Source organism: Allobosea sp. GW822-FHT05A11, assembly GCF_058800455.1.
In genome coordinates, this window is the sequence record NZ_JBXAMI010000002.1 from 737,584 (window position 1) to 794,083 (window position 56,500).

Below are 56,500 nucleotides of genomic sequence, written 5' to 3' on the forward strand. Positions count from 1 at the left end.
TCCCCTCGCTGGTGCCGACCGACATGATCAACCTGCTCGGCGTATCGATCTCGCTGCAGCATCTCGCGATCATCGTCGTCGCCTTCGCCGCGATCGGCCTGCTGCAATGGTTCGTCGGCGGCACGCGGCTCGGCCGGCAGATGCAGGCGACGGCGCAGAACCCGACCGTCGCGCGCATCCTTGGCATCCCCGTCGAGCGGATGGTGCTGCTCACCTTCTTGCTCAATGCCGCGCTCGCGGTCGTCGCCTCGCTCCTGATCTCCCCGATCTATCTGGCGAAGTTCTCGAACGGCGAGACCATCGGCCTCTTCGCCTTCATCGCCGCCATCGTCGGCGGCTTCAACCAGATTCGCGGCGCGCTCGTCGGCGGCCTCTTGATCGGCGTCGCGGATTCGCTCGCTGCGGCTTATGTCTCGTCGCAGTACCGGCTCGCCGTGCCGCTCGTCCTGCTCGTCGCCATCATCCTAGTCAAACCAGAAGGGTTGATGGGTCGCAAGGAGGAGCGCCGCGTATGAGCGCCCCTGCCGTCCAGAATTCCGCCGCCTCGCGCCCCCCGGCCCGCCGGATCGACGCCGCGCTGATCGGACTCCTCCTCGGCGCCGTCATCCTCTGGTTTGCGCCAGTCGGGATGGGCCGCTACGGCACTTATGTGCTCTCGCTCTGGCTCGTCATGAGCATCGGCGTGATGGGACTCAACCTCACGCTCGGCTATGCCGGCCAGACCTCGCTGGCGCAGGCGGCCTTCATGGGGCTCGGCGCCTATGCGACCGCGATCCTGACGACGAAATACGGGGTAAGCTGGTATGCCGCCTTCGCGCTGTCGGGCCTGCTCACCTTCACGGTAGGCCTCCTGCTCGGCTTCCCGGCGCTGCGGGTGCGCCACCATTACCTCGCCTTCGTCACGCTCGCCTTCTCGACGCTGATCTGGCTGGTGCTCCGCAACGAGCAATGGCTGACCGGCGGCGTCTTCGGCATCTCCAACATCAATCGCCCCGATTTCCTGGGCATCAAGCTGTTCGGTGCGCTGGAATTCCATCGCTTCGTCGTTGTCGTCACGCTGATCCTGTCGCTGGGGCTGTGGTGGCTCGTCCGCTCGCCCTGGGGGCGTGCCTTCACGGCCCTGCGCGAAAACCCGGTCCGAGCCGCGAGCCTCGGCATCGATACCCGCGCCTACACCTTGCTCGCCTTCGCGATCGGCTCGGCCTATGGCGGCTTCGCCGGCTCGCTCTATGCGCCGCTGGTCGAGTTCATCGACCCCTCCCCCTTCTCGCTGTCGCAGAGCCTGTTCCTGCTGCTGATGGTCGTCGCGGGCGGGGCCGGCTATCTCTTCGGCCCCTTCGTCGGCGCGCTGCTGGGTGTCGTCCTGCCGGAATGGCTGCGCTTCGCCGGCTCGCTCTACCTGATCATCTTCGCGACGATCGTGCTCGCCTTGTTGGTCATCTGCCCGCAAGGCGTTAGCGGCCTGATCGAGCGCGGCTGGAACGCGCTTCGGCGCAAGACCGGAGGCACGCGATGAGCCCGGTCCTCGAAGTCCACGACCTGCACAAGGCCTTCGGCGGCATCAAGGCCGTGAACGGCGTCTCCTTCTCGGTCAACGAGGGCGAGATCCTCGGCATCATCGGGCCGAACGGTTGCGGCAAGTCGACCCTGTTCAACTGCATCCTCGGCCAGCTCGAACCGACGCAAGGGGCGGTGAAGCTGGACGGCCGCGATGTCACCAATATGCGCCCGTCCGCGCTCAACCGGCTCGGCGTCAGCCGCACCTTCCAGCTGCTGCAGGTCTTCCCGGAACTCTCGGTGCGCGAGAACCTGATCCTCGCCGGTCAGGAGCATCAGGGCTCGATGCTCGGGCGCCTGTTCGGTGCGCGCGATGCCGGGCTATCCGACAAGGCCGAGCAGATGATCGGCTTCTTCAAGCTCGGCCATCTCGCGGAGGCCAAGGCCGGCGGCCTGTCCTATGGCCAGCAGAAGCTGCTCGACGCGGCGATGGCCTTCATGGCCGGCCCGCGCCTCGTGCTGCTCGACGAGCCGGCCGGCGGCGTCAACCTGACCATGCTGGGCGATCTCAAGGAGCGCCTGCGTGCGATCAATGCCGAACAGGGCGCGACCTTCGTCGTGATCGAGCACAACATGGATTTCGTGATGTCGCTCTGCACGCGCGTGATCGTGCTGGCCGAGGGCAAGGTTCTGGCCGAGGGCACGCCGGCCGAGGTCCGCGCTAACCCGGCCGTGATCGAAGCCTATCTCGGGCATTGAGGAGCGCGGCGATGAGCACACCGATCCTCGAACTCGACAGCGTGGTCGGCGGCTATGGCGCCATGACCATCCTGAACGGCACCTCCTTCGCGGTGAAGCGCGGCGCGATCACCACCGTGATCGGGCCGAACGGCGCCGGCAAATCGACCGTGTTCAAGGCGATCTTCGGCCTGCTTAAGCTGCGCGAGGGCCGCATCCGCTTCGATGGTCGCGACATCACCGGTTGGAACCAGCGCAAGCTGCTCGAAGCCGGCATCTGCTACGTGCCGCAAGGGCGCAACATCTTCCCGGAGCTCTCGGTGCGCCACAATATCGAGCTCGGCACCGTCGCGGCCGGCTCGGGGATCACCGACATGCCGCAAAGGCTGGAGGCGGCGCTCGACCGCTTCCCGGCGCTCCGCGCCAAGGCCGGCCAGCAGGCTTCGACGCTGTCAGGCGGCGAGCAGAAGCAGCTCGAAATCGTGCGCGGGCTGCTGCTCGACCCCAAGTTGGTGCTGATCGACGAACCCTCGATCGGCCTTTCTCCGCTGATGGTGCAGGAGACATTCGGCATCCTGAAGGACCTTCGCGCCAAGGGCGTCTCGATCCTGATGGTCGAGCAGAACGCGCGCTCGGCGCTGGAGATATCCGATGAAGGGCTGGTGCTCGAACTCGGCCGCACGCGCATGCAGGGGCCGGCGGCGGAGATCCTCGCCGATCCGCGCATCGGCCAGCTCTTCCTCGGCGGCACATTGACCGACGCGGCCTGAAGGCTAGCCCTGAGGCTTTGACAGCGGCGCCCTCTCCTGTCGGGATGGCGACGGATATCGAGACCGGAGCCCGACGCCCCATGAAGATTCGCGCCGCCGTCCTGAACGCCAGCCCGGTTGCGGCGCCCTATGCGCAGAGCCGCCCGCTGCGGATCGAAGAGCTCGACCTCGCCCCGCCCGGGCGCGATGAGGTTCTGGTTCGCATCCGCGCCGCTGGTCTTTGCCATTCCGACCTCTCGGTGATCGACGGCAACCGCCCGCGCCCGGTGCCGATGGTGCTCGGCCATGAGGCGGCAGGCGAGGTCGTCGAGACCGGCGAAGGCGTCGATGACCTGAAGCCCGGCGACCGGGTGGTGATGGTGTTCGTGCCGTCCTGCGGGCATTGCGCACCCTGCGCCGAGGGCCGCCCCGCCCTTTGCGAGCCCGGCAATGCCGCCAACGGGCGCGGCGAGATGCTCGGCGGCGGACGGCGGCTCTCGGTCGAGGGCCAGCCGGTGCATCACCATATCGGCGTCTCCGCCTTCGCCGAGCATGCGGTGATCTCGCGCCGCTCGCTGGTCAAGATCGAGGCCGATATCCCGCATGAGATCGCAGCGCTGTTCGGCTGCGCCGTGCTGACCGGAGTCGGCGCTGCCGTGAACACGGCGCGGATCAAGGCCGGCGAGACGGTCGCGGTGGTCGGGCTCGGCGGCGTCGGGCTCTCGGCCCTGCTCGGCGCCATCGCCTGCGGCGCCTCGCGCGTCATCGCCGTCGATCTCGCGCAGGACAAGCTCGACCTCGCGCTGGCGCTGGGCGCGACCGACGCCTTCAAGGCCGATACGCCGGATGCAGTCGACGCGATCCGGCAAGCAACGAAGGGCGGCGTCGATCACGGGCTGGAGATGGCCGGGTCGGTCAAGGCGCTAGATCTCGCCTATCAGATCACGCGGCGCGGCGGCACGACGACCACCGCCGGCCTCGCCAACCCCGCCCATACGCTCTCGCTCTCGCCGGTCAGGCTGGTCGCCGAGGAGCGGACGCTGAAGGGATCCTATGTCGGCTCCTGTGTACCCTCGCGCGACATCCCGCGCTTCGTCGAGCTCTACCAGCGCGGGCGACTGGCGGTGGACAAGCTCTGGACCAGCTCCGGCAGCCTCGACGAGATCAACGAGGGCTTCGACGCGCTGAACGAGGGCCGCACGATCCGGCATATCGTCAGGATGTGAGGCGGGCAAAGCCAAGCTTGGGCAGCGGCTCTTTCAGCATTCCATCAGAGACATAGCGCCCATTCGTGACATGTTGATTCAAGTTGCGCCGGCCTCGCGGGCGCCGCGCTCCCATCTGTCGAGACGCCACATCCCGCACCAACCAACCGCCCCATTTGACTTGCAGTCACCGGGGCGCTCTTCCTCTCCACTCTGCCCAGGGGATGCCGATGTCGAATGCGCTCGAAGGAATCGTCGTGGTCGCGCTGGAGCAGGCGGTGGCCGCGCCGGTCGCGAGCTGCAAGCTCGCCGATGCCGGCGCACGCGTGATCAAGCTGGAGCGGCCGGAAGGCGATTTCGCGCGCGGCTATGACGGCTTCGCCAAGGGTCAGTCCTCCTATTTCGTCTGGATCAACCGGGGCAAGGAATCCTGCCGGGTCGACCTGCGACAGCCGGAGGACCTCGCGCTGGTCGAGGCGATGATCGCGTCGGCCGACATCTTCATCCAGAATCTGGCGCCCGGTGCGGCCGACCGGCTCGGGCTCGGCAGCGGGACGCTTCGGCAACGCCATCCGCGGCTGATCACCTGCGATATCTGCGGCTATGCGCCGGGCACGCCGCATGAGCGGCGCAAGGCCTATGACCTGCTGATCCAGGCGGAATCGGGCCTCTCCGCGATCACCGGCACGGCCGAATCCGGTCCGTCGCGCATCGGCGTCTCGATCGCCGACATCGCCACGGGACAGGCGGCCTATGCCGCGATCCTCGAAGCCCTGCTGAGGCGGGCGCGCACCGGCGAGGGCTCGGCGATCGCGCTCTCGCTGTTCGACACGCTCGCCGAATTGATGAACGTCCCCTATCTCACGCGCCGCTATGGCGGCATCGAGCCGGCGCGCGTCGGGCTCGCCCATCCCTCGATCGCGCCCTATGGCGTGTTCTCGCTCGCTGACGGCGAGGTTCTGGTCTCGATCCAGAGCGAACGGGAATGGCAGGTCTTCGCCCGCGACGTGCTCGAAAGCCCCGAGCTCGCAGCCGATCCCCGCTTCGCCTCCAATGTGCTGCGGGTGAAGGAGCGCGCGACCCTCGATGGCGAGGTGCAGGTGCTCCTTGGCCGGCGGCGCTTTGCCGATATCGCCGCCGCGCTGGATCGCCATGCCATCGCCTATGGCACGGTGTCCACCGTGGGTGGGCTGATCGACCATCCGGCGGCGACCGCCCTGCCCGTCCCGACACCGAACGGCCCCGTCGAGGTGCTGGCGCCATCCGCTATCGTCGATGGCAAGCGCGTCGGAATGCGGCCGGTTCCGGCGCTGGGCCAACACGACGCGGCACTGCGCGCCGAATTCGCCCGCCAGACAGAGGAAAGCCCCTCATGAGCATCGACATCGCCAAGCTCGCAGCCTGGACCGGCAGGACAGAGGAAGCGCAGGACATCGTCACGCCGCGGCTGGTGCAGAGCTTCGCCGCCACCTTCGGCCGCCATCTCGCCCCTCACCATCCCGGCGAGGCGCCGCTGGCGCTGCACTGGTGCCTGGCACCGCCGATCTCGGATATCGGCGCCTGCGGACCCGATGGGCATGCCGCCAAGGGCGAGTTCCTGCCGCCGGTGCCGTTGCCCCGGCGGATGTGGGCCGGCGGGCGGATCGAGACCCTGTCGCCGCTGCGCGAGGGCGACCGCGTCATCAGGCATTCCCGGATCGGCGAGATCTCCTACAAGGAAGGTCGCAGCGGCCCGCTCTGCTTCGTCGCCGTCCACCACGACTATACGACCGAGCGCGGCGTGGCGCTGCGCGAGCGGCACGACATCGTCTATCGCGAGGCGGCAGAGCCGGGCGCCTCCGCGGCCGGCGCTCCGGGCCCGGCCGCCGCGGGCGAGCCTGCCGACCTCACCTGGGAGGTCGAGGCCAGCCCGCTGCTGCTGTTCCGCTACTCGGCGCTGACCTTCAACGGCCATCGCATCCACTACGATTTCCCCTATGCGACCGGGACGGAAGGATATGCCGGGCTGGTCGTGCACGGGCCGATCCAGGCGACGCTGATCGCCAACATCCTGGCGACATTGACCGGAGGCGCACCGATCCGGCTCGACTACCGGGGCCTGAGCCCGCTCGTCGCGGGCGGCATCTTCCGGGTAAAAGCGAAGCGGCAAGCGGATGGCAGCGTCCGGGGCTGGACCGAGGGCGCGGACGGGCGGGTGCGCATGGAAGGCTTCCACCGTCCGGCGTGACAGCGTCTCAACCGCCGCAGGACGCTCAAGGCCGGAATCGCCATCCCCGCCGGCCCGCCAGCGCTGAAGAGTATCGCCGACATCTGCCTGTATCCGAATACGGTGTAGATCGTGAAAGTCAGCACCAATGACGTAAGGGAATATCTGGATCGCGTTGCCGGCATCTTCAACCGCATCGCCTTCGCTGAGAGAGACGAGCAGCCTCTGATCAGCCCAGCCTGCCTCGCGTTCGATTTCGCCGTGATCGACGGCGTGACCTATCGGATCCGATGTCACGCAAACCTCGCGCTACGGCGCCGATGGCCAGCGCGTCGCGCCGGAAGCGCAACGCATCCTCGACCTCGCCCACGGCGCCGGAAAATGGCCCGCAGGCCTGAAGGCGGAGCCGACCAGAGGCGGGTTTGAAGATTTCGCCAAGTACCGTCTGCGCAGCCGGCCGCGCTATATCGGCGTAGAATTATAATTTGTCGGCGAAACCTCCGAAGCGACATACAGTTCTTTAATAGATTTTTAGCGAGAATAGCACCTACGCCGGCCAAAAAAGCAGATACAGCGACGGGACGCCTGATGATCGTCGACGTTCACGAAAACGATCTCGCCATGAAATCGGAACTGGTGGCGGCGCTTTATGCCACGCCGGGCACGATTTTCATCGGCACCGTCACGGTCGCGGCCGTGATGGCCGCGAGCGCGTTACTGACCGGCGGCGATATCGTCTTCCACCTCATGGCGGCAGCGATGGTCGCGATCGGCGTGTTCCGCTACCTGTCGCACCGCTACTACACAGGCATCCACCTCGCGACGTCGACGGAACGCCAGATCGGCACGCTCGAAAACCTTGCCATGGCCGGCGCCTGGTCGACCGCCGCCCTGATCTCGGCCTTCGGCTGCTATGCCATCCTGCGCTATACCTACGAGCCCGTCGCGGCGCTGGCGATCGCCCAGACGATCGGCTATCTCGCCGGCATTTCCGGGCGCAACAGCTCGCGGCCGGTGATTACCCGCGTGCAGGTGCTGGCGGCGGCCACGCCGTTCACGCTCGCCCTGCTGTGGACGCGGGACCCTGCTTATCTGGTGATCGGGCTATCGGTCGCGCTCACGGCCGTCCTGACCTTCTCGAGTGCCCAGGTGATCCACCGGATCTTCCTCGCCCGGCTGCGCACCATGCGCGAGCTCGAGCATCTGGCCGTCAACGACACGATCACCAGCCTCTACAACCGCCGCGGCTTCATGCGCGAGATCCGGCAAATGGCCACTTCCGGCCGCCCGGTGACCCTGATCTCGATCGATATCGACCGCTTCAAGAGCATCAATGACAGCCTCGGCCACGATATCGGCGATGCGCTGCTGCAGGGCTTCAGCGAAACGCTGCTCGCCGAGCTCGGCGTCGGCGACATCGCCGCGCGCACCGGCGGCGACGAATTCATGGTCGCCACCACGCGCGATGCCGAGGGTGCCAGCGCGCTGGCGGCCCGCCTCGTCATGATGCTCGCCAGCCAGCGCGTCATCGGCGGACGCCACGTCACCGCCACGGCCAGCATGGGAATCGCGCCCGCCGGCTGCGCCGCCTCGATCGACGAGGCCCTGAAATGCGTCGACATCGCCCTCTATCGGGCCAAGCTCGACGGGAGGAACCGCTTCGTCATGTATACCGATGCGATCCGCAATGAGCATGAAGACGGCGTGGCGCTCGAGACGGAACTGCGCGACGCCATCCGCCGCGGCGAGTTCGAGCTGCATTTCCAGCCGATCTACAACCCTCGCTCCGGCACCGCGACCATGGCCGAGGCGCTGCTGCGCTGGCAGCATCCACGACGCGGCATGATCAGCCCCGCGGTCTTCATCCCGCTGGCCGAGCGGACCGGGCTGATCACCGTGCTGGGCTCCTGGGTGCTCGGCGAGGCGATCCGGTCAGCCTTGTCCTGGCCGCGCAGCGTCGGCGTCAGCGTCAACGTCTCGGCCCGCCAGTTCGATCATGGCCACGACATCGTCGGCGTCGTCGAGGCGCTCCTGCGGATGAGCGGCATCGAACCTCACCGGCTGACGATCGAGATCACCGAAAGCTCGCTGATCGACGATCCCGACCATGTCGTCTCCCGCCTCGTGGCGCTGCGCGCGCTCGGCGTGCGGATCGCGCTCGACGATTTCGGCACGGGCTACTCCTCGCTCAGCTATCTCGCACATCTGCCGATCGACACGATCAAGATCGACCAGGCCTTTACCCAGGAACTCGGGACCTCGCGCAAGGCGGATTCGCTGATGAACGCAATCGCCCAACTCGCGCATGACCTGAAGCTGCGCCTCATCGTCGAGGGCGTGGAAACGCAGGAGCAGCTCACCGTCATCGAAAAGCACGCCGTCCACGGCATTCAGGGCTATATCTTCGCCCAGCCGATGACAGCGGAGGATTTGCTGCCCATGATCGGCGATCGTGTGGCGACGGGGCGAATGGGGTCGACGCGCTCGCGTTCCGGCTCGCGCAAGCCGGGCCGCTTCAGTCAGGTTGCCTGACGCGCCCCGGACGCAGACGATCGCGCGAGCCGGAGGCCCTGATGCGCCCGAACTATCCGAGCGGGAAGGATCTGCTGAGCGCCGATGCCGTCTCGCGCTTCGATCTCGACGACATCATCGCGCGCGCCGAGCGGCATCTCCACGAAGAAGAGCTGGAAAAAGCCGGACTGCCCCTGCCCGAGCAGCCGCCCGCCCCGCGCCGCCGGCCGAAGGTGATCGCCACCCTGTTCGACCAGCGCAGCACCCGCACCCGCCTCGGCTTCCAGACCGCGGCCGCCCGGCTCGGCCACCAGTCGATCGACGCCTATGACACCGACCGCAGCCGCATGGGCACCGATACCGGCGAATCGATCGAGGACCATATCCATACGGTCGAGCTCTACAGCGACGTGCTGATCGTGCGCTCGCATATGGAGGACATGCCCTACCGCGTCGGGCGGCTGAGCTATCTGCCGGTCATCAATGCCGGCAACGGAGCCGACGAGCACCCGACCCAGGCTCTGGTCGACATCTTCGCGATCCGGCAGATGCGCGGCGCGATCGAGAATCTCAGCATCGCCCTGTCGAGCGATTCACGCGCCCGCTTCGCGATCTCCTTCGTGAAGATGCTGCGCCTTTCCCCGCCCAAGCGCTTCACGCTGTGCTGCCTGCCGGATACGCCGCTCAACCCGGCGATGCGCGAGGCGATGACCGTGCTCGCCGATCTCGGCACGCAGGTCGGGCTCGTCCACGACATCCGCCATACGCTCGACCATGACGTGCTCAGCATCCAGATGCAGGACATGAGCAAATTCGCCCACGCCTCCCTCGGCAACGAAGCCGTCGACAAGGAAAAAGAGAGCGAGCCCTTCACACTGACCGCCCGCAAGGTCCTGGATGCCCGTTCGGACACACTGATCCTCAACCCTCTTCCGCGCTTCTCGGAGCTCGACACCTCATGCGACAGCCTCCCGAACGCAGGCTATTTCCGCCAGGTCCAGCTCTCCGTGCCGATGCGAATGGCCATCCTGGAGCGCATGTTGCTGGGCATTCCCTGGACGGGGCAGGTCGAGGATTTCCGGCCTTCCTCGGGTGGATGAGCGCCTATCTCGCCTCCTATCTCGCGATCGCTCTCTCCATCCGGCTGCTCTCGGGCTATCTCACCGTCATCGAGATCGGGCTGCTGCGTTCGATCGGCAGCCTCGCCATCGCAGGCTCGGCCGTCTGGGCCGGCGGAGCGGAACAGCGTCGCACCATTCTCCCCCCGAAGCTGCGCGAGGATATCGCCCGCAGCATCCTGCATCTCGTCGGCTCGCTCGCGCTGATCTGGAGCCTGGCACATCTGCCGCTCGCGCTCGTCACCACCATCGAGTTCACCGGTCCGCTCTTCGCAGGCGTGCTGCTCTTCCTGGTCCTGCGCCGCCGACCCGGCACCGGTGCAACCGTCGGCCTTGCCGTGCTCGCGACCGGGATCGGCTTGCTGGTGTTCCGGCTCGACGCCGTCCCCAATCGCGACCTCGCCATCGCCATCGGCGCCGTCGCGGCGCTGACCAGCACCAATCTCATGCTGGCACGGCTGGCGGCACAGCGCAGCACGCTGTCCATCGTGCTGCTGATGCATACGATCCAGCTGCCGCTTTATCTGCTACTGTGGTTCTTCGTGCCGGAGCAGTGGTCGCCGCCGCCCCAGCCGTACCGGCTGGCCTTCGCCTTGCCCGAGCTTGCCGTGATCGGCGGCGCCGTGCTCGCGCTGATCGTCGGCGGCTTCGTCTCGCAGGCCGCGCTGGCCAACGCCTCCCGCCATGCCACGCCGCTGCAACTCTGCAGCGGCGACACCCTGCGCGTGCCGCTGATCACGCTCGCCGCCTATCTCCTGCTGGCGGAATTGCCGCCGGCCGAGCTTCTGCTACCGGGGCTCTGGGTCCTCTGCGGCGTCGTCATCACCAGTTTGCCGGCCGCCCCCGGATCGAAGCTGCGCCCGGAACAGGCCGGGCGCGCCTAGAAACGCGAGGTCAGGGCGCGATCTCGAAGATCACGTTGACCTGCGTCCGGTAGGTGCTCTCGCCGCTCTCCAGGGGCACGGAGGCATCCTTCGCCGCCATGCGCACGCCACCGCCATAGGGCATCGGGCGCGGCATGATCGACTGCTCTTCGATCGACAGGATCTTGCCGAGCTTCACATCGGCCGCTTCCGCCAAAGTCTTGGCGCGTGCCACCGCATCGGCAACGGCGCGCTTGCGCGCCTCGGTGAGCGTCGGCTTGATATCGTCCTTGTCGAAGGCAATGCCGCCGCCCTGGTTGACGCCGAGCCCCACCACCTTGTCGAGAATGCCGCCGGCATCCGCGAGATTGCGCACGCGCACGGTCAGCGCGTTGCTGACGCTGTAGCCCACGATCTTCGGTTCGCCATTGCGGTCCTTGCCGGGCTGGGTATAGCGCGGCTGGATGTTGAGGCCCGCGGTCTGGAGATCGCGCTCGGCGATTCCGGCTTCCTTGAGCGCGGCCAGCACCTGCTTCATCGCCTCGTTGTTGGCGGTGAGTGCCGCTCGGGCCGTATCGGCCTCGCGCAGGACGGTGAGGTTGAGGATCGCCATGTCCGGCGCGACGCCGACCTCGCCTTCCCCGATCACGCTGATGCGCGGGCTGGGCTGCTGACCGGCCGGATTCTGCTGGGCGATCGCGGGGGCGGAAAGCAGCGCGGCGGCGCCGACGAGCACGGTTCCGGCCAGAGCGAAGGCAAGGCGATTCGACATGATGTCTCCTGATCTGCCGGCTCCATCGGCCGGCCGCGCATCCGAGCAAGGACATCTTGTCGAAATTATCACGATGCGACTCGGCAGGCCGCCGCGCCGGCTATTCCTCCACCAGCCGCCGCGCGATCACCTGCGCCTGGATCTCGGCCGCGCCCTCGAAGATGTTGAGGATGCGGGCGTCGCAGAGCACGCGGCTGACCGGATATTCCAGCGCGAAGCCGTTGCCGCCATGGATCTGGAGCGCGTTGTCGGCGGCTGCCCAGGCGACGCGGGCGCCGAGCAGCTTGGCCATGCCGGCCTCCAGATCGCAGCGCCGGTCGGCATCCTTCTCACGGGCGGCGAAATAGGTGAGCTGGCGGGCGATCAGGATTTCGGCTGCCATCATCGCGAGCTTGTCGGCGACACGGGGGAAGGCGATCAGCGGCTTGCCAAACTGGATGCGCTCCTGTGCGTAGCGCAAACCGAGGTCGAAGGCCGATTGCGCGACACCGATGGCGCGCGCCGCGGTCTGGATGCGGGCCGCCTCGAAGGTCTGCATGAGCTGCTTGAAGCCCTGCCCGGGCACGCCGCCGAGCAGGTTCTCGCCCTTCACCGCGAAGCCGTCGAAGGCGAGCTCGTATTCCTTCATGCCGCGATAGCCGAGCACCTCGATCTCGCCGCCGGTGAGCCCTTCGACCGGGAACGGATCGGCATCGCTGCCGCGCGGCTTCTCGGCGATCAGCATCGAGAGGCCCTTGTAGCCGGGCTCCGACGGATCCGTGCGCACCAGCAGCGTCATGATGTCGGCGCGGACGGGATGGGTGATCCAGGTCTTGTTGCCATGGACCTTCCAGACATCGCCCTCCTTCACCGCCTTGGTCCGCAGAGAGGCGAGGTCGGAGCCGGTATTGGGCTCAGTGAAGACGGCAGTGGGCAGGACCTCGCCGGAGGCGATCTTCGGCAGCCACTTCTCCTTCTGTGCGGGCGTGCCGCCGCATAGGATGAGTTCGGCCGCGATCTCCGAGCGGGTGCCGAGCGAGCCGACGCCGATATAGCCGCGCGAGAGCTCCTCCGAGACGACGCACATCGAGACCTTCGACAGGCCCATGCCTCCGAATTCCTCGGGAATGGTCAGGCCGAAGACGCCGAGCTCGGCCATCTTCTCGACCACCGGCATCGGGATGTACTCGTTCTCCAGATGCCATTCATGGGCATGCGGCGTGACCTCGGCGGCGCAGAAGCGGCGCATCTCCGAGCGGATCGCTTCCAGCGTCTCGTCGAGACCGGTATCGCCGATGCTGGCCGCACCCTGGTCCTGGCTGAACAGGGCGACGAAGCGGGCGCGGTTCTCGGGCGTGTTGCCCTCCGCGATCAGGACATCGACGGCTGCCGAGCCGGCGGCGGCAATGGCTTTCTGCGAGAGGCCCAGCGCCAGCAGCCTGACGATCTCGCCCTGGCTCATCGGAATGCCGCCGAAGATCTGGGCGGCGTACTCCCCGGCGCCGATGCGCAGGGCGTAATCCTCGACGGCGCCGTAGCGGCCTTCGGCCTCAAGGCGCTCGCCATAGGCCTTGAGTTCGCGCAGGGCCGTGACGTAGGTCGCGAGCCAGGACAGCCCGTGGGCGGCGTGCTGCTCGGCCTCCAGGCGGGCGGAGGAGATGCGGCCATCGACCAGCACCTTCTGCCGCACTGCCGCAACGGCCTCCTGGAACAGGGTCTCGAAGCCCGGCAGCGCCGCCGCGATCAGCGCGATCGCATTCGCGCGATTCTCAGCCTTTGCGGCCGTATTGGCATTCATGGTCTTCGACCCTCCCTTTGTTGCGACGCAGCATAAGGGGAGATCACTGGAAACCGAAACCCTCCTTTTTGGGGAGATGGCTACTTCCGGCTGGCGAGCACGACGCCGAGGATCGTCACCGCCATGCCGCCAATCTGGAGCGGCGTCAGCGTCTCCCCGAAGAGCAGCCAGGCCTCGACCGCGACAAGCGCCGGAACGAGATAGAGGAAGGTGACGATGCGCGAGACCTCGCCGCGCCGGAGCATGAACAGATAGAGCCAGATACTGCCGATCGAGAGCACGATCACCGACCAGGCCAGCACAAGCAGCATGGTCAGGTTCCAGTCGATCCGCATCGGCTCGAAGGCGACGGCGAAGGGCAATACGACAAGCCCTGCCGCGACATACTGGATCGCGGTGATCGTGCGCAGATCACCGGAGACGACCCGCGCCTTCTGGTAGAACGAACCGAAGGTCACCGCGAACATGCCGCCGATATTGATCAGCATCGGCACGGCGATGCCCCAGAGCGCGGCCGGCTCGACATTGGCGAGCTGCGGCTCCAGCACCAGTGCGATCCCGAGGAAGCCGCAGGCGATGCCGAGCCAACGCACGCCAGAGATGCGCTCGCCGACGAGCGCGGGCGCGAAGAGCGCCGTCAGGATCGGCTGCAGCCCTGCGATCAGGCCGGAAATGCCGGCAGGCAGGCCATGGCGCACCGCCCACCAGACGCCGGCGAGATAGATGCCGTGCAGCAGGATGCCGGTGATCGCCACGTCGATGACGGCGCGGCGGCTGCGCGGCCAGGGCGCGCCGGTCGCAAGCGCGATCAGCGTCAGCAGCGCCGCGGCGCAGGAGAAGCGCACGACGAGGAAGGTCAGGGCATCGGCATGGCGGGCCGAATAGCCGGCGACCACCCAGCCCGTGGACCAGAGGAAGGTGAAGAGCAGCGGTATCGCGCGCAGAATGAGAGGCGAGGACATCGAAACCCGGAACCGCTGGACCTCACCGTCTCTAGCGCCAATCGACGGCACCTGACAGAGCGCAAGCGCCCCCACCCCATGCTTCCATCGTCGATGGGCTCAATCGCGATCCGGCGCGCCTCCGGACCGACGACAATTCGCAATCTCGGAACAGACAATCCGGTTGCGTATTACAAGCAGTTTACGCCCACCACCCTTCCGCGACGCTCAGCCAGCCAGCGCCTCGGCAACATCCTCATAGGTCCGCAGGCCCGTGCGCGGCGCATAGACCAGCACGGACATGTTGCCCGGCGCATGCTCGTTCTTCCACATCTTGTGATGGGCGAGCGGGATCTTGTCCCAGGGGAAGACCTCGGACATGCAGGGGTCGATGCGCCTGTCGATGACGAACTGGTTCGCCGCGCTCGCCTGCTTGAGATGGGCGAAATGCGAGCCTTGCACGCGCTTCTGCCGCATCCAGACATAGCGGGCGTCGAAGGTGATGTTGAAGCCCGAGGTGCCCGCGCAGAACACCACCATGCCGCCGCGCTTGGCGACGAGGCAGGAGACGGGAAAGGTCGCCTCGCCCGGATGCTCGAAGACGATGTCGACATCCTTCTTGCCGGTGATGTCCCAGATCGCCTTGCCGAACTTGCGGGCCTCCTTGGTCCACTCGTTGTACTCGGGCGAATTGACCTTGGGCATCTGGCCCCAGCAGTTGAAGTCCTTGCGGTTGATCACGCCCTTGGCCCCGAGGCCGAGCACGTAGTCGCGCTTGGTCTCGTCCGAGATCACGCCGATGGCGTTGGCGCCGGAGGCCGCGCAGAGCTGGACGCCGAAGACGCCGAGGCCGCCCGAAGCGCCCCAGACGAGAACGTTGTCGCCCGGCTTGATCGTGTGCGGGGCATGGCCGAACAGCATGCGATAGGCGGTGGCCAGCGTCAGCGTGTAGCAGGCGGCCTCCTCCCAGGCGAGGTGCCTGGGCTTGAGCATGAGCTGGCGCGACTGCACGCGGCAGAATTGCGCGAAGGAGCCGTCCGGTGTCTCGTAGCCCCAGATGCGCTGGGTCGACGAGAACATCGGGTCGCCGCCATTGCACTCCTCGTCATCGCCGTCGTCCTGGTTGCAGTGGACGATGACCTCGTCGCCGACCTTCCAGCGCTTCACCTTGGAGCCGACGGCCCAGACGATGCCGGCGCAATCGGAACCGGCGACATGGAACGGCGCCTTGTGCACGTCGAAGGGCGAAATCGGCTGGCCCAAGCCCGCCCAGATGCCGTTGTAGTTGACACCGCCGGCCATCACGAGGAGCAGGACCTCCTCCTCGCCGATCGACCATGTCGGCACGACCTCGACCTGGAACGAGTCCTGCGGCGGGCCGTGGCGCTCGCGCCGGATCGCCCAAGCATACATCTTCTCCGGGACATGGCCGAGCGGCGGCAATTCGTCGAGCTCGTAGAGATCCTTGAGCGGCTTCACGGCGGCCTGCGACTTCGACATGGTCGTCTCCCTGCTCTGTTCCGTCGTTGCCCAGCCCGGAGCGTGTCGGCGGTATGGGATGCCGATCATGCATCTTATGCTGCGCTGCGCCATTACTCTAAGGAATCACATTGCAGCGCAAAACCCTTTCTTTCCGGCGCTTGCGCTTTCTTCATCGTTTGCTGAGATGCTGACGTCCTGCGCGGCGCCAAGGAGAAACGATGCGCGGCTTGTTCCTGATGGTCGGCCTGCCCGATATGCCCCTGATGTCCGTGGTCATCGTCCTCGCGATGATCGTGCTCGGCGCGATGCTGTTCGGCTGGCTCGCCGACCTGCTGCTCGGCGACGGCGGGTTCGGCGTGATGCTGAACACCGGCATCCTGTTGGTAGGCGCTTTCGCCGGCGCCTGGCTCTGGCACCGCTACGGCATTCCGACGCGTTTTCCGGCCGACGCCCTGCGGGTCGTGATCGCGACAGGATCGGGCCTGCTGCTGCTGATCGGGATGGCCGTCATCCGGCCGTGAGCATCAGCTCGCGAGCTGCGCGCCGAAGCTGTTCAGGTATTTCATCCCGGTATCGCACATCACCGTAACGACAATCGCGTCGGGGCCGAGGCGTTCGGCCAGGCGCAAGGCGGCTGTGACATTGGCGCCGGTCGAGGTCCCCGCGAACAGCCCCTCCTCCCGTGCCAGGCGCAGCGCCATCGCGGTCGCCTCGGCCGTCGAAACCGGCTCGATGGCATCGACGAGATCGGCCCGCCAGAGCGGCACGACGTAGCCGGCACCGATGCCGTCGATCTTGTGTGCGCCGGTCGGGCCGCCCGACAGCACGGCGGATTCGGCCGGCTCCACCGCTATCAGGACGATCTTTGGGTCGCGCCGGAGCAGCGCCTCGCCGGTTCCCCGCAGGGACGCCGCCGTACCGACGCTCTGGACGAAGCCGTCGATGCGGCCTTCCGTCTGCTCCCAGATCTCGTCGGCCAGCTTGTCATAGGCCGCGAGCTGGTCGGTATTGCGCATCTGATCGGTCCAGAAGGCGCCGGTCTCGGCCGCAATGACGCGAGCGGCCTCGATCATGTCCTTCGTCAGCTTCTCGGTCATGCGGCCGGACTCGCTCGGGACGACCGTCAACTCGGCGCCAAGCAGGCGCATATGGGTCAGTTTCTCGCGAGCGAAGGCATCCGAGGTGACGATATGCAGGCGATAGCCCTTCACCGCGCAGACCTGCGCGAGCGAAACGCCGGTGCTGCCACCCGTGTATTCGACGACGCTGCCCCCCAGCTGCAAACGGCCGTCGCGCTCGGCCGCCTCGATCATCGCGAGTGCCATCCTGTCCTTCATGCTGCCGGTCGGGTTCTCGCTCTCCAGCTTCAGCAGGACGCGCGCGCCCTTCGCCGGCACGATCCGGCGGAGCGGCAGAAGCGTGGTACCGCCGATGCGGCTCAGGATGTCGATGGGCATGGCGATCCCCGGAAGGCAATTAGATGTATATGCAATTATTGTATCTACATGTAAATTCTGATTCGTCATGAAGGACGCAAGCGGATTTCGCGAGGAGTTACGGGCGCTGGCCACCGGCTGCGTGGGCTTGAACCTGCGCCAGGCTGCGCGCCGCGCGACGCTGCTTTATGACGAGGCGCTGAGGGAGAGCGGGCTCAGCCTCGCCCAGATCGGGCTGATGGCGCTGGTCGCGACAAGCACGGACGATCGCATGGCAGCCCTCGCGGCACGCGCCGGGCTCGATCCCTCGACCCTGTCCCGCAATCTGAGGGCGCTGGAGCGCGACGGGCTGATCGAGATCGCCTCGGTGGAGAAGGATCTGCGGCGTCGCGCCGTCTGGCTGACGGAGGAAGGGCTCAGGCGCCTTCAGAGCGCGCTGCCGGCCTGGCGAGATGCTCAGGCGCGGGCCGCGGAGCTCTTCTCGCCGGATCTGTTGCAACAGATCGCCAGGGCGAGCGAAAGGCTCGCCGGGCAAGAGGGTTGAACGTCAGGCTCCGCCACCCCGGCTGGCGGCGAGCATGTAGTTCACGTCCATGTCGCGCGCGGCGCTCCAGCGGCCGGTCAGCGGATTGAAGACCACCCCGGTCTGCGTTCCCAGCGCGAAGCCATTGCCCTCAATCGCGCCGCTGAGCTCGGCCGGCGTCACGAACTTTTCCCAGTCATGCGTGCCCTTCGGCAGCCAGCGCAGGACATATTCGGCGCCGACGATCGCCAGTGCATAGGATTTCAGCGTGCGGTTGAGCGTCGCCATGATGAGCAGGCCATCCGGTTTCACCGCGGCGCAGCAGGCCGCGACGAAGGCCTCGACATCGGCGACATGCTCGACGACCTCCATCGCCAGCACGATGTCGAAGCGCTTGCCGGATTCCACGACCGCCTCGATCGTCTCCTCGCGATAGTCGATCGAAAGCCCGCCCTTCTCGGCATGGGCACGGGCGACGGCGATGTTGGTCGGCGCCGGATCGAGGCCGGTGACCTCGGCGCCCAGTCTTGCGAGCGGCTCCGAGAGCACGCCGCCGCCGCAGCCGATATCGACGAGGCTCAGGCCGTCCAGCGCCCGCATCCGCCTGGGATCGCGGCCGAAATGCGCGCAGGCCTCATCGCGGACGAAGGCGAGCCGGACCGGGTTGAACTTGTGCAGGACGGCCATCGGGCCCTTCGGGTCCCACCAGTCGCGGGCGATCGCATCGAAGCGGGCGACCTCGGCCGGGTCGATCGTCGAGCTTGTGCGCTGGGTCTCAGCCGCCATGAACCGGTCCTTCGCTGATGCGATGCCGCATTGACACCGCGCCTGACGCCCGTCATCTACACCCGCCCCGCTGCAAGTGCGAGGGCGACCTTTCGACCCGGCTTGCCGGGGACAGCTATCGAAAAGACCGTCATGGCCCGTCTGGTGATGAAATTCGGCGGCACCTCAGTCGCCAACGTCGAGCGCATCAAGAACGCGGCGCGCCACGTCAAACGCGAGTTCGACGCCGGCAACGAGGTCGCGATCGTGGTCTCCGCCATGTCCGGCAAGACCAACGAGCTGGTCGGCTGGTGCAAGGAAGCGGCCCCGGCCTTCGACCAGGCCGAGTACGACACCGTCGTCGCCTCGGGCGAGCAGGTCACCTCCGGGCTGATGGCGATCGTGCTGCAGGAGATGGGCCTGCCGGCGCGCTCCTGGCAGGGCTGGCAGATTCCGCTCTACGGCTCCGACGCGCATGGCTCGGCCCGGATCGAGAGCGTCGACGGCGCCGGCATTCTTGCGGGCTTCGACCGCAACCGCGAGATCGCGGTCTGCTCCGGCTTCCAAGGCGTCAATCCGCGCACGCACCGCATCGTCACGCTCGGCCGCGGCGGTTCCGATACCAGCGCGGTCGCGCTCGCCGCCGGCCTCAAGGCCGATCGCTGCGACATCTACACCGATGTCGACGGCGTCTACACCACCGACCCGCGCGTGGTGCCGAAGGCCAAACGCATGGACAAGGTCTCCTTCGAGGAAATGCTCGAAATGGCCTCGCTCGGCTCCAAGGTGCTGCAGGTGCGCTCGGTCGAGATCGCCATGACGCAGCGCGTGCCGACCTATGTGCGCTCTTCCTTCGACGACCCCGAAAACCCCAATCCTGGCACCCTCATCTGCGACGAGGACGACATCGTGGAACAGCCCATCGTCACCGGCATCGCCTTCTCCCGGGACGAAGCCCAGATCACCCTCCGCCGCGTGGCTGACCAGCCCGGCGTCGCCGCGGCGATCTTCGGCCCGCTCGCCGATGCCAACATCAATGTCGACATGATCATCCAGGTCGTCTCGGACGACCAGGCGACGACCGACATCACCTTCACCGTGCCGACGGCCGATTACGAGCGCGCCAAGGCGCTGCTCGAAAGCAAGCACGACACGATCTCCTACCAGGAGATCCAGGGCGCGACCGATGTGGTGAAGATTTCGGCGATCGGTGTCGGCATGCGCTCGCATGCGGGCGTCGCCGCCCGCGCTTTCCGCGCGCTGGCCGAGAAGGGCATCAACATCCGGGCGATCACGACCTCCGAGATCAAGTTCTCGGTGCTGATCGACGCCGCCTATACCGAGCTCGCGGTGCGCACGCTGCACTCGCTGTACGGTCTCGACGCGGCCTGAGGCCGCGATCGGACTCATACCTCTCCCACGAGACCGGCTCGACACAGGCCGCGCGGGCCTTTCTCCGGCAAGAGGGAGAGAGGCGGGCGGCGAAATTTGGGCCGTTGGACTGGTAGAGCGTTCCCTCCTCGGTTGAGCGGGTGGGTTCCGGCCAAACTGTCCAACGGCCCCTCCCCCTATCCTGCCCTCTTTCTGCCGGAAGAGGTTTTCAACGCAGTCCCTTCTTGGCTGGACAACGGCTCACTCCGCCGGATGCGTGACGGGCGGAGCGTGCTTCGTGCCGCGGAAGAAGCCGCCGAGCTTCACCAGCCCTTCCGACAGCCTGTCCATGTAGAGGAACAGGACGGGCGTGATGAACAGCGTCAGCACCTGCGAGATCATCAGGCCGCCGACGACGGCGATGCCGAGCGGCTGACGCAGTTCGGCGCTCGCGCCGGCGCCGAGCGCGATCGGCAAGGTGCCCATCAGGGCAGCGAGCGTCGTCATCAGGATCGGCCGGAAGCGCATCACGCAGGCCTGATGGATCGCCTCCTGTGCCGATTTCCCCTCCCGCCTGAGCACCAGCGCCACGTCGATCATCATGATCGCGTTCTTCTTGACGATGCCGATCAGCATCAGAAGGCCGATGATCGCGATGACCGAGAGCTCGAGGTCGAAGAGCCGGAGCGCGCCGAGCGCACCGACCGCCGCCGATGGCAGGCCGGTCAGGATCGTCAGCGGGTGGATGAAGCTCTCGTAGAGGATGCCGAGCACAATGTAGATCGTCAGGATCGCGCCGGCGATCAGCAGGCCCTGATTGGCGAGCGAGTCCTGGAAGGTCTTGGCGGTGCCGGCGAGCGTGGTCGAGATCGATTTGGGCAGGCCGAGCTCGTCCTTGATCGCCTCGATGCGGTTGACGCTGTCGCCGAGCGCGACGCCGGCCGGCAGGTTGTAGGAGATCGTCACCGCCGGAAGCTGGCCGAGCTGGTTCACCGTGAGCTGGCCGGCCGTCCGCTCGATCCGGGCGATGGCGCCCAGCGGCACCAGCGTTCCAGTCTTGGTGCGGATGCGGATGGCGTTCAGCCGCTCGGGCGTCCAATGCTCGTTCGGGTTGAACTCGACGACCACATCGTAGCTGTCGCCGGCGGTGTAGATCGTCGAGACCTGACGGACGCCGAAGCCGGAATAGAGCGTCGAGCGCAGGATGTCGGAGCCGATGCCGAGCGCATTGGCCTTGTCGCGGTCGACGATGACGGTCGCCTGCAAGGCATTGTCCTGCAGATCCGTGGTGACATCGACGAAGGTTGAGCGGTCGCGGCTCATCGCGTCGGCGAGGCGCACGGCCCAGCCGTTCATCTGCTGCTGGTCGAGCCCCTGCACGACGAGCTGGTACTGGCTCTTCGAGGAGCGCGCGCCGATGCGCAGATTCTGCACGGGGGTCATATAGGTGTTGATGCCCGCCACCTGGGCGAGATCGCGCCTGAGCGAGGCCAACACCGCCTGGATATGAGGCCGCTCGTCGAGCGGCTTCAGTTCGACGAAGAGGCGGCCGGCATTCAGCGCGCTGCCGCCGCCGCCATTGCCGCCGACGGTCGAGGCGACATGGGCCACATAAGGCGACTTGCGGAAGATATCGGCGACCTCGGCCTGCAGCTTCTGCATCGCCTCGAAGGAGATGTCCTGCCGCGCCTCGGTCGAGACCTGGAGCTGGCCGATATCCTCCTGCGGGAAGAAGCCTTTCGGCGCGCTCTGGAGCAGCCAGACGCTGCCCGCCATGGTCAGGAAGAAGGCGAGCAGCATCACCGGCTGGACGCGCAGGCAGAATTTCAAGCCGGCATCGTAGCCGGCGAGCAGCTTGTCGAAGCCCTTCTCCAGCCAGCGGCCGAGCGCGTTCTCCTGGTGGTGCTCGGAATAGCCCGAGAGCAGGCGCGAGCAGAGCATCGGCGTCAGCGTCAGCGAGACGAAGGCGGAAGCGAGGATCGAGACCGTCACCACCACCGCGAACTCATTGAAGATGCGACCGATGACGCCGCCCATCAGCAGGACGGGGATGAAGACCGCGACCAGCGAAAGCGAGATCGAAATGATGGTGAAGCCGATCTCGCCGGCGCCCTTCAGCGAGGCTTCGAAGGCGGAAAGCCCGTCCTCCTCCATGTGCCGGACGATGTTCTCGAGCATGACGATAGCGTCGTCGACGACGAGGCCGACCGAGAGCGTCAGGCCCAGCAGCGAGATGTTGTCGATCGAGAAACCGAGCAGGTACATCGCGGCAAGCGTGGCGATGATCGAGATCGGCACCGCAACGGCCGGGATGAAGGTCGCGGCTACCCGGCGCAGGAAGACGAAGATCACCATGACCACCAGCGCGATGGTCAGCAGCAGCGTGAACTGCACGTCGTCCACGGCCTGGCGGATCGAGGTCGAGCGATCGTTGAGCAGCGAGAGCGAGGCCGCTGCCGGCAACTGGCCCTCGAAGGCGGGGATCATCGCCTTGACGCGGTCGACCACCTCGACGGTATTGGCGTCGGGCTGGCGCTGCACGGCGAGCACGATCGCCGGCGTGCCGTCATAGGTGCTGCGGGTCTGGGTGTTCTCGACGGAGTCGATGACCTTGGCGACGTCGCCGAGCCGCACCGGCTTGCCCGAGCGCGTGGTGATGATGACGTTGGCGAACTGCGCGGCATTGGCGAGCTGTGTTTTCGCTTGAATCGTCAGCTGCTGGGCCGTGTTCTGGATCGTGCCGACCGGCGTATTGGCGTTGGTCGCGGTGATCGCGGCTTGCAACTCGTCGAGGCCGATGCCGCGCGCGGCGAGTGCGGTCGGGTCGATCTGGATACGCACCGCATATTTCTGGCTGCCCCAGATCAGCACCTGCGCGACGCCGTCCACGGTGGAGAGCGCTGGCGAGATGACCTGCTGGGCGAAGGCGTCGAGCTGCGACAACGGCACCACATCGCTCTTCAGCGCCAGCAGGATGATCGGCGCATCGGCCGGGTTCACCTTGCGGTAGCTCGGCTGGGTCGTCATCTCGGCCGGCAATTGCCGCTGGGTGCGGGCGATCGCGGCCTGCACGTCGGCGGCGGCAGCGTCGATATCGCGATTCAGCACGAACTGGATGGCGATCGAGGTGGAGCCCTGCGAATTCGTGGTCGAGATCGAGTCGATGCCGGCGATGGTGCCGAACTGCTTGATCAGCGGCGTCGCGACCGAGGTCGCCATCGTATCCGGCGAGGCGCCCGGCAATTGCGCGGAGACGTTGACGACCGGGAACTCGGCGCGTGGCAGCGCCGCGACCGGGAGGAAGCGGTAGGCGAAGAGCCCCGCCAGCACTAGCGAGACCGACATCAGGATGGTCGCAACCGGGTGGCGGATGCAGAAACCGGAGACGTTCATGAGCGTGCGCCCTCAGCAACCGGCGTGGCCTGCGCCGGCTTCTCGCCCGCAGCCGCCCGCTCGCGCACCCGCGTGCCCTGCTTCAGGCGCATCTGGCCGTCGGTGACGACGCGCTCGCCCGGCGCGATGCCCTCAGTGACCGCAGTGCGCTCGCCATCGCTGAGCGCGACCTTGATCTGGCGCAGATCGACCGTGGAATCCGGCTTGATGACGAAGGCGTAGGGCCCCTTCTGGCCGGTCTGCACGGCGACGGTCGGGATCACCGTGACGCCGGTCAGCGTCTCCGGGATGATCTCGACATCGACATATTGCCCCGGCCAGAGGCTCAGGTCGTCATTGGCGAAGGCAGCCTTGGCAGTGATCGTGCCGGAGGTGACGTCGACGGTCGAATCGACGAAATTGAGCTTGCCCTCGGCCGCCGTTCGGGCGGCATTCGGCACGCGCGCGGTGACCGGCACGGGCTTCGCGGCGGCGAGCGCCCCCTGCAGGGTCGGCAATTCGCTCTCCGGCAGGGCGAAGGAGACGCGCAGCGGCTTCATCTGGGTGATGGTCAGGAGGCCGGTGCCGTTGCTGTTGGCGCTGGCATTGACGAGATTGCCCGGCGTGACCTGGACCGCACCGATGCGTCCGTCGATCGGAGCGGTGATGCGGGTGTAGCCCAGCTTGAGGCGGTCGGCATCGAGCGTCGCATGGTCGCCCTGGATGGTGGCGGCCGAGATTTTCTCGTCGGCCGTCGCCTGGTCGACCTGTTGCTGGGTGCCGGCATTGCGGGCGAAGAGCTGCCTGTAGCGGTCGAGATCGGCGAGATTGCGGGTATGGGTCGCCTCGTCGCGGGCCAGCATCGCCTCGTCCTTGGCGATCTGGGCCTTGAGGTCGCGATCATCGAGGGTGAAGAGCAGGTCGCCGGCCTTGACGAACTGTCCGTCCGTGACGTGCTGGGCCATGATCTGGCTGTCTATGCGCGAGCGCACGAGCACGCTCGCCGGGGTCTCGACGAAGCCGATGGCGTGCTTGCGCACCGGGAAATCGGCCTGGATCGCGGCGGCGGACACCACCGCCACGGCGGCCCCCTCGCCTCTCCCGCCACGCGCGCTGCGAGCGGCCTCAGGGGTGCGCGAATGCAAATACCAGGCGCCGCCGGCAGCGAGGCCGAGGACGATGACGCCGATGATCAATCCTGAACGCTTCATTGTCTGTCCACTCGCTCAGGCTGCGTTGCCGGCAGAGGCCGGCGCCTTGTCTTCGGATCGGGTACGGGTCTGTTCGCGGATCGCGGACAAGGTTTCGAGCGCCGACAGGATCGCCGCCTCTTCGACGCCGCCGAGCACCTCCTGAGCGATCTCGGTGCGCACCGAATCGAGATCGTCGACCAGCGCCCGGCCTTCCGGGGTGAGAAAGAGGCGGTAGGCGCGGCGGTCGGCAGGGTCTTCGCGGCGCTCGATCAGGTTTTGGCTCTGCAAGCGGTCGAGCAGGCGGGCGAGCGAGATCGGCTGAAGGTCCATCTGCTCGGCAAGGGCGGCCTGGTTCAGCCCTTCCTGCCGCCTGAGCCGGGACATCACGCCCCATTGCGCCCGCGTCGTGCCGTGCTGGCGGGCGCGCTGCTCAACATAGGTCCTGAGCAGACGCGAGGTTTCGACGAGCTGGAACATCAGTTCCCGCCGCAGGGGTCGTTTCATTCACAGGCCTCCCAACCGTAAGCCTGCTTATCATATGTGCGATTACGGCATTTTCAGGAGCAGATTGTGCAACGCACGCAAAGGTGAACAGGCGCTGCAGCTATGCCCATCACCGGCCGGCGAACGCGGCTGACCGCTTTTCCAGAAAGGCCGTCACACCCTCGCGGAAATCGGCAGTCGCCGTCGTCTCGCGGAAGGCGTCGCGTTCCGCGTCGAGATGCGTTGCCAGATCGGCATCCGGGGCTTCCGTCAGGAGGGTGCGGATGCGGCCATACGCGCCGGTCGGCCCCGCCGCGAGCTTGCGGGCCAGCACCAGAGCCTCGTCGCGCGCCTGAGCAGCCGGCACGACGCGGTTGACGAGGCCGATCTTCAGCGCGTCCTCCGCTCCGAAGGTCTCCGCCAGAAGCGCGATCTCGCGCGCCTTGCGCTGGCCGACGAGGCGGGCGAGCCGGTAGGTACCGCCGAGATCGGGCGTCGCGCCGATCCGGGCGTAGGCCATGGTGAAGCGGGCATCATCGGCCGCGACGGCGAGATCGCAGGCGAGCGCGAGGCTGAAGCCGCCTCCGGCGATGACCCCGTGCAGGCATGCAACCGAAGGCTGCGGCAGGGAATCGAGCAGACGCAGCGCCTCGTGCAGCGGCGCCATGATCGCCTCGATGCCGGCCGCGATGTCGCTGCCCGCGAGGAACTGCGAGACGTCGCCGCCGGCGCAGAACGCCCGGCCATTGCCTTGCAGCAGGATAGCACGCACGTCGCCGCTGGCCGCGATCGCTTTCACCTGCGTGAGGAAGCGTTCGGCCATCGGCGCGTCGATGGCGTTCAGCACGGCCGGCCGGTTGAGCGTCAGGATGGCGACGCCGCCGTCACGAGTGAGCTCAACGGAATCGGAAGCGTCGGACATGGCGGTCTCCAAGCGCGAAGGGTCGCGTCGAGGCTAGCATCGAGAGCGCCGGCGCCGCGAGGTGCATCTGCACGCATCGGGCATCGCGTTTGCGCGAGGGCCACTGGCCTTGCCGGCGCGAAGGCTTCTAGACTGTGCCGGAAACCTGCCCCTTCGAGACCCATTCCCGACATGAGCCAGCTCTTCAGCCCCTATCAGCTCGGCAGCCTTACGCTTGCCAACCGCATCGTCATCGCCCCGATGTGCCAGTATTCGGCACAGGATGGCTGCGCCAGCGACTGGCACACCATCCATCTCGGCCATCTCGCGCTGTCCGGCGCCGGCCTCCTGATCATCGAGGCGACAGCCGTCGAGCCGGACGGGCGCATCAGCCCGTTCGATCTCGGCCTCTGGTCCGACGAGACCGAAGCCGCGCTCGGCAAGGCGCTGGATTCCGCCCGCCGCTGGTCGGACATGCCGATCGCGATCCAGCTCGCCCATGCCGGGCGCAAGGCCTCTCTCGCCCAGCCCTGGAAGGGCGGCGGCCAGCTCGGCCTCGACCAGGGCGGCTGGACGGTCGAAGCCCCCTCGGAAATCGGCTTCGAGACCTACCCGCGGCCGCCCCGTGCCCTCACAAGCGACGATATCGGCCGGCTGATCGAGGCCTTCGCGGATTCGGCCCGCCGGGCCGTCCGGCTCGGCTTCGCCGCGATCGAACTGCATGGCGCCCATGGCTATCTGATGCACCAGTTCCTCTCGCCGTTCTCGAACAAGCGCGAGGATGAGTATGGCGGCTCGCTGGAGAACCGGATGCGCTTCCCGCTCGCGGTGCTCGATGCGGTGCGAGCCGTGGTGCCGGCAGGCTATCCGGTCGGCTTCCGCGTTTCGGGCACGGATTGGGTCGAGGGCGGCTGGGACATCGAGCAGAGCATCGCCTTCGCCCAAGCCGCCAAGGCGCGCGGCGCCGATTTCATCGACATGTCCGGCGGTGGGCTCTCGGCCACGCAAAAGGTTCCGCTCGGCCCCAACTATCAGGTGCCGCTGGCGCGCGCCGTGAAGCAGGCGACCGGCGTCGCCACCATGGCGGTCGGCCTGATCACCGAGGCCGAGCAGGCCGAGGCGATCATCGGCACCGGCGAGGCCGATTTCGTCGCATTGGCGCGCGGCATCCTCTACAACCCGCGCTGGCCCTGGCATGCGGCGGCACAGCTCGGCGCCACCGTCAAGGCGCCGAACCAGTATCTGCGTTCGCAGCCGCGCCAATATTCCAAGCTGTTCGCCTGAACCGGACCACCACCGTCATTCCGGCCCGGCGCTGCTGACGCAGCTTGTCCGGGCCGGGAAAAGCGCTTCAATTGCGCTGCCCCTTCCCACATCAGAGAGCCGCATGACCGCCTATTCCGACCTCTCCGCCCATTTCGGCCGCATCGCTGCCCTGTCGAATGCCATCGGCATCCTGCAGTGGGACAACGACGTGATGATGCCGAAGGGCGCGGCCGAGACGCGGGCCGAAAGCATGGCCCTGCTCCAGGTCATGCGCCACGGTCTCTCGACCGATAGCCGCATCGGCGATTGGCTCGGCGAGGCCGAGAGCGACGGCAGCCTCGGCGCCTGGGAGAAGGCCAACCTGCGCGAGATCCGACGCGTCTGGACGGTCGACACCGCCCTGCCCTCCGAACTGGTGGAAGCGTCGAGCAAGGCGATCTCCGCTTGCGAGATGCGCTGGCGCCAAGCGCGGGCCGATGCCGATTTCGCCGGTCTCCTGCCCTATCTCGCCGAAGTGCTAAATCTCCAGCGTCAGATCGGCCGAGCCAAGGGCGAGAAGCTCGGGCTCTCCGCCTATGATGCCCTGCTCAACGATTACGAGCCGGGCGGCCGTTCCGCCAAGATCGACGGGCTGTTCGACGATCTTGCCGCCTTCCTGCCGGGCTTCACGCAGGAAGCGATGGCGGTGCAGGCGCGCCGGCCTGCGTTGCCTGCGCTGGAAGGCCCCTTCGCGACCGAGACGCAGCGGGCGCTGGGGCTCAAGTTCATGGCGGCGCTCGGCTATGATTTCGAGCGCGGCCGGCTCGACATCTCGACCCATCCGTTCTGCGGCGGCGCCGACAACGATGTCCGCATCACCACGCGCTATGACGAGACCGATTTCACCAAGGCGCTGATGGGCGTGCTGCACGAGACCGGCCACGCGCTCTACGAGCAGGGCCGGCCTCAAGCGCATCTCAACCAGCCGGTCGGCGCGGCGCGCGGCATGAGCCTGCATGAGAGCCAGTCGCTGCTGATGGAGATGCAGGCCTGCCGCTCGCGCCAGTTCCTGGCTTACGCCGCGCCGCTGATGCGCGAGAGTTTTGGAGGTGCGGGGCCGGCGTGGGAAAGCACGGCGATGTGGCATCGCTATACCCGCGTCGAGCCCGGCTTCATCCGCGTCGATGCCGACGAGGTGACCTACCCGGCCCATGTCATCCTGCGCTACCGGCTGGAAAAGGCGCTGATTGCCGACGAGATGCCGCTCGCCGAATTGCCTTCCGCCTGGAATGCCGGGATGAAGTCCCTGCTCGGCGTGACCGTGCCCAACGACCGGCTCGGTTGCCTGCAGGACATCCACTGGCCGTCGGGCGGCTGGGGCTATTTCCCGACCTATACGCTGGGTGCGATGACCGCGGCCCAGATCTTCGACGCCGCCTGCAAGGCAGAAGCCTCGATCCTGCCCGGCATCGGCAAGGGCGATTTCAGCCCGCTGGTCGGCTGGCTCCGCACCAATATCCACGGCAAGGGCTCGCTGCTCCAGACCGACGACCTGCTGACTGAAGCCACCGGCCGGCCGCTCGATGCTTCGGTGTTCAAGGCGCATCTGCGCCGACGCTATATCGACGAGGTCTAAGCGCATTCATTTTATTTATTCAAAACAAAGACTTAGAAAAAGCGCCTCATGCCGATCGGCCATGCAGCTTTCGGACTTGCATCGGGGCTTCCGAAGCGGGATGTCGGAGACGACCTCCTGCTTCGGTGACCGCTCATGACCCAGACCAAGCCCGCCCCCCGCATCGCCATCACCTATTGCTCGATGTGCAACTGGATGCTGCGCTCGGCCTGGCTCGGGCAGGAACTGCTCTCGACCTTCGGGCAGGATCTCGGCGAGGTCGCGCTGATCCCGCGCACCGGCGGCATCTTCCAGATCCATTATGACGGCGAGCTGATCTGGGACCGCAAGGCCGATGGCGGCTTCCCGGATTCGAAGGTGCTGAAGCAGCGCGTGCGCGACCGGCTCGACCCCGAACGCAGCCTCGGCCATGTCGACGGGCACACGATGTCGGCCGAGGCGGAGAGCTGAGACGCCCTTTCGTTGGCCGTCATGCTCGGGCTTGACCCGAGTATCTCGGAAACCAGTGCCTTCTCGTCATGAGATTCTCGGGTCGAAGGTTCGCTCCGCCCGAGAATGACGCCCTCTCAGGCCGCGTGCTTCCGCGTCGCCGCAACCCAGGCCTTCAGCCGGCCTTCGGGATCGGCGTTCAGCGTGATGTCGGTCACCGCCGCGACGATATCGGCGCCGGCCTCGAACACACCCGGCGCCCGCTCCAGCGAGATGCCGCCGATGCCGACCAGCGGCAGGTCGCCGATGCGGCGCTTCCAGTCGCCGAGCCGCTCGAGGCCCTGCGGGCCGAAGCGCATCTGCTTCAGGATCGTCGGATAGACGGGACCGAGCGCGACATAATCAGGCTTCGCCGCCAGCGCGCGCTCCAGCTCCGGCTCGTCATGGCTGCTGATGCCGAGCTTCAGGCCGGCCTTGCGGATCGCATCGAGATCGGCCTCGTCGAGATCCTCCTGGCCGAGATGCAGCCAGTCGCACCCCTCGGCGATGGCGAGCTTCCAGTAGTCGTTGACGACGAGCACGCAGCCGGCCGCGGCGCAAAGCGTCTTCGCCCGCGCGATCTCGCGGGCGATCTCGGTCTCGGGCCGGTCCTTGACGCGCAACTGCACCAGCTTGACGCCGAGCGGCAGCATCCGCTCCAGCCAGTCGGCGCTGTCGAAGATGGGGTAGAACGGATCGAGCTTCATGCGGGAGCGATCTTTCAGGCCAGGAAGGCTTTGCCCATGACGGGCGTGGAGGGAGCGGCCATGTCGCGCGCCTCGATCGGTTGCGCGGCAAAAGCCTGACGACCGGCGCGGATGGCGAGCGAGAAGGCCTCCGCCATCGCGGCGGGATCGCCCGCCTTGGCGACTGCGGTATTGAGCAGGATGCCGTCATAACCCATCTCCATCGCCTGCGCGGCATGGGACGGCAGGCCGATGCCGGCATCGACGACAAGCGGCACATCCGGGAAATGCTGGCGCAGGCTGCGCAGGCCATAGGGGTTGTTGAGCCCCCTGCCCGACCCGATCGGCGCACCCCATGGCATCAGCACCTCGCAGCCGGCATCGAGCAGGCGCCCGCCGACCACGAGATCCTCGGTCGTGTAGGGAAAAACCTTGAAGCCGTCATCGGCGAGAATGCGCGCGGCCTCGACCAGCGCGATCACGTCCGGCTGGAGCGTGTCGTCCTCGCCGATCACCTCGAGCTTGATCCAGTCGGTACCGAAGACCTCGCGCGCCATCTGCGCCGTGGTCACGGCTTCCTTGACGGTGTGGCAGCCGGCCGTGTTCGGGAGCACCTTGACGCCGAGCTCGCGGATCAGCGCCCAAAAGGCCTGGCCGGCCCCCCCGGAGGATTCCCGCCGCAGCGAAACGGTGACGACCTCGGCGCCCGAACGCTTCACCGCCTCGGCCAGGATCGCGGGCGACGGGTATTGCGCCGTGCCGAGGAACAGCGGGTTCTGCGGCTCGAAGCCATAGAAGGACGCCATCTCAGCCTCCCTGCATCGGCGCGACGATCTCGATGCGGTCGCCTTCGCTTAGGGCCGTTTCGGCGCGCTTGCGGGCCGGCACGAAATCGCCGTTCACCGCGGTCGCGACGATGCGGCCGCCGAAGCCCAGCTCCGCCAGCGCCTCGGCCAGCGTCTTCGCCGCGACGTCCTGCGGGGCGCCATTAAGCAGCAAGGTCATGCAGCATCTCCGGTGTTGCTTGCGGGTTCAGCACGGCATCCGCCGCCATCCGCGCCATGGCGGGGCTGAGCAGGAAGCCGTGGCGATAGAGCCCGTTGACATGGATCACGCGGCCGCGACGCGTCAGCCGCGGCAGGTTGTCGGGAAAGGCTGGGCGGGCATCGGTGCCGATCTCGACCACCTCCGCCTCGCCGAAAGCAGGGTGCAGCGCATAGGCCGCGCCGAGCAGTTCCAGCATGGCGCGAGCGGAGATGCGACGCCGCTCGCCGCTCTCGATCATCGTCGCGCCGACCATGAAGAGCCCGTCCGCGCGCGGGACGATGTAGAGCGGAATGCGCGGATGCAGCAGCCGGACAGGGCGCGACAGGCTGATATCGTCGCTGCGCAGCAGCAGCATCTCGCCTTTTACTCCGCGCAGGCCCGGGAGGACATCACGCGCCGCTAGCCCCCGGCAATCGAGGGCGATATCGGCATCGAGATCGACGGGCTCGACGGCGCTGTTGAAATGGATTGTGCCGCCGTTCGCGAGGAGGCGCTCAGCCAGCGCGGCGATGGCTTCACGCGGATCGAGATGTCCTTCACCCGCAAAGAACAGGCCGCGCGAAAACCGTCCGGCGAGATCGGGCTCGAGCACGGCGATGGCCTCGCCATCGATCTCCTCGAAATGGCTCGTGCGCTGCCCGAAGCGGCGCAATTCCGAACGATCCCGGCTCGGCGCGACCACGAGCGTGCCGTTGCGGACGACCCCACCGGCATGGCGCTCCCACCAGTCGGCCGCCTGCTGGCCGAGCCGGATCACCGGCTCCTCGGCGCTTTCGCCCTCGCACCACGGCGCCAGCATGCCGCCAGCAAACCAGGAACAGGCTTCGGCACCGATGCGCGGACCGCGCTCATGGATGGTGACCTGTGCGCCGCGCGCCAGCAATTCGGTGGCGCAGGCCAGGCCGACGACACCAGCGCCGACCACCGCGACGTTCAGGCTGGAATGAGGGCGTTCTGCCGTCATGCTCTTCCCTGCTCCCGGGAAGGCAGCGGCCTGGGCACGAGCAAAGTGTCTGCGAGCCGAAGACCGTTCCCTTCGCCGGCATTACCCGGATCAGGTACGATGGGTTGGCGCTGACCACGCCTCTCAGCCTCTCGGCACCCCAACGGACAGGCTCAATCTAATGGCTGCCCTGCGGCGGAGCAAGGCGAGCCGGCGCAGGGCTTGGTTGTCAGAGACGCCGCTTTGCGGAGGCCAACTTCTGATGTGCCCTCCCTTCACACGGGAGTGCTCGGTGGCCCACTGAGGAGCATGCACAGGCGAAGCGAAGGAAGTTGCCGACGAGGCTTGTCAAACGGCTCTGCAATCGGGCATAGAGCCTCTCGCCGGAGACGTGGCCGAGAGGCTGAAGGCACTCGTTTGCTAAATGAGCATACCCCACAAGGGTATCGAGGGTTCGAATCCCTCCGTCTCCGCCACTCTTTTTCTGCCCCTCCTTCGTTCGCTTGAACTTGAATTCGCACGCGGTTGCGTCGCACGGGCGCGCGCATTCTCATGCATCGGCGAGCGTCCGATCGGGCCTTGTTCATCGCTGTGGCGATCTCCCAGCCCGGCAGGTGCGCTGGTCGGCGGCTGGATTGGGTCGTCGCGATCAAGCAGGGCCGCCGACCGGCGATGCCGACACCGCAAGCGCGAGGGCCTCACCAGGTTTCCTTGACCGTTTCCATCGCGACATTGGTCGAGGTGTTCGCGACATGGGGCAGGTTCGAGATCTTCTCGCCCAGCACGGCCCGGTAGCGCCGGATATCCGGCGTGCGGATCTTCAGGAGGTAATCGAAGCGGCCCGCGATCATGTGGCACTCCTCGACCTCCCTGATTTTCTTGACCTCCTCGTTGAATTTCGTCAGCGCCTTTTCCGTGGTGTCGGACAGCTTGACCTCGGCGAAGGCGATGTGATCGAGCTTCAGCTTCGCCGGATTGAGCGTCGCCCGGAAGCCTTCGATATAGCCGTCGTCGACAAGCCGGCGGAACCGGATCTGGCACGGCGTCTTGGAGAGGCCGATCCGCGCGCCGAGCTCGGCGATCGAGATCCGGCCATCCTCCCTGAGCACGTCCAAGATCTTGCGATCAAGCGCATCCAAATCGCCTTCGATTGGCATTTCCTTAGGCTTTTTCACTTGCAATCCTCAAATCTGAAGTCTGAACGGACTGCAGGATAACAAAATTTAGACCGCCTGAGAATCGCGCTCATGATAAGCTCCCGCGCAAAGAACGGGAGAGGGTATCGCCCCCGGCCCGTCGCGTTCGAACCCGCCGGGACAAGCCATGAGCCAAGCCACCGCTGCCGCCGCCAACACCGCCTCCAGCCCGGCGCCTTTCGAGGGCTTCGCTCCGCCGATCCGCGAGCAGTCGGCGCTGCGCCAGGCGATCACCGCCGCCTATCGCCGGCCTGAAACGGAGTGCCTTCCGCCCCTGCTGGCGGCTGCGAAGCTGGCGCCAGCGAGCAAGCAGGAGATCGCGCGCACGGGGCGCAAGCTGATCGAGGCGCTGCGGGCCAAGCACAAGGGCACCGGCGTCGAGGGGCTCGTCCAAGAATATTCGCTCTCCAGCCAGGAGGGCGTCGCGCTGATGTGCCTCGCCGAGGCGCTACTGCGCATCCCAGACACCGCGACGCGCGACGCGCTGATCCGCGACAAGATCGCCGATGGCGACTGGAAGTCCCATGTCGGCGGCGGCAAATCGCTCTTCGTCAATGCTGCGACCTGGGGCCTCGTCGTCACCGGCAAGCTGACTTCGACCGTCAATGACCGCAGCCTCGCCGCCGCCCTGACCCGCCTCATCGCTCGCGCGGGCGAGCCGGTGATCCGGCGCGGCGTCGACATGGCGATGCGGATGATGGGCGAGCAGTTCGTCACCGGCGAGACGATCGACGAGGCGCTGAAGCGCGCCCGGCCGCTGGAGGCGCGCGGCTTCCGCTATTCCTACGACATGCTCGGTGAGGCGGCGACCACCGCCGCCGATGCCGCGCGCTACTATCGCGACTACGAGAACGCGATCCACGCTATCGGCCGGGCCGCGAACGGGCGCGGCGTCTTCGAAGGCCCAGGCATCTCGATCAAGCTCTCGGCCCTGCATCCGCGCTATAGCCGCGCGCAGGCTGGCCGCGTCATGAGCGAGCTGCTGCCGCTCGTGCGTGAGCTCGCGCTGATCGCCAAATCCTACGATATCGGCCTCAATATCGATGCCGAGGAAGCCGACCGGCTGGAGCTCTCGCTCGACCTGCTGGAGGCGCTGAGCTTCGATAACGCGCTGCAAGGCTGGAACGGCCTCGGCTTCGTGGTGCAGGCCTATGGCAAGCGCTGCCCCTTCGTGCTCGACTGGATCATCGATCTCGCCCGCCGCTCAGGCCGGCGCATGATGGTGCGCCTCGTCAAGGGCGCCTATTGGGATGCCGAGATCAAGCGCGCTCAGGTCGACGGGCTCGCCGATTTCCCGGTCTATACCCGCAAGGTCCATACCGACGTCGCCTATGTCGCCTGCGCCCGCAAGCTGCTGGCAGCTCCCGACGCGATCTTCCCGCAATTTGCGACGCATAACGCCCAGACGCTGGCGACGATCTACCACCTCGCCGACAGCGACTTCGCGGTCGGCAAATACGAGTTCCAGTGCCTGCACGGCATGGGCGAGCCGCTCTATGACGAGGTCGTCGGCAAGGACAATCTCGACCGGCCCTGCCGCATCTATGCGCCGGTTGGCACCCATGAGACGCTGCTCGCCTATCTCGTGCGGCGCCTGCTGGAAAACGGCGCGAACTCCTCCTTCGTCAACCGCATCTCCGATCCGAGCGTGACCATCGACTCGCTCGTCGCCGACCCCGTCGACGTGGTCGAAGCGATGCCGGTCATCGGCATGCTGCACGATCAGATTGCGCTGCCGGGCGACCTCTACGGCGCCGACCGCGTCAATTCGAAGGGCATTGACCTCTCCAACGAGGCGGCTTTGGCTGAGCTCGCGAGCAATCTCACTGCTACGGTCGGGCAGAACTGGCATGCCGTGCCGCTGCTGGCGGATAACTCCACCGCCGGCACGACGCGACCGGTCCTGAATCCGGCGGATCATGCCGACGTCGTCGGGCAGGTCACCGAGCTTGCCGTCGAGGATGCCGCCAGGATCGCGCGTCTCGCCGCCGAGGGCGGCAAGGCCTGGGCCGCCGTGCCCCCGGCCGAACGTGCCGCCTGCCTCGACCGCGCCGCCGACCTCATGCAGGCGCGCATCGAGACGCTGATGGGCATCGCCATGCGCGAGGCCGGCAAATCGGCTGCCAACGCGATCAGCGAGGTGCGCGAGGCCATCGACTTCCTGCGCTATTATGCCGACCAGGCGCGCAAGACGCTGGGCCCGGCGCATGCGCCGCTCGGGCCGATCGTCTGCATCAGCCCGTGGAACTTCCCGCTGGCGATCTTCACCGGGCAGGTCGCGGCCGCGCTGGTCGCGGGCAACGCGGTGATGGCCAAGCCCGCGGGCGTCACCCCGATCATCGCGCATGAGAGCGTCAAGATCCTGCATGAGGCCGGCGTCCCGCGCGGCGCCCTGCAGTTCACGCCGGGCAGCGGGCGCCTCGGCGCCGCTCTGGTCGGCGCGGCGGAGACGGCGGGCGTGATGTTCACCGGCTCGACCGAGGTCGCGCGCGGCATCCAGGCCCAGTTGGCGGAGCGCCTCTCGGCCGAGGGCAAGCCGATCCCGCTGATCGCCGAGACCGGCGGCCAGAACGGCATGATCGTCGATTCCTCCGCGCTGGCCGAGCAGGTCGTCGCCGACGTCATCGCCTCGGCCTTCGACAGCGCCGGCCAGCGCTGTTCGGCCCTACGCGTGCTCTGTCTGCAGGAGGACATCGCCGACCGCACGCTGCACATGCTGCAGGGCGCGCTCAAGGAACTCACCATCGGCCGCACCGACAAGCTCAGCGTCGATATCGGCCCGGTGATCAGCGAGGGTGCCCAGGGCGAAATCGACGAGCATGTCGCGCGCATGCGCGGCCTCGGCCGCAAGGTCGAGCAGCTCCCGCTGCCGGAGAGCGCGGTGAAGGGCACCTTCGTGCCGCCGACCATCGTCGAATTGAAGAGCCTGACCGACCTGAAGCGCGAGGTCTTTGGGCCGGTCCTGCACGTCATCCGCTATGAGCGCGAGGATCTCGACAAGCTGATCGACGAGGTCAACGGCTCCGGCTACGGCCTGACCTTCGGCCTGCATACGCGGCTCGACGAGACGATCGCCCATGTCACCAGCCGCATCAAGGCGGGCAATCTCTATGTGAACCGCAACATCATCGGCGCCGTCGTCGGCGTGCAGCCCTTCGGCGGCCGTGGCCTCTCCGGCACCGGTCCCAAAGCCGGCGGGCCGCTCTATATCGGCCGCCTCGTGCGCAAGGCGCCGGTGCCGCCCCAGCACGGCTCGGTCCATATCGACCCGGCGCTGCTCGAATATGCCGCCTGGCTCGCGAGCAAGGGGCTGAAGGCGGAAGCCGATGCCGCCCGCGAGACCGGCGGCCATTCGGCGCTGGGCTTGCATATCGAGCTGGCCGGTCCGGTCGGCGAGCGCAATCTCTATGCGCTGCATCCGCGCGGCCGTATCCTGCTCGCGCCGCAGACGGAAGCAGGCCTCCATCGGCAGGTCGCGGCGGCGCTGGCGACCGGCAACCAGCTCGTCATCGACGCGGCCTCCGGGTTGAAGGGAGCGCTGTCGGGGCTGCCGGCTGCGGTGGAAACCCGCATCGGCTGGACTTCGGACTGGGAGGCCGACGGCCCGTTCTCCGGCGCGCTGGTCGAGGGCGATACCCAGCGCATCGGCGAGGTGAACCGCCGGATCGCCGGGCTTTCCGGCCCGCTCGTGCTGGTCCAGGCGGCGAGCACGGAGGAGCTGAAGCGCGATCCCGATGCCTATTGCCTGAACTGGCTGCTGGAAGAGGTCTCGACCTCGATCAACACCACGGCCGCCGGCGGCAATGCCAGCCTGATGACGATCGGCTGAAGCTCCCGGAGACGGAAAGCGCTCGAGCCGGCCCGGCCGTGGGCATCATCCCCCACGGCCTGCCGGGCGGTCAGCCGCTCAGCAGAAGCTCGACCAGTCGCCTGGTGCTGTTGACGTTGTATTTCCGCAGCAGCCGGGCGCGATAGATGTCGACGGTGCGCGGGCTGATGCCCAGTGCCTTGGCGGCCTCCTTGCCCGTCCTGCCCTCGATCAGGAGTGCGGCGACGTCGCGTTCGCGCGGCGTCAGCGACGTTCGCAGCGACGGCCCGGCAGCTTCAGCCTTTGCGAGCTCGGAGAACACCCACAGCGCATGCCCGTGCGCGTCGTCTGGCGTATAGGTGAAGCCGCTGACCCTGACCCAGAACAGGCTGCCGTCGAGGCGCCGCATCACGCGGTCATCGGTATAGCTGCGCTCATCGGACAGGCGCGCGCCGACGCGCTTCCCGGTCTCCTCGTAATCGGATTGCGTCGGGTAGAGCCGCTCGAAGGTCTGGCCGACGAGATCGCCGATCGATCCGCGGAATATCCTGGCGAATGCGAGGTTGCAGGCCAGGATGATGCGATTGCGGCCCACGACAAGCCCGACCGGGGCATTCTCGAAGGCCTGTCGGAAATCCACATCCATCGGAACCGCCTCCAGCCCGGTTTTCAGGCCGACAAGCCAGCCGCACACTTAAGTGTCCGATACCTATAGAATTAGGTATTTAGGTAGCCTAGCCTTTTTCGGAGAAGGGACAAGACCGATGCAACTGACCGACTTCAAGGCTCTGACCTTCGACTGCTACGGCACGCTGATCGACTGGGAAACCGGCATGTTCGAAGGGTTGAAGCCGCTCACCAGCCGGCTCGCGACCCCGCCCACGCGTGATCAGGTGCTGGAAGCGCATGCGCGGCATGAATCGTCGCAGCAATTGCAGACGCCGACCCGGATCTACCGGGACCTGCTGCCGATCGTCTACAAGCGCCTCGCCGAGGAATGGGGCCTGTCGGCGTCCTGGGAGGAATGCGTGGCGTACGGGCAATCGGTCAAGAACTGGCCGGCCTTCCCCGATTCCGCTGAAGCGCTCCGGTACCTTAAGCGTCACTACAAGCTCGTGATCCTGTCGAATGTCGACAATGAGAGCTTCGCCGCAAGCAATGCGAAGCTCCAGGTCGCCTTCGATGCGATCTACACGGCCGAGGATATCGGCTCCTACAAGCCGGCGGATCGGAATTTCGACTACATGTTCGAAAAGCTGGAGACGCTGGGCATCCGGAAGCACGAGATCCTGCACACCGCCGAGAGCATGTTCCACGACCATGGCCCGGCGAACCGGCACGGACTGGCCTCCTGCTGGATCTATCGCCGCCACGACAAGGACGGCTTCGGCGCGACGATGCATCCGGGCGACATGCCGAGATATGATTTCCGCTTCAACAGCATGGCCGATCTCGCGAAGGCGCATCGGGAAGCGCTTGGCGGCTGATCCCGCCGGCAGCCGGGCATCGGCAAGGCCTATGCGGAACCCGATCGGCCCCGCGGAGGTTCACCTCCGAGGAGGATCGATCGATGAGCAAGGTTTCCGATCAGGCGAGCGGCGTCCCGGCTGTCTTCAGCACGGCTCGCAGGCCCGGGCAGCCAGGAGACGAAAACGAAAGCCGCGCCGGCCCGAACCCGCGCTCGGCTCACGCCACCGGTCCCCATGCTCCCTACGAGCCGCACGATCCCGAAGGCCTGGCGGCCGAGAAACATCATTCGGACCCCGTCGAGATCTCCGAAGATGCGGTGAATGAACGCAAGCCGAGCGGAACGATCAAGATCGTCGACCTCAGGAAGCCGGCCTAGACCATCGGACCCGTGACGATGGTCCCGCTCGGCCGCCTCGCCCATGTTCCAAAAGGATGCCTGTCCCGCCGCAGGCCGCCGGGATCAGGATGGACCCCGCGCTGCATTATGAGGCAGTGATGGGGCCGCAGGATTCGCCGCGGTGCGGATGATGCCGCCGACGCGAACCGGGACGAGGAAACGCCACCGATGCCGACGATGAAGAACGCGATGATCGTCGCGCCGCAGCCGGAAGCGGCGGAGGCCGGGGCCGAGGTTCTGGAGCGCGGCGGCAACGCCATCGACGCGGCGATCGCCTGCGCCTTCATGCAGGGCGTGGTCGATCCGCTGATGTGCGGCATCGGCGGCTTCGGCTCGATGCAGGTCTACATGCCGCGCCGCGGCGTCCATGAGATCGTCGAGTTCTATGCAAAAGCTCCGCTCGCCGCGACGCCGGACATGTGGCTGCAGCATCTGCAGGGGCAGACGCGGGACGGTTTCGCCTTCCTGCTCAAGGGCGGGATCAACGAGTTCGGCCATCTCGCCGTCTGCACGCCGGGCAGCGTCAAGGGCTATGCCCATGCGCTCTCCCGGTTCGGCACGATGGATTGGCGCGACGTGATGGCACCCGCGATCAGGCAGGCGCATGAAGGCGTGCTCGTGCGGCCGCACATGCACTGGTTCTGGAGCCAGGACCAGAGCGGCGGCGGTGAGGTCAATACCGGCGACAAGCTGCGCTACAGCAAGACCGGACGCGACGTCTACTTCCGGCCCGATGGCAGCCCCAAGCGCGTCGGCGACACCCTGGTCAATCCCGATCTCGCCGCCACGCTGGAGCATCTCGCCAAGAGCGGCCCGGACGATTTCTACCATGGCGCGCTGGCCGCCCGGATGGCCTCCGACTTCGCGGCCCAGGGCGGGCTGATCAGCGAGCGCGACTTCGCGGCTTATGAACTCTCGGTCGCCGAGCCGATCTGGGGTTCCTATCGCGGGCACCGGATCTCGACCTCGCCGCCGCCGGCGAGCGGCATGTCGATGCTGCAGATCCTGCACATCCTCGAGAATTTCGACATCGGCGCGCTCAGGCATGGCAGCGTCGAGCACATCACCCTGCTCGCCGAGGCAATGCGGCGCATGACCATCGACAAGGATCGCTTCATGGGCGACCCGGCCTATGTCGACGTGCCTGTCGAGCGACTGATCTCGAAGGCGCATGCGGCCGAGCAGGCCGAGGCGATCCGGCGCGGCGAGCGCGCGGTCATCGACAGGCTGGACAAATCGCAGCGCGAGACGACGCATGTCACCGTCGTCGACCGCGAGGGCAACGCCGTGGCGCTGACTCATACCCTGGGTAGCCCCTCCGGCGCGATCTCGGACGGGCTCGGCTTCATCTATAACGGCACGATGAGCCGCTTCGACCCGCGCCCCGGCCGGGCGGCGTCGATCGCGCCCGGCAAGCGCCGCGCCTCTTCCGCCGCGCCGACCGTCGTCTTCGACGGCGAGACGCCGCGCATCGTCATCGGCGCGCCCGGCGGCAGCTATATCGCGCCGGCGATCGCGCAGGGGATCATGAACATGCTCGATTTCGGCATGTCGCCCTTCGAGGCCGTCGCCGCACCGCGGGTCATGGCCGTCTCGAACACGATCGACATCTCCAACCGCATCCGCCGCAATGTCAGCGCCGAGCTCACCGCCGCCGGATATGACGTCAAACGTTCGGCCCAGACATTCCCTTTCGCAGCCCTTCATGCGATCGGAATCGTCGATGGCACGTGTTCGGGCGGGGCCGACCCGCAGCGCGACGGAATGGCGATCTCCGTCTGATTTCCAGACCGGCTTCGACAGGGGGCGGGGATGTTCCTGAGCGTATTCGACGTCTTCAAGATCGGTATCGGCCCTTCGTCCTCGCATACGATGGGGCCGATGACGGCGGCGGGGCACTTCCTCGACCTGCTGCGCCGGGACCCAGCGCGCGATCGCGCGGCAGCCGTCAAGGCGACGCTCTACGGCTCGCTCGCCTTCACCGGAAAGGGCCACGCCACCGACCGGGCCGTGGCGCTCGGCCTGCTCGGCTGGACGCCGGCAGCCTTCGACTTCGATGCGGCCGAACGCCAGCTCGACGAACTCGGCCGCAGCCATCTTCTGCGCCATGATGGCCTGCCGCCGCTGGCCTTCGATCCCGCGACCGACATCGTCTTCGACTACGGACCGCCTTTGCCCGGCCATGCCAACGGGCTCATCTTCTGCGCCCGCGATTCCGCCGGGGCGGAGTTGTTGTCCGAGACCTATTATTCGATCGGCGGCGGCTTCGTGGTCACGGCGCAGGAGCGCGAAGCCCCGGCCGCTTCTACGCAGACATCGTCCTGGCCCTATCCATTCGCGAATGCGGCAACGATGCTGCGCATGGCCAAGGAGAGCGGGCTGTCGATCGCGGCGATGAAGCGCGCCAACGAAATCCATCTCCAGCCAGAAGAAGAGGTCGAAAGCGGCCTCGCCCGCCTCTGGTCGGTGATGAACGACTGCATCGAGCGCGGCATGAATCAGGAGGGCGAACTGCCCGGCGGTCTGCGCGTGCGGCGCAGGGCGGCGCATATCCACCGGCAACTGGCGGCCGAGAAACTGGCCAATCGCTCGCAGCCGCATGCCTCGACGGACTGGCTCAGCGTCTACGCCATGGCGGTGAACGAGGAAAACGCGGCCGGCGGCCGCGTCGTCACCTCTCCGACCAACGGGGCCGCCGGGGTCGTGCCGGCGGTGCTGCGCTATTATCTCGACCATTGCGTCGGGGCGGAGCCGGAAAAGGTCTCCGACTTCCTGCTGACGGCGGCAGCGATCGGCGGGCTGATCAAGCACAACGCCTCGATCTCCGGGGCCGAGGCTGGTTGCCAGGGCGAAGTCGGCTCCGCCGCCGCGATGGCCGCGGCCGGGCTCTGCGCCGTGCTCGGCGGCTCGCCAGCGCAGATCGAGAACGCCGCCGAAATCGCGCTGGAGCACCATCTCGGCATGACCTGCGACCCTGCGGCCGGCCTCGTCCAGGTGCCCTGCATCGAGCGCAACGGCATCGGCGCGATCAAGGCAGTCGCGGCCGCGTCGCTGGCTCTGCGCGGGGACGGCTCGCATTTCATGCCACTCGACAACTGCATCGAGGCGATGCGGCAGACCGGCGAGGCCATGAACGAGCGCTTCAAGGAAACCAGCCTCGGGGGGCTCGCGGTCAACCTGCCGGAATGCTGAGCCCTCCCCTGTCATTTTTGCATGATGGATCGGGCAAGCGCCCGATAGGGTGGACGCACAGCCTGCAAGGATCGGATCGATGATCGTGGATGACTTCCGTTCGGATACGGTAACGCGCCCCGGCGAAGGGATGCGGGCCGCCATGGCCGCGGCCGAGGTCGGCGACGCCGTCTATGACGATTGCCCGACGACGAAGCGGCTGGAGGCGATGACGGCCGAGCGGCTCGGCAAGGAATCGGCCCTGTTCTTCCCCACCGGTACGCAGGCGAACCTCGCCGGGCTGATGGCCCATTGCGGCCGCGGCGAGGAATACATCGTCGGCCAGATGGCCCACACTTATCGATTGGAAGGTGGCGGCGCCGCCGTGCTCGGCTCGATCCAGCCGCAGCCTCTTCCGAACGAGGCCGACGGCACGATCGCGCTCGACGCCATCGCCAATGCGATCAAGCCGAACGATTTCCATTTCGCGATGACGCGGCTTCTGGCGCTGGAGAACACCTTCAACGGCCAGGTGCTGCCCGATGCCTATCTGGAGGCTGCCACCGGGCTTGCCCGCTCGCGCGGCCTCGCCACCCATCTCGACGGCGCCCGCCTGATGAACGCGGCCGCAGCGAGCAACCGCGATGCCGCCTGGATCGCGGGGCAGTTCGACACCGTGTCGCTGTGCCTCTCCAAGGGCCTCGGCGCGCCGGTCGGGTCCATTCTGGTCGGACCGAAGGATTTCATCGAGAAGGCCCGGCGGATCCGCAAGATGCTGGGCGGCGGCATGCGCCAGACCGGCGTGATCGCCGCAGCCGCGATCTACGCGCTGGAGCACAATGTCACGAGGCTCAGCGAGGATCACCGGCGCGCGGCCGATCTGGCGGAAGTGCTGGGACGTTTCCCGGAACTCGGCGCCGGGCCTGCCCGCACGAACATGGTGTTCATGTTGCCAAAGGCGCTCGATACCGCCGCCTTCGCCGCCTTCCTGCGCGAACGCGGCATCGCCGTCAGCGGGCGTTACGGCACGCTGCGCTGGGTGACCCATCTCGATGTGAACGACGCCTCCGTCGCGCGTGTCGCCGAAGCCTGCGAGCGCTTCTTCGACAAGCGGCAGGCGGCTGCGGAGTAAAAGCCCCGCCTCAACCGCTTCCGGGCACGCCTTTCCGCGGCTCGGCCTCGATCAGATACTCGATGTGCCGGCGGCCTGAATCTCCCAGTCGGATCGAGACCGCAACACCGAAGATGTCCTTGATCGCCTCGGCGGTCAGGACCTCCTCCGGAGGGCCGGCCGCCTGCAAGCGCCCGTCATGCAGCAGCGCGATCTCGTCGCAGAACATGGCGGCGAGGTTGAGGTCGTGCAGCGCCATGATGCAGGTGATGCCGAGGCGGCGAACCAGGCTCAGGATCGAGAGCTGGTGCTGGATGTCGAGATGATTGGTCGGCTCGTCCAGGATCAGCTCGCTTGGCTCCTGCGCGAGAGCGCGGGCGATATGGACGCGCTGGCGCTCCCCGCCTGAGAGTGTGTGCCAGTGCTGGTCATGGCGCTCCGTCAGCCCGACCCGCGCCAAGGCCTCATTGACGGCGGCCTCGTCGGCCTCGCTCCAGGAGGCGAGCGCGGCGCGATGCGGCGTGCGGCCGAGGCGGACGACGTCGCAGACGGAGAGCTGGATCTCGGTCGTCGCCTGCTGCTCGACGAAGGCGAGGCGGCGGGCGAGTTCGCGGCGCGGCACGCCGGCAATGTCATAGCCGTCGAGGGTGACGACACCGCTTGCGACATTGCGCAGGCGGCAGAGCAATCGGAGCAGGCTCGACTTGCCGGAGCCGTTGGGACCGATCAGGCCGAGCACCCGGCCGGGCGCCGCTTCCAGCGTCACGCCATCGACGATCATCCGGCCGCCGGCGCCCCAGCGGACCTCGCGGGTCGCGAGCGTCATGCCGGCCTCCGGGCGCGGTAAAGGATCAGAGCGAAGACCGGCGCACCGAACAAGGCCGTCACCACGCCGATCGGCAGGATCTGCTGCGGGATCAGCACGCGCGAGAGGATGTCGGCGAGGATCATGAAGATCGCCCCGACGACAAGGCAGGCCGGCAGCAGGCGGGCATGGCCGGAACCGACGAGGAAGCGTGCGGCATGGGGAATGATCAACCCGACGAAACCGACCGTGCCGACGATCGAGACCATCACCGCCGTCATCACCGCCGTCGTGGCGAACAGCACGACCTTGACCCGCGTGACGGCGACGCCGAGCGAGGCCGCGGCATCGACACCGAAAGCGAAGGCGTCGAGCGCCTTGGCGTGGAGCATGCAGATGCCGAAGCCGATGAAGGCGACGGGTGCCGCCATCCAGAGATCGGGCCAGCGCACGCCGCCGAAATTGCCGAGCAGCCAGAACATCACGCCGCGGGCCTGTTCGGCACTGGCGAGCGTCGTCACGATCGTCGCCGTCGCGGCATTGAAGAGCTGCGAGGTGGCGACGCCGGCGAGGATGACGCGGTCGCTCGCCCCGCCCGCCCCCGCCGCCAGCATGGCGACCACCACGAGCGCAGCGCAGGAGCCGATGAAGGCGCCGGTCGAAACCGACAGCACCGTACCGCCGATGCTGATGCCGAGGATCAGCACCGCGACGGCGCCGGTCGAGGCCCCCGCCGAGATGCCGAGGATATAGGGCTCGGCCAGCGGATTGCGCAGCAGCGCCTGCAGGATCGCACCGGACAGGGCGAGCGCGCCGCCGCAGAGCCCCGCCATTAGCGCGCGGCTCAGGCGATAATCGAAGATCACGCCCTGCTGGATCGCGCTGACGGGCAAGTCGAGATCGAACAACCCGTTGCCGAGCGCCTTCAGGGCCGTGTCCAGCGGGATGCGCATCTCGCCGATCGTGACCGCCAGCGCGACCGAGAAGGTCAGCGCCAGCAGCGAAGCGAGCGCGATGCCGATCCGCGCCGGCCAGTTCGGCCCATGGGCGGCGTGGCTCAACGCGAAAGCCCGAAGCCGGCGATCGCCTTGGCGAGCGTCTCGATGCCGTCGATGGTGTCGAGCCCGGCGCGGGTCGCCCCGACATCCATGATGACGACGCGGTTGTTCCTGACGGCGTCGAGCTTGCTGGCGACCGGGTCGGTCTTCAGGAATTCCAGCTTCTTCTCGATATCGTCGGCCGGGAAGCGGCGGCGATCCATCTTCACGGTGACGATCACGGCCGGATTGGCGGCGGCGATGCTTTCCCAGCCGACCAGCGGCCATTCCTCGTTGGTCGTGATGATGTTGCGGGCGCCGAGCTTGGACAGGATATAAGCGGGCACGCCGTTCTTGCCGGCCATGAAGCCGTCGCCCTTGATGTCCTTGCTGGAGAACCAGACGACGACCGGCACCTCCTGCGCCTTCAGCTTGGCGACCTGCTCGACCGCCTTGTCCTCGCGGGCCTTGAGCTCAGCGACGAGCGTCTCGGCCCGGTCGGCGACATCGAAGATCGCGCCGAATTCGCGGATGTTGCGATAGACCAGCTCCATCGTGAACATCTGCGTACGAACGCCGTCGCCGGCACCGGAATTGTCCTTGCCGACGCAATCGGTCGGCGAGACGTACGTGGGCACCTTCACTTTGGCGAACTGGTCGCGCTTGCCGACGATGCCGTTGGGCCCGACATGCCATTCGAACATCGCGGTGACGAGATCGGGCTCCTGCGCCAGCACCGCCTCGAAGCTCGGATCGTTGTCGGCGAGGCGCTTCACCTTGGCATTGACCGCCTCATAGGGCTTGGCGACCGGCGAGAACCAGACCGCGGTGCCGACGACACGGTCGCCGAGGCCGAGCGCATAGAGGATTTCCGTCTGGGTCTGACCGATCGCGACGACGCGCTTGGGCGCGGCGTTGAAGGTGATCGTCTCGCGGCAGTTCTCCAGCGTCAGCGGGTACTTGGTCGGCGCCGCAGTGGCCGTGCCGATGGCGAGAGCGCCGAACAGCGCGGCGGCCGAGAGGCGGAGCAGGGAATTGAACGGGCGCGCAGCCGGCATCGAGGCCATCCGAAATGTAACAATGTTGCATTTCTGATAGAGTGCGCGGCAGGCAAACGTCAAGCCGCCTTGAGCGGCCTGTGCAGTGGACTTCATGAACATGGACTTCATCGCTCCCCGAGATGACGGCCGGGGGAGCTTTGGGCATGTGGGGCGGACAAGCGGCGCAGGGCCACCATCGACACACAGGCTCCGGAACACCCCGTCCGAAAGACGTCTTCGACGACCGGGGCAGGTCTCCTGGCTCGCGGGTCGATGCCGGTTCCGCCCGGCCTTCCCGGCGCGGCAAGCGCCAGTGGACGATGGACGGAGAGCTCGCCGCTTACAGTTGCGGGGGCAGCCTCGGCTTTGGCACTGGAAGTGCCTCACCGAATTCCCTCTTAGCTCCGGGAGCAACCCGGAGAACCTCGATCGGCGCACACCCTATAAGGGTGCGGCGCGCCGTCAAGCGAACATCGCTTCAGAGGCGCGGCGTGCTGTAGAGCCGCTTGCCGCCGACGGATATCTCGACCTCCTGCAGGTAGCCCCGCAGCGCGGTCGTCGCGACCTCGATGCCGAGGCCGGGAGTATCAGGCGCGGCGACCTGCCCGTTCGTATCGCGCTCCAGGTGATTGGCTGAGATCGCGGTCGCGAGCGGCTTCGGCATGGCCGGATACTCGCAGATCTCGTGCGCAGCGAGACCGGCATAGGGCTGGAGCGAGGCGGAGAGCGCCAGATGCGAGGTGAAGGTGTGATTGACGAAGGTCACGCCCTTGGCGACCGCGTAATCCGCCACGGCCTTGGATGGGCCGATGCCGCCGATGCGCCCGCAATCGATCTGGACATAGCCAATGCCGCCATAGTCAATGAGCTGCCGGGCCATCGACTCGTTATGGGCGCCCTCCCCGCCGGCCAGCCGGACCTTGGGACTGCGTTTGGCAAGACCGCCATAGGCTTCGAGCGCACTGGCATGGAAGGGCTCCTCGAACCAGAGCACGTTGGCCTTCTCCATCGCGGGCAAGCGAGCGGCGGCGCGCTCGACATCCTCGATGAAGATCTGGCCGGTATCGACGAGCAGGATGCCGTCCTGCCCCAGCCCTTCGCGCGCCGCGACGAAATGCTCGGCATCCGCCTCGACGCTGCCGCGACCGATCGGCCCCCAGCCGAACTTGGCGGCGCGGAAGCTGCGCTTGCGAGCATCGCGGGCGCGTTCAAGGGTTTCCTGCGCCGTGTCGCCGAACAGGACCGAGGCATAGGGCGTCTTGGAATGGCTTTTCGCGTAGCCGAGCAGGCGCCAGACCGGCTCGGAACGCATCTTGCCGAGGATGTCCCATAGCGCCATCTCGACGCCGGAGAAGGTGTGCGGCGCCTGGAGCAGGTCCATCGAGTTATAGGCGACGGCTGCGGCGATGCGGGCGATGTCCTGCGGGCTCTCCAAATTCTGGCCCAGCACGGAATCCGCGACCGGGCGGCAGACGCCATGCGACATCGGGCAGATAAAAGCGGCGATGGAGGGCAATGGCGCCGCTTCGCATTCGCCCCAGCCGACATGACCGCCGGCGGCGACCCTGACCAGCAAGGCATCCTGGCTGCCATCGGCCTCGTCGGTAACGACGGGCATGGCGAGATAGAAGAAATCGACGGCCTCGATCCTGGGCACGGGCTTCATCCTCACAGTTCGCAGATCGTGGCGCGCGGGGCGAAGGTGACGCCTTCGTCGAGCGGATAGATCGGCCGGGCGCAGATCGTGTGGCCGAGACTCCGGAGATTGGCGGAGGTCGCGCCGGGTGCGTCGATGTTGAAGTTCCGCGCGCACCACTGGTCGAACATGTGGAACTCGGTGTGCGGCGACTTCACAACGATAAGATCGAAATCGGTGGGGTCGATGCCGTTGGCGTAATACATCGCCCGGTCGAACAGGCTGACCGAGCGGCTCATCACCACTACGGTGACATTGTCCCAGGTCAGCACGGCGGTCGGCCCGGCGCTGAGCGGCGCCTTCATCGTCTCCAGCGCGGCTTCGCCATCGGAGAGCAGCTTGACCTTGGCTTTCACCTGCATCGGCGGGAAGCGCGCGGGATCGATCGAGCCGCCGAGCGTGATCTCGATCGTCGCGCCGACGCCGGCCTTATGGGCAGCGGCGGCGGCAGGCGCATCGACGATCTGGGCCAGCACCCGCTTGTCGTAGCCGGCCTTGCGCAGGGCGGCGAGGATCGCGTTGCTGTCGCCTGAGGCGCCGGACGAGGTGGCGTCGGCCGCGTCAGTGAAGATCACCGGGCCGTCGATGCTGCGGGCCTGGGCAACCGCTCGGTCGAGCGGGACGAGCTTGCCCTGCATGCGGAAGCGCAAGGGCCAGAACTCCTCTGCGAGCCGGATAGCCTCGCGCTCGGCCGTCGCCTTGTCGCCATCGGTGAGGATCAGCACCTGCGAGCAGAGCTCGGGCACGTCGGTGAAGGGGTTTCCGATCATGATACCGGCCGCGAGCGCCCGTCCCTCCTCCTCCAGCCGGCGGCATTCGGCGAGGAGTTCGCCATAGCAGCCGGTCTTGGTGATGAGTTCGTCGCCACGCACCAGCGCGGGAATGACGACGCGGGCGGCGACGGGCTTGATGCCGCCAGCCATCAGCTTCAGCAGGAGTTCGGCGGCGCGGCGCCCGGTATCGGCGAAATCGACATGGGGATAGGTCCAGTAGATCGCGAAACCGTCGACGTTGCGGAGCATGCGGTCGGTCAGGATGCCGTGCAGGTCGAGCGAGATGACGATCGGCATGCCCGGGCCGACGCGCTGGCGCAGCTTCTCCAGCAGGTAGCCTTCCGGGTCGAGTTCGCCATCGGCGCCCATTGCGCCATGCAGCGAGACATAGATGCCGTCGATGCGGTCGAGCTTGGCGAAGATCGCGGCGAGGATTTCCTCGGAGAGCTTCTTCCAGCCCGCAGCCGAAAGCGGGCCGGCGCTGCCGGAGCGGGCGCAGATCGTCGGCACGATCTCGATATCGGGCCTCGCCTCGAAGACCGCGAGCGCGCCGCCGAGTTCCTGGTTCTGGCCGCGCTGGACGTAAAGGCCCTCGCCATGGTGGATCAGGAAGTTCTCGTAATGCGACGGCAACGGGTTGAAGGAGGAGATCTCCTGCTTGCAGTCGGCGATCAGGATGCGCTTCATCGGGCGGCTCCGGCGGGTTCAGAATTTCAGGCGGGGGTCGAGTACGTCGCGCAGGCCGTCGCCGAGAAGGTTGAGGCCGAGCACGCAGGTGATGATCGCGAGGCCCGGGAATACCGTGATCCAGGGGGCCTCGCGCATGAAATCGCGGCCTTGCGCGATGATCGAGCCGAAGGAGGCCGCCGGTGGCGGCGGGCCGGCACCAACAAAGGACAGAGCCGCTTCGGCGAGGATCGCGATGGCGAAGACATAGGTCAGCCGCACGATCAGCGGGCCGGCGGCATTGCGCAGCACATGCTTGAACAGGATGGTCATCTCGCCGACGCCGATCGAGCGCGCGGCCGAGACATATTCCTGCTCCTTTTCGAGCAGCACCGAGGCACGCACGATGCGGGCGGTATGCGGCGTCGTGGCGATGGCGAGCGCGATCACGACATTGGTGAGCGAGGCGCCGAGCACCGCCGAAACGACCATGGCCAGCACGATCGACGGGAAGGCCATCAGTGCGTCCATGATCCGCATGGTCGGCTGGTCGAGATGGTAGAAATAGCCGGCGATGGCGCCGCTCAGCGTCCCCGCGATACCGGCCAGCACCACCGTGAAGGCACCGATAGCGAGCGAGATGCGGGCGCCGATCATGACGCGGGAGAGGATGTCGCGGCCGAAATGATCGGTGCCGAACCAGTGCATCTCGCTGGGCGCGGCGAGCCGTGCCCGGACATTGCTTTTGAGCGGATCGAAGGGCGTGAGCCAATCGGCAGCAAGCGCGACGGCGACCATCAGCAGCACCAGCACCGCCCCGATCACGAAGGAGCGGTTGCGCAACAGGCGCCCCCAGAGGGCGCGGCCGACGAGGGGCGTGCCCTGCATCAGGCCAGCCTCACGCGCGGATCGACCACGGCATAGAGGATGTCGACGACGAGGTTGATCGCGAGATAGACGACCGCGAGGAAGAGCAAGCCACCCTGCAGCACCGGGAAATCGCGCGAGGCGATAGCGCCGACGATCAGGCGCCCGATACCGGGGATCGAGAAGACCTGCTCGACGATGACCGCGCCGCCGAGCAGAGCGCCGGAGACGATGCCGATGACGGTGAGGATCGGGATCATCGCGTTGGGCAAGGCGTGGCGCAGGACGACATGGAGCTTGGCCAGCCCCTTGGCATCGGCGGTACGGACATAATCCTGCGAGAGCGTGTCCAGCATCGAGGCGCGCGCCATCCGGGCGATGAAGCCGACCTGGACGAGGCCCAGGGTCAGGGCCGGGAGGATCATGCCGCGCAGCCATTGGCCCGGCGATTCCGTGAAAGGCGTAAAGCCGCCGCTCGGCAGCCAGCCGAGCGACACCGCGAAGACCAGCACCATGACGAGGCCGAGCCAGAAATCCGGTACCGAGAGCCCGAGCAGGGCCGTCGTCATCACCGCCTGATCGGGCCAGCGGTTGTGGTTGACCGCCGCGACGATGCCCGCCGCAACGCCGAAGAACACGGCGAAGGCCAGCGCCAACGCCGCCAGCGAGAGCGTGACCGGCAGGCGCTCGATCAGGGCCGCCGTCACCGAGCGGTTGAGCAGGATCGACTGGCCGAGATCGCCGCTGAGAATGCGCCCGTACCAACCGAACATCTGCTGCGGCAGCGAGAGGTCGAGACCAAGCGCGCTGCGCAGCTTGGCGACCTGCTCGGGCGTCGCCGAGGCGTCGAGGAAAGCCGCCGCCGGATCCCCCGGCACCAGCCAGATCAGCGCGAAGGACATCAGCGAAACCAGGACGAGCACGAGAAAGGCGCCCGCGAGCCGGCGGATCAGGAAGTTTCCCATGCCGCCCTCCTTTCGAGCGTTAAGCCTTCGTTCTGATAAGTGCGCGTCATCCCGGGCGACCGAAGGGAGACCCGGGATCCATTCCGGAACGCTTCCGGCAAAGGTTCAGGAATGGATCCCGGATCTGCGCCGCTACGCGGCTTGTCCGGGATGACACGCTGATATGACGGCGGTCGACACCTACAACGGCTGGCATCGACCGCTTGCCCTCAGGGCTCCAGCCAGACGCCCCACATGCGCGGGATGCGATAGGGCTTGAAGTTCTTGAGCTTGGACGTGGAGGCCTGGAAGATCCCGTAATTGCCGGCCTTCATCGCGACTGCCGCGTCGTACATGTGCTTCTGGAAGGCGTCGTAGAGCGCCTTGCGCTTGCCCTCGTCCATCTCGGCGTTGAAAGCGGCGGCGATGCGGTCGATCTCGGGGTCCTTCGCCTGCTGCGAGAGGCCGTTGACCCAGGGCGCCATCACCGAGCCCGGGCCTTCATAGGGCTCGATGCCGAAACCGTGCGTCCAGAAGGTCCAGCCCGTCGGCGTGAAGCCAATCTTCGAGACGGTCGGCCAGTCGGCGACGGAGATATCCACCTCGACGCCGATCTCCTTCAGTTTCTGCTGAACCAGCGTCGCGGTGTCGACATTGGGGCGCAGATTGTCGGTGATGAAGGTGACCTTGCCACCCTTGTAGGAGGATTTCGCGAGAAGCTCCTTGGCGAGTTTCAGGTCGTGCTTGTTGTACTTGTCGCTGCCGACAGTCGAATGGAAGGCGGAGCCCGGATAGAGCCAGCTCGGGTCCATCTGGTAGATATCGGCATAGGAGATCGCCATGATCTCCTCCATGTCGAGCGCCGCCTGGACGGCGAGCCGGAAGTTCACGTCGTTGGCCGGTGCCTGCGCCTGGTTGAACTTGATCACCTGCAGGCCGAACGGCACCATCTTGTGGATGGTGAAGCGATTGTCGGTGCCGAGCCGCTTCGCGGTCGGGCCGTCGACGGTCTCGTTGAACTGGATCTGGCCGGCTTCGAGCGCCGCGGTGCGGGCGCCGCCTTCCGGCATGAAGCGGAAGGTGACGGTATCGAGGAAGGCTTCCTTCTTGCCGGCGAAGCCGTCGCGGCCGGTGCCCTTCGGATTGGGTGCATAGCCGTCATAGCGCGTCAGCTTGACATGGCTGTCCGGCTTGTACTCGACGAACTTGTACGGACCCGTGCCGATGATCTCGATCTTGCCGGCTTCCTTGGCCGCCTCGCTCGCGGGATAGATCGCGATCGGGGCGCGCGGCGAGGAGAGATTGTCGAGGAAGGTCGATTGCGCCTGCTTCAGCGTGACCGTGACCTCGTGCTCACCGCTCGCCTTGATCGTGTCGATCGCGGCGACCAGCGCCGGCGAGGCGCCGACCTTGCGATAGCGCTCCAGCGAGGCGACGACATCGGCGGCATCGAGCTTCTTGCCGTTATGGAAGGACACGTCCTTACGGATCGGGAAGACATAGGTTTTGCCATCCGGCGAGACCGTCACGCCCTCGGCCAGCTCCGGCACCGGCTTGGCGTTCTCGTCGCGGGCATAGAGCGTCTCGAAGATATGAAGCGTGACGTTGCGCGAGGCCTGCGCCGAGGTGATCTGCGCATCGAGCGAAGGCGGTGCCTGGCTGATGCCGATGACGACGTCGCCGCCCTTGCGCTGGGCCAGCGCGCCTTGTGCCCCTCCGAGCATGAGCGCCGTCGCGAGAGCGGCGCCGAAGATGATGTGCTTTGCCATGTTCTTGTCCCCTCAGGATTGATGGTCAGGCACGTGGTGGTTCAGGCGTAAGTTTGGTCAGGCGGCGGCGCGCACCGCGTCGTAATCCTCCATCAGGACGGCAACCGCATCGCCGCGCTGCACCCGGCCCGGGCCGGCGGACATCCAGAGCACGCCGTCGCGGCGGTAGCGCACCTCCAGCGGGTCGCGGTCGATGTCCTCGATGAAATGCAGGTAGCCCGCGAGATCGCCGGCGCGGCAGATATCGCCGACGACATTGCGCGGTTCGAACAAACCGCCGGCCGGCGCGAAGGAATAGCCGGCGGCATCGCGCACCATCATGTGGCGGGTGCCGGGCGAACCGTCGCGCTGCGTCGTGTCGGGTTTGCCGTCCATCAGGCCGAAATGCTTGAGGATGTTGGTCAGCGCCCGGTCGGCGATGCGCACACCCTCGACATTGACCCGGCCCCAGCCGCCGAGCTCGGTGCCGAGCGAGAGGATGCCGCGCCGCTCGACCGATGAGGTCAGCGTCGCGCCCTCATCGACGCCCCAGAACACGACATTGTAGGGCGCGCCGAAGGCCGCTGCGGCTGCCATGGTGCGCTCGCGCAATTTGGCGTCGGCGACGTAGTGCATGTTGGTCGAGAGCGCCGAGTCGCCGGAATGGCCGGCTGTGTGGAGATCGACGGAGATATCGACCAGCGGCAGCACGACGGTATCGACGAAATGCGCCAGCATCTCCGAGAATGTACCGCGCGGATTGCCGGGGAAGCAGCGATTCATGTCGCGGTTGTCGACCGGCGAGAGGCGCGTATCGTTCAGGACGGCAGGCATGTTGAGCGCCGGGATCATGATGACTCGCCCCTGCACCTTCGCCGGATCGAGGCTGCGGGCGAGGCGCGAGACAGCGATCTGACCCTCGTACTCGTCGCCATGGACGCCACCGGTGAGCAGGATCGTCGGGCCGGAGCCGTTCTTTACGCTGATCACGGGGATTTCGACGACGCCCCAGCCGGACGTATTGCGCGACAGCGGCGCCCGCAGATAACCGGCCTGCCGCCCGGATACCTCGAAATCAATCTCGCAACGAACCCGGCTTTCGGACGCCATGGCGAACCCCTCTCGCTCTTGCGTTTCGTATGATTGTATACGATCATACGACCTGTCAAGCGAGAGGCAGAGAGCCGGATGACGGATACGGGCGGACAAGTGCGGGCAGCCGAAACAGCGACACCGGAGCGAGCGAAAAGCGCCGCCCCCGATTGGCAGCCGCTGCAGCCGCAGACGCTCGTCGATCATGCGATCGAGGCGATCATCGCCGGAGCCGCCGCCGGGCTGATCCTGCCGGGCGACCGGATCGTCGAGGTCGATCTCGCCCGCAAGCTCGGGGTCAGCCGCGTGCCGGTGCGCGAGGCCTTGCGCCTGCTCGAGAGCCAGGGCGTCGTGGTCAGCGAACCCTATAAGGGCATTCGGCTCCGCCCGGTGACGAACGAGCGCGTCTCGGACCTGATCGAGGCGCGCATTGCGCTCGAGGCCAGCGCGGTGGTGCGCGCCGTCGCGGCCGGTCGCAACCGCGGCCATCACCTCGACGAGTTGCGCCGCGCCGTCGCCGAGATGGAATTGATGGCAGCACGCGGCAGCGCCTATGGCGTCGCGGTCGCCGATACCAACTTCCACCGTGCGCTCTGCCGGCTCGGCGGCAACAGCGTCACCTTCGACCTGTGGGAGACGCTGGCCCCGCAATGCACGATCATCTTCGGCCTCGCCACCTTCGGCAAGCCGATGGCCGGCGTGGTCGAGGAACATGTCGACCTGCTCGCGGCCTTCGAGGCCGGCGATATCGCGGTGATCACCCGCACGCTCGACGAGCACATCACCGTCATGAATCACGCGATGGATTACGAGGCCATCGTCGCCCAGCGCCGCAAGGAAAGGGATTTGCCGTGAACGACCAGCCCATCCAAACGCGCGCAGCAAGCCGGGCGGGGTTGCCGCCCTTCCGCATCACCCGGATCGAGGCTGCTCCCCTCTTCGGCGAGAGCCCGAAGGGCGGCTGGTCGGCGGAGATCCGGCCGGAGGATTCGATCCATGCGCTGATCGCGGTGCATACCGACCAGGGGTTGACCGGCTATGGCAGCGTCTTCACCGATGGCCGCCTCGTCCAGGCGGGCCTCAAGGTGCTAGAGCCGCTCTTTCTCGGCGCCGATGCGCTGTCGCCCGATTTCGTCAGCGAGAAGCTGCACCAGAACACCTTCTGGATGGGCCGTGGCGGCACGCTGACGCATACGATCAGCGGCATCGACATCGCGATGTGGGACATTCTCGGCCAGGCAACGGGCTTGAGCGTCGGGCGGCTGCTCGGCGGGCGCTATCGCGAGCGCGTGCAGCCCTATTGCTCGCTGCTGATGGAAGAGCCAGCGGCGATGAAGGACGTCGTCGCGAGCTACCGCGACAAGGGCTTCAGCGCCTTCAAGATCGGCTGGGGGCCGTTCGGCCGGGCGCTCGACACCAAGCTCGACGAGGCGATCGTGCGCGCGGCGCGCGAGGCCGCCGGCGAGAAATCCAGGCTCTTCGTCGATGCCGGCGCCAGCGACGCGCTCTGGCCACATGGGCTGAAATGGGCCAAGCGCACGGCCGAGATGCTGGCCGATTACGAGGTTGGCTGGTTCGAAGAGCCCGTCAGGCCCGATGCCATTGACGATTATCGCGAGTTGCGGCGCTCCTCGCCCGTGCCGATCGCCGGCTGCGAGGTTCTGACCCGTCGCCAGAGCTTCATTCCCTGGCTGACGACGGGTGCGCTCGACATCGTCCAGCCCGACGTCACCAAGGTCGGCGGCATCTCCGAGCAGCGCCGCATCGCCTGGATGGCCTATGATCTCGGCATCAAATATGTCGGCCATGGCTGGAACACGGCGCTCGGCCTCGCCGCCGACCTGCAGATGGCCTGTGCCTTCCCCGATGCCGACCTCGTCGAGTTCATCGGCGGCAGCCCTTATGTCGACGGCATTCTCGCCAAGCCCTTCGCGCTCGATGCCGAAGGCTGGCTGACGATTCCCGACCTGCCGGGGCTCGGCGTCACGATCGATCGCGACAAGCTCGGCCGCTACACGCCGGATCCGCAGGCGCTGTTCGGCTGAGCCTCGCTCACTCCGTTATCGCGTAAGCCGCCCGATCGATTCCGTGGCGGGTGAGCTTGTCGTAGAAGGTCTTGCGGGGGATGCCGAGCATTTCCAGCGTCGCCCGGACATCGCCGCGATTGGCCTCCAGCGCCTCGCGGATCAGGTTCGCCTCGATCGCATTGAGGCGATCCGGCAGGCTCGCGACCGGAACGTCAGGGCGGGCTGATTGCGCCGGCAGATCGCTGGAGAGGCCAAGCGCGACACGCTCAGCGAAATGGACGAGCTCGCGGACATTGCCGGGCCAATCGTTCTCGACCAGATGGCGCTCGACCGCGCGATCCAGCGCCGGCACCGGCCGGCGGTATTTCTCGGCCGCACGAGCCAGGAAGCGGGTGAAGAGCAACGGAATGTCGCGGCGGCGCTCGCGCAAAGGCGGGATACGCAGCGTCACCACGTTCAGCCGGTAATAGAGGTCCTCGCGAAAATCGCGGCGCTGGGCGGGATCGCCGAGATCGGCCTTGGTCGCGGCCACGACCCGGAGGTCGACGCGGCGCAGGTCGTTCGAGCCGAGCGGCGCGATCTCGCGCATTTCCAGCACGCGCAGCAGCTTGACCTGCGCCGAGAGCGGCATGCTCTCCAGTTCGTCGAGGAAGAGCGTGCCGCCGCTGGAATGCTCGATGCGGCCGATCCGCTTTTTCTGCGCGCCGGTGAAGGCACCGGGCTC

Annotated in this window: 50 protein-coding genes, 1 tRNA gene and 2 riboswitches (2 of these 53 running past the window's edge); of the genes, 25 read left to right on the top strand and 26 right to left on the bottom strand. The window is 67.0% G+C overall.

Features of this window, described 5'->3' with window-relative positions:
* From AC1RLU_RS08755 to AC1RLU_RS08800, 10 genes are all read left to right on the top strand, one after another.
* On the top strand, positions 1–515 hold the 3' portion of the coding sequence (locus tag AC1RLU_RS08755; RefSeq protein WP_492795020.1) for a branched-chain amino acid ABC transporter permease. The gene continues 364 nt to the left of window position 1, outside the view; the window shows 515 of its 879 coding nt (coding positions 365–879); its start codon lies off the left edge, out of view; its stop codon occupies positions 513–515.
* A complete protein-coding gene (locus AC1RLU_RS08760) occupies positions 512–1,516 on the top strand; it encodes a branched-chain amino acid ABC transporter permease (RefSeq protein ID WP_492795022.1) in 1,005 nt (334 codons plus the stop codon). Before AC1RLU_RS08755 ends, AC1RLU_RS08760 begins: the two co-directional genes overlap by 4 nt.
* Positions 1,513–2,256 (top strand): ABC transporter ATP-binding protein, encoded by a 744-nt coding sequence (locus AC1RLU_RS08765; protein ID WP_492795023.1) that lies wholly within the window; start codon positions 1,513–1,515, stop codon positions 2,254–2,256. Before AC1RLU_RS08760 ends, AC1RLU_RS08765 begins: the two co-directional genes overlap by 4 nt.
* Before the next feature lie 11 nt (positions 2,257–2,267).
* Complete coding sequence (locus AC1RLU_RS08770) at positions 2,268–3,005, top strand: ABC transporter ATP-binding protein (protein ID WP_492795024.1); 738 nt, start codon at positions 2,268–2,270, stop codon at positions 3,003–3,005.
* An 80-nt stretch (positions 3,006–3,085) separates the two neighbouring features.
* On the top strand, positions 3,086–4,210 hold the full coding sequence (locus AC1RLU_RS08775) for a zinc-dependent alcohol dehydrogenase family protein (RefSeq protein WP_492795026.1): 1,125 nt from the start codon (positions 3,086–3,088) through the stop codon (positions 4,208–4,210).
* Between the two features lie 209 nt (positions 4,211–4,419).
* Positions 4,420–5,565: a CaiB/BaiF CoA transferase family protein gene (locus AC1RLU_RS08780; protein WP_492795028.1), complete on the top strand. Its 1,146-nt coding sequence runs from the start codon at positions 4,420–4,422 to the stop codon at positions 5,563–5,565.
* Positions 5,562–6,416: an HTD2 family dehydratase gene (locus AC1RLU_RS08785; protein WP_492795029.1), complete on the top strand. Its 855-nt coding sequence runs from the start codon at positions 5,562–5,564 to the stop codon at positions 6,414–6,416. The genes AC1RLU_RS08780 and AC1RLU_RS08785 overlap by 4 nt, the downstream gene beginning before the upstream one ends.
* 567 nt (positions 6,417–6,983) lie before the next feature.
* Positions 6,984–8,927: a putative bifunctional diguanylate cyclase/phosphodiesterase gene (locus tag AC1RLU_RS08790; RefSeq protein WP_492795030.1), complete on the top strand. Its 1,944-nt coding sequence runs from the start codon at positions 6,984–6,986 to the stop codon at positions 8,925–8,927.
* A 41-nt stretch (positions 8,928–8,968) separates the two neighbouring features.
* Entirely contained in the window at positions 8,969–10,006 is a 1,038-nt protein-coding gene (locus AC1RLU_RS08795; RefSeq protein WP_061964163.1) for an aspartate carbamoyltransferase, read from the top strand.
* Entirely contained in the window at positions 10,003–10,908 is a 906-nt protein-coding gene (locus tag AC1RLU_RS08800) for a DMT family transporter (protein WP_091855589.1), read from the top strand. Before AC1RLU_RS08795 ends, AC1RLU_RS08800 begins: the two co-directional genes overlap by 4 nt.
* A gap of 10 nt (positions 10,909–10,918) precedes the next feature.
* Here AC1RLU_RS08800 and AC1RLU_RS08805 read toward each other — a convergent pair whose 3' ends face one another.
* The 4 genes from AC1RLU_RS08805 to ccrA form a co-directional block, all read right to left on the bottom strand.
* A complete protein-coding gene (locus AC1RLU_RS08805) occupies positions 10,919–11,659 on the bottom strand; it encodes an SIMPL domain-containing protein (protein ID WP_492795032.1) in 741 nt (246 codons plus the stop codon).
* A 100-nt stretch (positions 11,660–11,759) separates the two neighbouring features.
* On the bottom strand, positions 11,760–13,436 hold the full coding sequence (locus AC1RLU_RS08810; RefSeq protein WP_492795034.1) for an acyl-CoA dehydrogenase family protein: 1,677 nt from the start codon (positions 13,434–13,436) through the stop codon (positions 11,760–11,762).
* Positions 13,437–13,516: 80 nt separating this feature from the next.
* Complete coding sequence (locus AC1RLU_RS08815; protein ID WP_492795036.1) at positions 13,517–14,398, bottom strand: DMT family transporter; 882 nt, start codon at positions 14,396–14,398, stop codon at positions 13,517–13,519.
* 207 nt (positions 14,399–14,605) lie between these two features.
* Positions 14,606–15,877 carry a crotonyl-CoA carboxylase/reductase gene (ccrA, locus tag AC1RLU_RS08820; RefSeq protein ID WP_492795037.1) on the bottom strand — a complete coding sequence of 424 codons (1,272 nt, stop codon included), beginning with the start codon at positions 15,875–15,877 and terminating at the stop codon, positions 14,606–14,608.
* Positions 15,878–16,077: 200 nt separating this feature from the next.
* Between ccrA and AC1RLU_RS08825 the strand changes: the two genes are divergently transcribed.
* A complete protein-coding gene (locus tag AC1RLU_RS08825; RefSeq protein ID WP_492795038.1) occupies positions 16,078–16,380 on the top strand; it encodes a hypothetical protein in 303 nt (100 codons plus the stop codon).
* 3 nt (positions 16,381–16,383) lie between these two features.
* On the opposite strand, the gene AC1RLU_RS08830 is transcribed toward AC1RLU_RS08825, so the two are convergent.
* On the bottom strand, positions 16,384–17,316 hold the full coding sequence (locus AC1RLU_RS08830) for a PLP-dependent cysteine synthase family protein (protein ID WP_492795040.1): 933 nt from the start codon (positions 17,314–17,316) through the stop codon (positions 16,384–16,386).
* Between the two features lie 67 nt (positions 17,317–17,383).
* Between AC1RLU_RS08830 and AC1RLU_RS08835 the strand changes: the two genes are divergently transcribed.
* Complete coding sequence (locus AC1RLU_RS08835) at positions 17,384–17,839, top strand: MarR family winged helix-turn-helix transcriptional regulator (RefSeq protein WP_492795042.1); 456 nt, start codon at positions 17,384–17,386, stop codon at positions 17,837–17,839.
* Between the two features lie 3 nt (positions 17,840–17,842).
* On the opposite strand, the gene ubiG is transcribed toward AC1RLU_RS08835, so the two are convergent.
* A complete protein-coding gene (ubiG, locus tag AC1RLU_RS08840) occupies positions 17,843–18,604 on the bottom strand; it encodes a bifunctional 2-polyprenyl-6-hydroxyphenol methylase/3-demethylubiquinol 3-O-methyltransferase UbiG (protein WP_492795043.1) in 762 nt (253 codons plus the stop codon).
* A 132-nt stretch (positions 18,605–18,736) separates the two neighbouring features.
* Here ubiG and AC1RLU_RS08845 point away from each other — a divergent pair, with 132 nt between their 5' ends.
* Complete coding sequence (locus AC1RLU_RS08845; protein ID WP_113587951.1) at positions 18,737–19,975, top strand: aspartate kinase; 1,239 nt, start codon at positions 18,737–18,739, stop codon at positions 19,973–19,975.
* Positions 19,976–20,215: 240 nt separating this feature from the next.
* Here the strand turns inward: AC1RLU_RS08845 and AC1RLU_RS08850 are convergent, their stop codons facing one another.
* The 4 genes from AC1RLU_RS08850 to AC1RLU_RS08865 all read right to left on the bottom strand — a co-directional run bounded on the left by AC1RLU_RS08850 (position 20,216) and on the right by AC1RLU_RS08865 (position 25,924).
* Positions 20,216–23,347 (bottom strand): efflux RND transporter permease subunit, encoded by a 3,132-nt coding sequence (locus tag AC1RLU_RS08850; RefSeq protein ID WP_492795045.1) that lies wholly within the window; start codon positions 23,345–23,347, stop codon positions 20,216–20,218.
* Positions 23,344–24,537, bottom strand: a complete 1,194-nt coding sequence (locus AC1RLU_RS08855) for an efflux RND transporter periplasmic adaptor subunit (protein ID WP_492795047.1) — start codon at positions 24,535–24,537, stop codon at positions 23,344–23,346. Before AC1RLU_RS08855 ends, AC1RLU_RS08850 begins: the two co-directional genes overlap by 4 nt.
* A gap of 15 nt (positions 24,538–24,552) precedes the next feature.
* Positions 24,553–25,023 carry a MarR family winged helix-turn-helix transcriptional regulator gene (locus tag AC1RLU_RS08860; protein WP_091855599.1) on the bottom strand — a complete coding sequence of 157 codons (471 nt, stop codon included), beginning with the start codon at positions 25,021–25,023 and terminating at the stop codon, positions 24,553–24,555.
* A gap of 109 nt (positions 25,024–25,132) precedes the next feature.
* On the bottom strand, positions 25,133–25,924 hold the full coding sequence (locus AC1RLU_RS08865; RefSeq protein ID WP_492795049.1) for an enoyl-CoA hydratase/isomerase family protein: 792 nt from the start codon (positions 25,922–25,924) through the stop codon (positions 25,133–25,135).
* A 171-nt stretch (positions 25,925–26,095) separates the two neighbouring features.
* On the opposite strand from AC1RLU_RS08865, the gene AC1RLU_RS08870 reads away from it, so the two are divergent.
* The 3 genes from AC1RLU_RS08870 (at position 26,096) to AC1RLU_RS08880 (ending at position 29,234) form a co-directional block, all read left to right on the top strand.
* Positions 26,096–27,187, top strand: a complete 1,092-nt coding sequence (locus AC1RLU_RS08870; RefSeq protein WP_492795051.1) for an NADH:flavin oxidoreductase/NADH oxidase — start codon at positions 26,096–26,098, stop codon at positions 27,185–27,187.
* A gap of 103 nt (positions 27,188–27,290) precedes the next feature.
* A complete protein-coding gene (locus AC1RLU_RS08875; protein WP_492795053.1) occupies positions 27,291–28,784 on the top strand; it encodes a carboxypeptidase M32 in 1,494 nt (497 codons plus the stop codon).
* A gap of 135 nt (positions 28,785–28,919) precedes the next feature.
* Positions 28,920–29,234, top strand: a complete 315-nt coding sequence (locus AC1RLU_RS08880; protein ID WP_047580587.1) for an Rdx family protein — start codon at positions 28,920–28,922, stop codon at positions 29,232–29,234.
* Between the two features lie 116 nt (positions 29,235–29,350).
* Here the strand turns inward: AC1RLU_RS08880 and AC1RLU_RS08885 are convergent, their stop codons facing one another.
* Genes AC1RLU_RS08885 through thiO form a run of 4 tightly spaced genes read right to left on the bottom strand, consistent with a single transcriptional unit; the run spans position 29,351 to position 31,922 of the window.
* The gene (locus AC1RLU_RS08885) at positions 29,351–29,959 is read right to left on the bottom strand and encodes a thiamine phosphate synthase (RefSeq protein ID WP_492795055.1); all 609 of its coding nucleotides are present in this window, start codon (positions 29,957–29,959) and stop codon (positions 29,351–29,353) included.
* Between the two features lie 14 nt (positions 29,960–29,973).
* A complete protein-coding gene (locus AC1RLU_RS08890; protein ID WP_492795056.1) occupies positions 29,974–30,744 on the bottom strand; it encodes a thiazole synthase in 771 nt (256 codons plus the stop codon).
* A gap of 1 nt (position 30,745) precedes the next feature.
* Positions 30,746–30,943, bottom strand: a complete 198-nt coding sequence (thiS, locus tag AC1RLU_RS08895; RefSeq protein WP_061964195.1) for a sulfur carrier protein ThiS — start codon at positions 30,941–30,943, stop codon at positions 30,746–30,748.
* Positions 30,927–31,922: a glycine oxidase ThiO gene (gene thiO, locus AC1RLU_RS08900; RefSeq protein WP_492795249.1), complete on the bottom strand. Its 996-nt coding sequence runs from the start codon at positions 31,920–31,922 to the stop codon at positions 30,927–30,929. The genes thiS and thiO overlap by 17 nt, the downstream gene beginning before the upstream one ends.
* A 77-nt stretch (positions 31,923–31,999) precedes the next feature.
* A riboswitch (TPP riboswitch) is annotated at positions 32,000–32,101 on the bottom strand.
* Between the two features lie 212 nt (positions 32,102–32,313).
* On the opposite strand from thiO, the gene AC1RLU_RS08905 reads away from it, so the two are divergent.
* Positions 32,314–32,404 (top strand) — tRNA-Ser (locus tag AC1RLU_RS08905).
* Positions 32,405–32,626: 222 nt separating this feature from the next.
* Here the strand turns inward: AC1RLU_RS08905 and AC1RLU_RS08910 are convergent.
* Positions 32,627–33,085, bottom strand: coding sequence for an Lrp/AsnC family transcriptional regulator (locus tag AC1RLU_RS08910; RefSeq protein WP_061964197.1), 459 nt, complete (start codon positions 33,083–33,085; stop codon positions 32,627–32,629).
* Between the two features lie 166 nt (positions 33,086–33,251).
* On the opposite strand from AC1RLU_RS08910, the gene putA reads away from it, so the two are divergent.
* The gene (gene putA / locus AC1RLU_RS08915) at positions 33,252–36,953 is read left to right on the top strand and encodes a trifunctional transcriptional regulator/proline dehydrogenase/L-glutamate gamma-semialdehyde dehydrogenase (protein ID WP_492795058.1); all 3,702 of its coding nucleotides are present in this window, start codon (positions 33,252–33,254) and stop codon (positions 36,951–36,953) included.
* A 70-nt stretch (positions 36,954–37,023) separates the two neighbouring features.
* On the opposite strand, the gene AC1RLU_RS08920 is transcribed toward putA, so the two are convergent.
* The gene (locus AC1RLU_RS08920; protein WP_492795059.1) at positions 37,024–37,578 is read right to left on the bottom strand and encodes a helix-turn-helix transcriptional regulator; all 555 of its coding nucleotides are present in this window, start codon (positions 37,576–37,578) and stop codon (positions 37,024–37,026) included.
* A 118-nt stretch (positions 37,579–37,696) separates the two neighbouring features.
* Between AC1RLU_RS08920 and AC1RLU_RS08925 the strand changes: the two genes are divergently transcribed.
* The 5 genes from AC1RLU_RS08925 to ltaE all read left to right on the top strand — a co-directional run bounded on the left by AC1RLU_RS08925 (position 37,697) and on the right by ltaE (position 43,102).
* A complete protein-coding gene (locus AC1RLU_RS08925; protein WP_061964203.1) occupies positions 37,697–38,419 on the top strand; it encodes a haloacid dehalogenase type II in 723 nt (240 codons plus the stop codon).
* Between the two features lie 83 nt (positions 38,420–38,502).
* Positions 38,503–38,778, top strand: a complete 276-nt coding sequence (locus tag AC1RLU_RS08930; RefSeq protein WP_061964205.1) for a hypothetical protein — start codon at positions 38,503–38,505, stop codon at positions 38,776–38,778.
* A 198-nt stretch (positions 38,779–38,976) separates the two neighbouring features.
* On the top strand, positions 38,977–40,581 hold the full coding sequence (gene ggt, locus AC1RLU_RS08935; RefSeq protein WP_492795250.1) for a gamma-glutamyltransferase: 1,605 nt from the start codon (positions 38,977–38,979) through the stop codon (positions 40,579–40,581).
* 30 nt (positions 40,582–40,611) lie between these two features.
* On the top strand, positions 40,612–41,991 hold the full coding sequence (locus AC1RLU_RS08940) for an L-serine ammonia-lyase (protein ID WP_492795062.1): 1,380 nt from the start codon (positions 40,612–40,614) through the stop codon (positions 41,989–41,991).
* A 79-nt stretch (positions 41,992–42,070) separates the two neighbouring features.
* Positions 42,071–43,102 (top strand): low-specificity L-threonine aldolase, encoded by a 1,032-nt coding sequence (gene ltaE / locus AC1RLU_RS08945; protein ID WP_492795063.1) that lies wholly within the window; start codon positions 42,071–42,073, stop codon positions 43,100–43,102.
* Positions 43,103–43,112: 10 nt separating this feature from the next.
* Here the strand turns inward: ltaE and AC1RLU_RS08950 are convergent, their stop codons facing one another.
* From AC1RLU_RS08950 to AC1RLU_RS08990, 9 genes are all read right to left on the bottom strand, one after another.
* On the bottom strand, positions 43,113–43,907 hold the full coding sequence (locus AC1RLU_RS08950; RefSeq protein WP_492795064.1) for an ABC transporter ATP-binding protein: 795 nt from the start codon (positions 43,905–43,907) through the stop codon (positions 43,113–43,115).
* Positions 43,904–44,947, bottom strand: a complete 1,044-nt coding sequence (locus AC1RLU_RS08955) for a FecCD family ABC transporter permease (RefSeq protein WP_492795066.1) — start codon at positions 44,945–44,947, stop codon at positions 43,904–43,906. The genes AC1RLU_RS08950 and AC1RLU_RS08955 overlap by 4 nt, the downstream gene beginning before the upstream one ends.
* Positions 44,944–45,981, bottom strand: a complete 1,038-nt coding sequence (locus tag AC1RLU_RS08960; RefSeq protein WP_492795068.1) for an ABC transporter substrate-binding protein — start codon at positions 45,979–45,981, stop codon at positions 44,944–44,946. Before AC1RLU_RS08960 ends, AC1RLU_RS08955 begins: the two co-directional genes overlap by 4 nt.
* A 213-nt stretch (positions 45,982–46,194) precedes the next feature.
* A riboswitch (cobalamin riboswitch) is annotated at positions 46,195–46,406 on the bottom strand.
* Positions 46,407–46,441: 35 nt separating this feature from the next.
* Positions 46,442–47,620, bottom strand: coding sequence for a mandelate racemase/muconate lactonizing enzyme family protein (locus AC1RLU_RS08965; protein WP_492795069.1), 1,179 nt, complete (start codon positions 47,618–47,620; stop codon positions 46,442–46,444).
* An 11-nt stretch (positions 47,621–47,631) separates the two neighbouring features.
* The gene (locus AC1RLU_RS08970; RefSeq protein ID WP_492795071.1) at positions 47,632–49,119 is read right to left on the bottom strand and encodes a M81 family metallopeptidase; all 1,488 of its coding nucleotides are present in this window, start codon (positions 49,117–49,119) and stop codon (positions 47,632–47,634) included.
* Positions 49,120–49,137: 18 nt separating this feature from the next.
* A complete protein-coding gene (locus AC1RLU_RS08975; protein WP_492795072.1) occupies positions 49,138–49,986 on the bottom strand; it encodes an ABC transporter permease in 849 nt (282 codons plus the stop codon).
* Positions 49,986–50,930 carry an ABC transporter permease gene (locus AC1RLU_RS08980; RefSeq protein ID WP_492795074.1) on the bottom strand — a complete coding sequence of 315 codons (945 nt, stop codon included), beginning with the start codon at positions 50,928–50,930 and terminating at the stop codon, positions 49,986–49,988. Before AC1RLU_RS08980 ends, AC1RLU_RS08975 begins: the two co-directional genes overlap by 1 nt.
* Before the next feature lie 209 nt (positions 50,931–51,139).
* A complete protein-coding gene (locus AC1RLU_RS08985) occupies positions 51,140–52,678 on the bottom strand; it encodes an ABC transporter substrate-binding protein (protein WP_492795075.1) in 1,539 nt (512 codons plus the stop codon).
* A 57-nt stretch (positions 52,679–52,735) separates the two neighbouring features.
* Positions 52,736–53,767, bottom strand: coding sequence for a succinylglutamate desuccinylase/aspartoacylase family protein (locus tag AC1RLU_RS08990; protein WP_492795076.1), 1,032 nt, complete (start codon positions 53,765–53,767; stop codon positions 52,736–52,738).
* Positions 53,768–53,845: 78 nt separating this feature from the next.
* Between AC1RLU_RS08990 and AC1RLU_RS08995 the strand changes: the two genes are divergently transcribed.
* Positions 53,846–54,604 (top strand): GntR family transcriptional regulator, encoded by a 759-nt coding sequence (locus AC1RLU_RS08995; RefSeq protein ID WP_492795077.1) that lies wholly within the window; start codon positions 53,846–53,848, stop codon positions 54,602–54,604.
* On the top strand, positions 54,601–55,794 hold the full coding sequence (locus tag AC1RLU_RS09000; protein ID WP_492795079.1) for a mandelate racemase/muconate lactonizing enzyme family protein: 1,194 nt from the start codon (positions 54,601–54,603) through the stop codon (positions 55,792–55,794). Before AC1RLU_RS08995 ends, AC1RLU_RS09000 begins: the two co-directional genes overlap by 4 nt.
* Before the next feature lie 7 nt (positions 55,795–55,801).
* Here the strand turns inward: AC1RLU_RS09000 and AC1RLU_RS09005 are convergent, their stop codons facing one another.
* On the bottom strand, positions 55,802–56,500 hold the 3' portion of the coding sequence (locus AC1RLU_RS09005; RefSeq protein ID WP_492795080.1) for a sigma-54-dependent transcriptional regulator. Its footprint extends 669 nt past the window's final position; the window shows 699 of its 1,368 coding nt (coding positions 670–1,368); its start codon lies beyond the right edge, outside the window; its stop codon occupies positions 55,802–55,804.

Bases quoted from the DNA above. Each gene is read 5' to 3' on its own strand.
- AC1RLU_RS08760 (WP_492795022.1), top strand. From the start codon at position 512: ATGAGCGCCCCTGCCGTCCAGAATTCCGCCGCCTCGCGCCCCCCGGCC.
- AC1RLU_RS08765 (WP_492795023.1), top strand. From the start codon at position 1,513: ATGAGCCCGGTCCTCGAAGTCCACGACCTGCACAAGGCCTTCGGCGGC.
- AC1RLU_RS08770 (WP_492795024.1), top strand. From the start codon at position 2,268: ATGAGCACACCGATCCTCGAACTCGACAGCGTGGTCGGCGGCTATGGC.
- AC1RLU_RS08775 (WP_492795026.1), top strand. From the start codon at position 3,086: ATGAAGATTCGCGCCGCCGTCCTGAACGCCAGCCCGGTTGCGGCGCCC.
- AC1RLU_RS08780 (WP_492795028.1), top strand. From the start codon at position 4,420: ATGTCGAATGCGCTCGAAGGAATCGTCGTGGTCGCGCTGGAGCAGGCG.
- AC1RLU_RS08785 (WP_492795029.1), top strand. From the start codon at position 5,562: ATGAGCATCGACATCGCCAAGCTCGCAGCCTGGACCGGCAGGACAGAG.
- AC1RLU_RS08790 (WP_492795030.1), top strand. From the start codon at position 6,984: ATGATCGTCGACGTTCACGAAAACGATCTCGCCATGAAATCGGAACTG.
- AC1RLU_RS08795 (WP_061964163.1), top strand. From the start codon at position 8,969: ATGCGCCCGAACTATCCGAGCGGGAAGGATCTGCTGAGCGCCGATGCC.
- AC1RLU_RS08800 (WP_091855589.1), top strand. From the start codon at position 10,003: ATGAGCGCCTATCTCGCCTCCTATCTCGCGATCGCTCTCTCCATCCGG.
- AC1RLU_RS08805 (WP_492795032.1), bottom strand. From the start codon at position 11,659: ATGTCGAATCGCCTTGCCTTCGCTCTGGCCGGAACCGTGCTCGTCGGC.
- AC1RLU_RS08810 (WP_492795034.1), bottom strand. From the start codon at position 13,436: ATGAATGCCAATACGGCCGCAAAGGCTGAGAATCGCGCGAATGCGATC.
- AC1RLU_RS08815 (WP_492795036.1), bottom strand. From the start codon at position 14,398: ATGTCCTCGCCTCTCATTCTGCGCGCGATACCGCTGCTCTTCACCTTC.
- ccrA (WP_492795037.1), bottom strand. From the start codon at position 15,877: ATGTCGAAGTCGCAGGCCGCCGTGAAGCCGCTCAAGGATCTCTACGAG.
- AC1RLU_RS08825 (WP_492795038.1), top strand. From the start codon at position 16,078: ATGCGCGGCTTGTTCCTGATGGTCGGCCTGCCCGATATGCCCCTGATG.
- AC1RLU_RS08830 (WP_492795040.1), bottom strand. From the start codon at position 17,316: ATGCCCATCGACATCCTGAGCCGCATCGGCGGTACCACGCTTCTGCCG.
- AC1RLU_RS08835 (WP_492795042.1), top strand. From the start codon at position 17,384: ATGAAGGACGCAAGCGGATTTCGCGAGGAGTTACGGGCGCTGGCCACC.
- ubiG (WP_492795043.1), bottom strand. From the start codon at position 18,604: ATGGCGGCTGAGACCCAGCGCACAAGCTCGACGATCGACCCGGCCGAG.
- AC1RLU_RS08845 (WP_113587951.1), top strand. From the start codon at position 18,737: ATGGCCCGTCTGGTGATGAAATTCGGCGGCACCTCAGTCGCCAACGTC.
- AC1RLU_RS08850 (WP_492795045.1), bottom strand. From the start codon at position 23,347: ATGAACGTCTCCGGTTTCTGCATCCGCCACCCGGTTGCGACCATCCTG.
- AC1RLU_RS08855 (WP_492795047.1), bottom strand. From the start codon at position 24,537: ATGAAGCGTTCAGGATTGATCATCGGCGTCATCGTCCTCGGCCTCGCT.
- AC1RLU_RS08860 (WP_091855599.1), bottom strand. From the start codon at position 25,023: ATGAAACGACCCCTGCGGCGGGAACTGATGTTCCAGCTCGTCGAAACC.
- AC1RLU_RS08865 (WP_492795049.1), bottom strand. From the start codon at position 25,924: ATGTCCGACGCTTCCGATTCCGTTGAGCTCACTCGTGACGGCGGCGTC.
- AC1RLU_RS08870 (WP_492795051.1), top strand. From the start codon at position 26,096: ATGAGCCAGCTCTTCAGCCCCTATCAGCTCGGCAGCCTTACGCTTGCC.
- AC1RLU_RS08875 (WP_492795053.1), top strand. From the start codon at position 27,291: ATGACCGCCTATTCCGACCTCTCCGCCCATTTCGGCCGCATCGCTGCC.
- AC1RLU_RS08880 (WP_047580587.1), top strand. From the start codon at position 28,920: ATGACCCAGACCAAGCCCGCCCCCCGCATCGCCATCACCTATTGCTCG.
- AC1RLU_RS08885 (WP_492795055.1), bottom strand. From the start codon at position 29,959: ATGAAGCTCGATCCGTTCTACCCCATCTTCGACAGCGCCGACTGGCTG.
- AC1RLU_RS08890 (WP_492795056.1), bottom strand. From the start codon at position 30,744: ATGGCGTCCTTCTATGGCTTCGAGCCGCAGAACCCGCTGTTCCTCGGC.
- thiS (WP_061964195.1), bottom strand. From the start codon at position 30,943: ATGACCTTGCTGCTTAATGGCGCCCCGCAGGACGTCGCGGCGAAGACG.
- AC1RLU_RS08910 (WP_061964197.1), bottom strand. From the start codon at position 33,085: ATGCCAATCGAAGGCGATTTGGATGCGCTTGATCGCAAGATCTTGGAC.
- putA (WP_492795058.1), top strand. From the start codon at position 33,252: ATGAGCCAAGCCACCGCTGCCGCCGCCAACACCGCCTCCAGCCCGGCG.
- AC1RLU_RS08920 (WP_492795059.1), bottom strand. From the start codon at position 37,578: ATGGATGTGGATTTCCGACAGGCCTTCGAGAATGCCCCGGTCGGGCTT.
- AC1RLU_RS08925 (WP_061964203.1), top strand. From the start codon at position 37,697: ATGCAACTGACCGACTTCAAGGCTCTGACCTTCGACTGCTACGGCACG.
- AC1RLU_RS08930 (WP_061964205.1), top strand. From the start codon at position 38,503: ATGAGCAAGGTTTCCGATCAGGCGAGCGGCGTCCCGGCTGTCTTCAGC.
- ggt (WP_492795250.1), top strand. From the start codon at position 38,977: ATGAAGAACGCGATGATCGTCGCGCCGCAGCCGGAAGCGGCGGAGGCC.
- AC1RLU_RS08940 (WP_492795062.1), top strand. From the start codon at position 40,612: ATGTTCCTGAGCGTATTCGACGTCTTCAAGATCGGTATCGGCCCTTCG.
- ltaE (WP_492795063.1), top strand. From the start codon at position 42,071: ATGATCGTGGATGACTTCCGTTCGGATACGGTAACGCGCCCCGGCGAA.
- AC1RLU_RS08950 (WP_492795064.1), bottom strand. From the start codon at position 43,907: ATGACGCTCGCGACCCGCGAGGTCCGCTGGGGCGCCGGCGGCCGGATG.
- AC1RLU_RS08960 (WP_492795068.1), bottom strand. From the start codon at position 45,981: ATGCCGGCTGCGCGCCCGTTCAATTCCCTGCTCCGCCTCTCGGCCGCC.
- AC1RLU_RS08970 (WP_492795071.1), bottom strand. From the start codon at position 49,119: ATGAAGCGCATCCTGATCGCCGACTGCAAGCAGGAGATCTCCTCCTTC.
- AC1RLU_RS08975 (WP_492795072.1), bottom strand. From the start codon at position 49,986: ATGCAGGGCACGCCCCTCGTCGGCCGCGCCCTCTGGGGGCGCCTGTTG.
- AC1RLU_RS08980 (WP_492795074.1), bottom strand. From the start codon at position 50,930: ATGGGAAACTTCCTGATCCGCCGGCTCGCGGGCGCCTTTCTCGTGCTC.
- AC1RLU_RS08985 (WP_492795075.1), bottom strand. From the start codon at position 52,678: ATGGCAAAGCACATCATCTTCGGCGCCGCTCTCGCGACGGCGCTCATG.
- AC1RLU_RS08990 (WP_492795076.1), bottom strand. From the start codon at position 53,767: ATGGCGTCCGAAAGCCGGGTTCGTTGCGAGATTGATTTCGAGGTATCC.
- AC1RLU_RS08995 (WP_492795077.1), top strand. From the start codon at position 53,846: ATGACGGATACGGGCGGACAAGTGCGGGCAGCCGAAACAGCGACACCG.